Source organism: Blautia caecimuris, from assembly GCF_024622975.1.
Classification (GTDB): Bacteria; Bacillota; Clostridia; order Lachnospirales; family Lachnospiraceae; genus Blautia_A; species Blautia_A caecimuris.
Map to the genome: position 1 here is coordinate 1 of NZ_JANJZT010000014.1, position 57671 is coordinate 57671.

Sequence of the window (57671 nt, forward strand, 5' to 3'; positions counted from 1 at the left end):
AGTCTTTAGACTCCAGTGCCGGTAATAGACCCTTATAGGGTCAAAGCAAACCACCGGCTAAGCCGGTGGTCGTGATTGAATTTTTTGTGTTTACAGAAGTGCATTCTGATGGATTAAAGCTGAACTGCCTGCGAAAAGCGCTGGCGAAGCGGCTGGCATACCTGACCTTGTCCATTGAACAGCAACAGTGCAAAAAATGACAGGCGCAGGAGAGTTTGATACTTTCTTGCGCCTGTTCCCATAGTAGTGTATAATAGAAATCGAGTTGAAAAAGTAAAGCGAGTATTCATTTTACGCGAGATATAAAAACGCATCACAGATAAAAGGAAAAAAAGGTGAACCATATTGAAGAGAAAGATTGAACAATTACTGAGTGGAAAATTCAGATACGGGCAGCCGCCTCTTCTTTTTTCTCAGGAACGGCTGGAGATTTCCCTGGAGGCAGGCAAGACTGTCAGGGGAGAACTCTATCTTGGAACAGAGGAAAACGAAAAGATCCAGGGCTATGTGACGTCGTCCAGCCGCAGATTTGTTCCCGGAAGCAGCAGGTTTTCCGGTACAACAGTCTGCATACCTTATGGAGTGGACGGAACAGGAATGAAGCCCGGAGATCAGTGCAGCGGATGGCTGTGTATTACCTCCAGTGCAGGAGAATACAAAATTCCTTTTGAAATCCATGCGGAAAAGGACAGCTTCAGAAATACACAGAAAGAAATAAAAAATATGGAAGCCTTCCGGGAAATCGCAAAAAAAGATTTCCGGGAGGCATATCGCCTTTTTAATGATAAATGTTTTCCGGAGATGATGGAAAAGGCAGACAACAGACAAAAAGCTCTTTATGCAGGGCTTTCTCATCAGCCTGTCACCTATCAGAATCTGGAAGAATTTTTTGTGGGCTTAAAGGAAAAGGAACCGGTATCTGTTTCCCTGAAAACAGTCAGAAATGAATTTTATGAGATAAGGGAATCAGTACAGGAATCCTTTGATATACAAAAAAGCGGCTGGGGGCATCTGCGTCTGGATATAGAGCCTCATGGCGATTTTCTGGAAGTGGAGCGCCGGGTGATCACCCAGGAAGAATTTATCGGAAGCACCTGCCGTATTGAATATGTGATCCATGCGGACAGGCTGAAAGACGGAAATCAGACAGGCAGGATCATTGTGAGAAGCCCGTATCAGAAGCTGGTCTATGAGATCATGGCGTCCAGAGGGCCAAGGATCAGGGCAGATGTAAAGGCGGAAGAAAAAAAACACAGAGCTTCCATGGTAAAAGACTATCTGGAGTACCGGGAAGGCATAATGGACTTTAAGACCTGGATCGGAAGCACCCGTTTTATTCTGAACCAGCTCCGTGCTTCCGGCTGTGATTATCCGGAATATCAGATGTATGAGGCGTATATCTGTCATCTGGAAGGACGGGATGAGGAAGCGTCAGAAATCCTTAAAAAGTATCAGAATAAGGAATTTTCAGGAGATGAACTGGAGCTTGCCGGCGTTTATCTTTATCTCTGTACTCTTACAGGGCTTTACAAAGACAAGGCTCAGGCAGTATGGCGGATCCAGAATCTTCATATGCAGAAAGCGGACAGTTTCCAGCTGCTATGGATTCTTCTTCAGATGGACGGCGGCTATAAAAATCTTCCCTCAGAGGGAATCTTTATGATGGAAGAACAGTTTGAAAGAGGCTGCACAAGTCCTCTTCTTTATATGGAAGCCTGGAAGTGGATCAGCGAGGATATCACACTTTTTCACAGGCTCAGTCCGTTCTGGATCCAGGTGTTCTGCTTTGCGGGAAAAAGAGGCCTGCTTACAGAAGAGCTGGTTATGCGTATGGCTTATCTGTCCGGATATGAGAAGAATTTTTCCGGAAGTCTGTATCAGGCTCTTGTGGCAGGCTATGAAAAATTTCCTTCCGAGGATGTTCTGGAAGCAGTGTGCAAATATGTGATGAAGGGAAATCCCCACAAGCCGGAATATTTCCGCTGGTTTTCTCTGGCAGTCCAGCAGGGGCTGCGGCTTACAAGGCTGTATGAATATTATGTGGAGACTATGGATATCTCCTATCAGAGAGAGCTGCCCAAGCCTCTTCTGATGTATTTTAACTACAATGACAATACCCTTGGCGACAGCCGGAAGGCCTTTGTCTATGCAAGTGTGATCACCTGCAAAGAGAAGGAGCCCCAGGTTTATGAAAGCTACCGGGATACTATGGAAAAATTTGCCCGGGCAAAAATTGCAGAAGGGCATATGGACGAAAACTATGCGGTTGTCTATCAGGAATTTCTGCTGGATCCACAGACCGGAGAAGAGGCGGAGCTGGCTGCCGGAAAGCTTTTTACCTACCGCCTTTACTGTGATGACAAAAAAATCCGCAGAGTGATCGTCTGCCATAGTCAGATGAAAAAGGAAGAGGTTTATCCATGCATACAGGGAGTGGCATATCCGAGGATTTATACAGATGATGCTGTGATCCTGTTTGAAGATGAAAATCAGAGACGGTATATGTCAACCGTACATTATAATCTGAAAAAGCTTACAGACGACAGTCAGGCTGCTGCGAAATTCCTGAAGCTGGGAGCATGGGATCCGGGAGTTCTTCTTTATTATTGTGAAAAGGAAAAAATGTGTGCAGAGAATCTGGAATATTTTCAGAAACTGTCAGAGTCTCCTGCATGTACAGATGAGTACAGAAAAAGCATAAGAAAACAGCTCCTTGACTATTATTCAGAACATATTCAGGGGGAAGATCTGGACAGGTATCTGCATGAAATGGATTACTGGGAATATGCAGAAGTAGACTGTGCAAAGCTTCTGGAAATACTGATTTCCAGAAGAATGTTCCGGCAGGCTATGGGGCTTGTGGAGGAATTTGGTTATGAAGGTCTGGAGCTTGGCAGTCTTCTCAAGCTTACAAGCCGGATGATATTGAAAGCAGATATGGCAGAGGATGATGAGCTGCTTTCTCTGGCGTCCGAGGTGTACCGACGGGGGAAATATGATGAGGTAATCCTTCATTATCAGATGCTTTACCGCTTCGGGCCGGTTGACGAGCTTCTTTCCATATGGAAAAGCGCAAAAGGCTTTGAGATGGACACCTATGATCTGGAAGAAAGAATCCTTTCTCTTCTGATGTTTACATCTGATTACCGCAAAGAGGGAGAAAGAGTTCTGGAATCTTATGTGAAACAGTCAGGCAAAGAGCGGATCACAGGGGCTTATCTTACTCAGGTGGCTTATGGGATTTTTGTAAAGGAATACCCTATGACACGGTTTATCAGACAGCGTCTGGAATATGCATGGGAAAACCACTGGCCGGTGAACAGGATATGCAGACTTGCGCTTTTGATGGACATTTCAAAAGAAAAGCACATGAAAACTAGGCACCGCAAAATAGCAGAGGAAATTCTGGAAGAATGTGCCAGAGATCAGCTGGTATTTGGATTTTTCAGGAGGCTGCCTGCGGAGCTTCTCGGCCTGTGGCAGTTAGATGACAAGACTTTTGTGGAATGTCATGCTCATCCGGAGGCGAAGGTAACTCTTCGCTACGCTCTGGATGCCGGACTTGGAGGGGAACGGGAATATAAAAGCGAACCGTTAAAAGAAATGTATGAGGGTATTTTTACAAAAACATTTACACTGTTTTACGGGGAAACCCTGCATTATTACTTCCATATTGAAAGAAACGGAGAGGTAAGGGAAACTGTAGAGCGAACCGTTACCATGAAAAAGATAGAAGGAATTCCGGGCAGCAAATATCAGCTTCTGAATCAGCTTCTGTCTGCAAGAAGGCTTGGAAAAAAACATGAGGTTGAAAAAGGACTGAAGCGTTATCTGCGTCAGGAACAGTATGTGAAAGAAATGTTTGCCATAGAAAAGGAACAGGAAAAATGAATGAAACACGGGATTTGATCATTGGTATTGATTTTGGAAAAAAATATTCACAGATCTGTTACTATGACCGGAAGGCGGAGGAGGCGCGTTCCCTGCCTGTAAAGGTGGGAAGCAGTCTCTATGAAACTCCCACCTGTCTGTGCAGGAGGACGGACACAGATCAGGAAGAATACTGTATTGGCCTGGAAGCGGAATATTTTGCCAGAGAAAAAGGCGGATTTCTGCTGGAGGATCTTTATGCAGTGTCCATGAGCCGGGAAAAAGTTCATGTGGCCGGCGAGGATAGAGAACCCTGGGAGATTCTGGGGCTTTTTCTCAGAGGAATGCTGAAATTTCCGGGAGTCATGGAAGTGGAAAAAAATATAAAATCTCTGACCGTTACCATGGAGACCATGGATTCGATCCAGGTGGAGAATCTTCAGAAGGCAGCAGAATTTCTGGGACTTTCTGAGGACCAGTTCAGTCTTCTGGATTATGAAGAGAGCTTTTATTATTATGTGCTTACCCAGAAGGTGGAAACCTGGAACAGAAGCGTGGGGTGGTACAGCTTCAGCAAGGATAAGGTTGTTTTTCGGAAGCTTGTTATGAGCTCGGGAACCAGACCTGTATTTGTAAGGCTGGAAAATCCTGTAGAAGCAAAGCTGAGACAGCCTGCGCAGGAAAGAGATGAGGATTTTTATAAATTTGTAAAGGAAACTCTTGGTACGGATCTTTATTCCAGTATTCAGATCAATGGCGAGGGATTTGACCAGGAGTGGGCTGTGAAATCTGTTAAGCTGCTTTGCTATCAGAAACGAAAGGTGTTTTTTGGAAACAATCTTTTTGCGGCAGGAGCCTGCGGCGCAGGCGCGGAAAAGCTGATTAATAAAAGGCTGAAAGGCTATCGGTATCTGGGAAGCTCCCTTGTGCTCAAAGACGTGGGGATGGAGATGAGGGTTATGGGGGCGCCTGCCTATTATCCTCTTCTGGAGGCAGGAAATAACTGGTATGAAAGCAGAGCCTGCTGCCAGCTGATCCTGGACAATACAGAAGAACTTGTTTTTGTGGTGGGAACCATGGGAGAAACAGAAAAAAAGAGAATGGGAATGCTTTTGACAGGGCTTCCCAAGCGCCCCAATAAAACGACCAGACTTTTATTAAAACTTCAGTATATATCCAGAAAAGAGTGCAGGATTACAGTAAAGGATCTTGGTTTTGGAGAAATGTTCCCTTCCAGCGGAAAAGAATGGGAAGAAATCGTACAGTGGTAAAGGAGGAGAGTCATTGAGCGGATACATTTTATGTCAGACAAAAACTGCGGATTCTCCGTATTTTATTGAGAATATCAGCACAAATATCTACACTCTGGAAGAACTGTGTTACTATCTTTTTCACAATCTTTATCTGATTGATGATACTGTGATGAATGAAAGACTGTGTCTCTGGCTTCAGGATGAACTGAATCTTCCGGGGCTTGCCGCCAGGCTGAGAGCGAATCTTGGAAAATTTTCCAGTCTGGAGGATGTTCTTTATCCTGTTTTTAAGGAGATCAATTATCTGACCTATGAGGAGCTGAAGGTTCTGAATGCCAGGATACAGAAGCTTGACAGAGAATCCCGCCAGGTCAGAGAAAAACAAAAAGGCGACGCTCTGATGGAAAACGGTATGTACGTTCATGCCATTCAGGTTTATCAGAAGCTTCTTGAGGAAAATGATCTGGAAGAATATGGACAGGGGCTTACTGCAAAAGTATGCCACAATCTGGGCTGTGCTTTCAGCTACCTTTTCCAGATGGAAAAGGCCTTGGAGTATTTCAGAAAGGAATGGGAATCGGGCGGCGAAAGACAGGCTCTGAAAACCTGCCTTCTGGCGCTGCACAGTGTGCGGACAGAGGAAAAGTATAAAGCTCAGGCCAGGGAACTGGGAGCAGACGATGAGCTTATGAGCGAGGTGGCAGAAGTTCTCAGGGTTTTTGCGGCAAAACCGGGGATCACAGTGGAAAAAGAAAAAACAGATGCTCTTCTGGAAAAGTTTACTGGAGAATATCACAGAGGAACCGGGTCATAACTGTTTTCAGGCGCCGGGAACGGAGCGAGCAGTAACGCCGGGGCGTGAATATTTGAACAAAACAGTAGACGAAATGAAATGAATCTGGTAAACTAAGATTATATTTCGGGAGAGACGAATGTCTGCTCCCGCAAAAGATTAGGAGGAATTATCATGTTAGTAAACGCGTCAGAAATGCTGAAAAAAGCTAAAGAAGGCCATTATGCAGTAGGACAGTTCAACATCAACAACCTTGAGTGGACAAAGGCGATCCTTTTAACAGCTCAGGAAAATAACTCTCCGGTTATTCTTGGTGTTTCCGAAGGTGCCGGAAAATATATGGCAGGCTATAAAACTGTTGTTGGTATGGTAAAAGGAATGATCGAAGAACTGAACATTACTGTTCCGGTTGCTCTTCACCTGGATCACGGCAGCTATGAAGGATGTCTGAAATGTGTAGAGGCAGGATTTACTTCCATTATGTTTGACGGTTCTCATTATCCCATCGAAGAGAACGTTGAAAAAACAAAAGAGCTTGTTAAAATCGTTGCTGAGCACGGAATGTCTCTTGAGGCAGAAGTTGGCTCTATCGGCGGCGAGGAAGACGGCGTTGTAGGTATGGGCGAGTGCGCAGACCCGAAAGAATGTAAGATGGTTGCAGATCTGGGAATCGATTTCCTGGCAGCAGGTATCGGAAACATTCACGGAAAATATCCGGAAAACTGGGCTGGATTAAGCTTTGAGACTCTGGATGCAATTCAGCAGCTTACAGGAGATATGCCTCTGGTTCTTCACGGCGGCACAGGAATCCCGGCTGACATGATCAAAAAAGCTATTGACCTTGGCGTATCCAAGATCAACGTAAATACAGAGTGCCAGATCTCTTTTGCAGAAGCTACACGTAAATACATCGAAGAAGGCAAAGATCAGCAGGGCAAAGGATTTGACCCGCGTAAACTTCTTGCTCCGGGATTTGAAGCAATCAAGGCAACTGTAAAAGAAAAAATGGAGCTTTTCGGTTCTATTGACAAAGCCTGAATAAAAGTGCGATATAAATAATTTATAAAAGAGCTGCGGTATTGAACTGGTTCAGAGAAGTGCTGTTCCTGTCAGGTACGGCAGCTCTTTTTCATTGTTTTAAGACATGTTTTACGACAGGAAAGATTCTATGACAGAAAAGAATGAAATAGTTTTAATGAATTTTACCGGAGTTTATAAGGAACAGGAATTTTATAGGGAAGAAAAAATTTCCTGGGTGGATGTGCAGGGGCTTTCCGGGTGCAACTGCTACTGTGACGGGGAAGCTCAGGAAATACTGGAAAAGAAAATTGCAGATCTGCCGGTAAAAGGCATTCATTTTGTGGATTCTGGGAACTATCATTATATGAGCCTGCTCTGGCTGAAAAAAGTACACACGCCATTTTGCCTGCTTGTATTTGACAATCACACGGACATGCAGCCGCCTGCATTCGGAGGGCTTCTGTCCTGCGGAGGATGGGCGGCAGAGGCTTTAAAGGCCCTTCCGTTTCTGCAGGAGCTTGTGCTTGTGGGACCGGACAGAGAGGCTTATGAACAGACGGAAGGAGAGATCAGAAACAAGGTCCGTTTCCTTTCTAGGGAAGATCTGCAGGAGATGACGGAACAGGAAAAGAAAACTTTTTTTGAGGAGATTTCCGATAATCTTCCCCTTTATATTTCTGTAGATAAGGACGTGCTCCGTCCCGGAGACGCCATGACTGCATGGAGCCAGGGAGATATGACGGCAGAGGAACTGGAATCTTATATCAGGGCTTTGTGCAGGCGGCAGGAGCCTGCGGGAATGGACGTATGCGGAGAATACGATGCCGAAGAAGACGGAACCTGTAATGACAGGGTAAACGGGATGTTGCTGAATGTATGGAAAGACTGGAGGGATTCCCATGAAAAATGAGCTTTTTACCATTGGACCTTTTACTGTGTACAGCTATGGTTTTATGATCGCAGTGGGTGTGTTTGCGGCGTGGCTGACAGCAGAATACCGGGCAAAAAAATACCGTGCAGATACAGACCAGATATTTTTTCTGGTGTTGTGGTGTCTGGTGGGAGGACTTCTGGGCGCCAAGCTTTTGTTCTGGATCACAGAATGGAAAGAGGTTGCAGCAGATCCGGGTTTTATTTTAAGGACAATGACAGATGGATTTATTGTTTATGGAGGAATTATAGGAGGAATTATCGCAGGCTGGCTGTACAGCAGGATAACAAAACTGAATTTCCTGAAATATTTTGACCTTATGATCCCGTCTGTGGCTCTGGCTCAGGGATTTGGAAGAATCGGCTGCCTTCTGGCAGGCTGCTGCTACGGAAAAGAAACCTCCGGATGGCCGTCCATTACTTTTCATGATTCTGATTTCGCCCCTAATGGTGTGGCTCTGGTTCCCACTCAGATTTATTCCAGTGTGCTTGATTTCGTGCATTTCGCAATCCTTCTCTGGATTGCCCGGAACAAAAAGGCAGACGGACAGGTAGCTGCCTGCTATATGATCTTTTACAGCGCAGGGCGGTTTATACTGGAATTTTTCAGAGGAGATCTGATCAGAGGAAGTGTGGGAGCTCTGTCCACGTCTCAGTTTATCAGTATTTTTATAATGGCTGCAGGGCTTGCTATGCTCTGGTTTACAACCGTAAAGGCCGGAAGAAAATAGGTGTTCAGTTTATACTTCGGACATACAGAAAAGTAAAACTCATATGCAGCTGCAATTTGCAGAGAATAAAAGGTGCAGGTTCTTTAAGCAAAGGAACCTGTATTTTTTGTCGAAAACTTTTACTTGACAATAAGGGCAAATTATAATAGCATGTACATATAAAAACGAACATAAGTTTGCGAAATCAATAAAGAACAGCGATAAGGAGAATTGAGATTATGATAAATGAAGAGAAGCAGAAGGCACTGGAATCCGCGCTTTCACATATTGAGAAACAGTATGGAAAGGGCTCTGTTATGAAACTGGGAGAATCGGGGGCTCATATGCATGTAGAGACGATTCCTACCGGCTCTCTGGGGCTTGATATTGCCCTTGGAGTAGGCGGCGTGCCCAAGGGACGTATTGTTGAGATCTATGGACCGGAATCCAGTGGTAAAACAACCGTTGCCCTGCATATGGTTGCAGAGGTTCAGAAACGCGGCGGAATTGCGGGATTTATTGATGCGGAGCATGCGCTTGATCCTGTTTATGCAAAAAATATCGGTGTGGATATCGACAATCTTTATATTTCGCAGCCGGATAACGGAGAACAGGCTCTGGAGATCACTGAGACTATGGTGCGCTCCGGCGCTCTGGATATTGTAATCGTGGACTCTGTTGCAGCCCTGGTTCCCAAGGCAGAGATCGAGGGAGAGATGGGAGACAGCCATGTAGGCCTTCATGCCCGTCTGATGTCACAGGCTCTCCGTAAGCTGACTGCTGTGATCAGCAGATCCAACTGTGTGGTTATTTTTATCAATCAGCTTCGCGAGAAGGTTGGAGTTATGTTCGGAAATCCGGAGACAACTACAGGCGGACGCGCTCTGAAGTTTTATGCATCGGTACGTCTTGATGTCAGAAGAGGCGAAACTCTGAAGCAGAGCGGAGAAATGGTGGGAAATCATACAAAAGTAAAAGTAGTAAAGAATAAGGTTGCTCCGCCGTTTAAACAGGCAGAGTTTGACATTATGTTCGGAACCGGAATCTCCAGAGAGGGAGAGATCCTCGACCTGGCGGCAGAGTGCTCAGTGGTAAACAAAAGTGGTGCATGGTATTCCTATCAGGGAGAAAAGATCGGTCAGGGACGTGAGAATGTAAAGGTATTTCTTAAGGAACATCCGGAAATATGTGAAGAAATAGAAAAAAAGGTAAGGATCCATTACCATCTTCTTCCGGGAGAAGAGGGAGAGGCGGAAGCAGCAGGCGCAGACAAAGAAAGCACTTCCCCGGCAGAAGCTGACGAGATCTGATAAGACAGTATGATGATGGAAATTCAGGAAGAACAGAGACAGGCGCGAAAAAAGGCCATGAAGCTTCTGGAACGTATGGACCGGACAGAGAAAGGACTCAGCGACCGTCTTTTGCAGGCAGGTTTTTCAGAGCAGGCGGTTCTGGACGCAGTATCTTATGTAAAAAGCTATGGATATATCAATGACAGCAGATATGCATTGAATTATATTACATATCGTATTCATGAAAAAAGCCGGCAGAAGATCTTTCAGGAGCTTTATACAAAAGGAATTGACAGGGAGACTGTCTCTGAAGCGTGGGAGCAGGCGTGCAGCCTTGAGGAACCTGACGAGAGGATGATACTGAGGCGCACCATAGAAAAGCGATGCAGTCCGGTAACAGAACTGGATGAGAAGGAGATGCGCCGCCTGTACGGGTATCTGGCAAGGCGGGGCTTCCGGCCGGGAGAAATTTCCTCTGTTCTGGAGGAAATGGAAATTAGTTTTCATAAAAATTATGGCAACAAATAGGTAGAAAAACTTGACAGATTTCTCAAAAACAGATAAACTTGTATTGTTGTATTTGTACAATGAAAACTAAATAAGGAGGTGCTCCTGTGACAACTATCATCATAAGTGTAATTGTCGCTGTAGTGGTCGCACTGCTTATTGCGGTTCCTCTTACTTGCAAGCTTGCTGTCGAAAATAAGGCAAAAAAGGACGCCGAGGTTGTCGGCACAGCAGAAGACAGAGCAAGAAGCATCATAGATGAAGCTTTAAAAACTGCTGAAACAAAAAAAAGAGAAGCTTTATTGGAAGTGAAGGAAGAATCTCTCCGAACAAAAAATGAACTGGAGAAAGAAACCAAGGAACGCAGAAACGAGCTGCAAAAATACGAGAGACGTGTTTTATCCAAGGAAGAATCCGTAGATAAAAAGGCGGATATCGTAGAAAAGCGTGAGACTGAATGCACAGCAAAAGCTGCTGAACTGCAGAAAAGAGAAAAGAAAGTAGAAGAGCTTGAACAGAAGGGAGTACAGGAACTGGAAAGAATTTCCGGTCTGACCTCCGAACAGGCAAAAGACGAGTTGCTGAAAACTGTAGAAGACGATGTGAAGGTGGATGTGGCAAGACTCTATAAAGAGCTTGAAAACCGCGCAAAGGAAGAAGCAGGCAAGAAAGCCAAGGAATATGTGGTAAATGCCATTCAGAAATGTGCTGTGGATCATGTATCAGAGACAACGATCTCTGTGGTACAGCTTCCAAGCGATGAAATGAAGGGCAGGATCATCGGACGTGAAGGACGAAATATCCGCACTCTGGAAACACTGACAGGTGTTGATCTGATTATTGATGATACTCCTGAGGCTGTTGTTCTTTCTGCATTTGATCCGATCCGAAGAGAAGTTGCAAGAGTTGCTCTTGAAAAGCTGATTGTTGACGGTCGTATTCATCCGGCAAGAATCGAGGAGATGGTGGAAAAGGCTCAGAAAGAAGTGGAAGTGCAGATTCGCGAAGACGGCGAAAATGCAGCCATGGACGTAGGAGTACATGGAATCCATCCGGAGCTTCTGAAGCTTCTTGGACGAATGAAATTCCGTTCCAGTTATGGACAGAATGCATTGAAACATTCCATTGAGGTTGCACAGCTTTCCGGAATCCTGGCAGGTGAAATCGGCGTGGATGTCCGTATGGCTAAGAGAGCCGGACTTCTTCATGACATTGGAAAATCCATTGACCATGAAGTAGAAGGATCTCATATTCAGATTGGAGTGGATCTTTGTAAGAAGTATAAAGAATCTGCTGTCGTGATTAATACAGTTGCATCCCATCATGGTGATGTGGAACCGGAATCTCTTGTTGCATGTATTGTACAGGCTGCTGACGCGATTTCCGCGGCAAGGCCGGGCGCAAGAAGAGAAACACTGGAAACCTATACCAACAGACTGAAACAGCTGGAGGATATCACCAATGAATTCAAGGGAGTAGACAAGTCCTTTGCTATTCAGGCGGGCAGAGAGATTCGCGTAATGGTAGTACCAGAGCATGTAACAGATGCAGATATGGTCCTTCTGGCAAGAGATATTGCGAAGCAGATTGAAGCTGAACTGGAATACCCGGGTCAGATTAAAGTCAATGTGATTCGTGAGAGCAGAGCAGTGGACTACGCGAAATAATTCTGACAGGTCATGCACCATTGTTCATTAAATGAAGTATATAAGCCGTGTGAAAGAAATTTCACACGGCTTTTTGCGTACGAAGGAAGACTGTGAATGACACAGGCATATTTTGGACGCAAGTCCCGTAAACTGGTACAGGGTGAGGATATGAAAAAAAGACTGGAACTGTACAGAAGGGGAAGCCTTCCTGTGTACTGGCTTTTCTTTTTTGGATTTTTGGCAGGAGTGGTGATTCCAAATGTAATGTGGAAGTATGAATGGCATCAGAAAACAGCGGCTTCTCTGTATCTGCTGGCAGCTTTTGCCGACAACAGCCTTGACAAAGGCGAATATTTTCTGCAGGTACTTAAAATGAGGGGAAGTGTATTTCTGATTTCAGCCCTTTGTGGAGTGTCTGTATTCGGGGCGCCTTTGGCGGTGATGGGAATTTTATATATGGGCGTTCGCACAGGGCTTCTTCTTACTATGTCCATTCTTCAGTTTGGACTTCAGGGCGGAATTGTAGGTCTGGGAGCCTTGTTTCCTCAGTACCTCTTATACTTTCCTTGCTTTTTCTGGCTGATGTGGCTGATATACCGGCAGTCTCTGGAAATCTGGAAGAGCCGTGGGCTGATTGCCGGAGAGGTATCCTCCTATGCGTTTCGCGTTCTTTTATGCGCGGTGGTCTGTATGGGAGGAATTTTGCTGGAAACCTGGTGCAATCCTCCGGTTATGGAGGTTCTGATGAAAAGCCTGGAGCTTTTTTGAAATAACGATACTGAAATAATGATGAGTGAAAAGTGCTTTGATTTTAGGAAAAACCAGTGTATAATGTATGATACACTACTTATGATCTGGGCGTATTGAACAGTAATTCAAAAGCGGAATGGACGGCGGAGATAAAAATGGAAAAGCTTATCAATGATTTTATTGAATATCTTCACAATGAAAAAAATACTTCTGGAAACACAGAGGTTTCCTATCAGAGGGATCTGAAAAAAATGGCTGCATATTTTGAAAAACAGGGAATCGCTCATGCGGACGAAGTGACAGAATCAGATCTGAAGGCTTATGTAAGTGAAATGCATAGCGCAGACTTTGCATCTTCTACCATATCCAGAAATATTGCATCTATCAGAGCTCTGTTTCATTATCTGTTTAAAAAAGGCGTGGTTTCTGAGGACCCGTCTGAGAATTTAAGAGCACCCAGAATAGAAAAGAAAATGCCGGAAATTCTGACTGTACAGGAAGTAGACAGGCTTCTCAGTCAGCCTAATCCCCATACAGGCAAGGGAATCAGGGATAAAGCTATGATGGAGCTTCTCTATGCTACCGGAATGCGTGTCAGCGAGCTTCTGGCTCTTAAAACAGAGGATGTGAATTTAAGCTTTGGATATGTGATCTGCCATGACAATGGAAAGGAGCGTGTGATTCCCATTGGAAATGTCAGCCGTGATATGCTGCAGAAATATATGGATGAGGCGAGAGATTTTTTTGTGAAGAATCAAAGAGAATCCGCTCTTTTTACAAACTGCTCCGGAAAGCCCATGAGCAGGCAGGGATTCTGGAAGGTACTTAAGGGATATGCGGAGAGCGCCGGAATCCACAAGGATATTACGCCTCATACGCTTCGGCACTCATTTGCAGTCCATATGCTGCAAAATGGAGCAGATATCAAAAGCGTACAGGAAATGCTTGGCCATTCGGATATTTCTTCTACCCAGATGTATCTGGGACTGGATACTGTAAAAATGAGAGACGTTTACATGAAAGCACACCCCAGAAGCTGAATGCCGGGGTGTGCCTTCGATTTCCACAAAGTATTTTAACAGATTAAATCATAGTATCATTTCGTAAAATATCAATTAAATCACTTTTAAGAAGTTTGCTTCCGCCTATATAGTAAGCCAGACCAACAAGTGCAAAGACGAATAAAAAGAATATTAAAACAGGAATAAATGGTGCTTTTTTCAAAAATTCCATCGGGTCTAAGTAACTTGCAGTGATCATAAAACCGACTGTAATTATAGTCAATGGAGCTGTGATGGCAAGAGGGCGTCCTGCAATCACTAATACCTCAATAGCAAACATTTTTTTCATACTTTTTGGAGACATTCCTATTGAAGCATATCTGATAAATTCTCGTTTTCTCTGTCTTAAAAATCCCAGAGTGTTGGAAAAAATGTTGGCAAGGCCAATGGCAGCCAGTAAAACGCATAATGCTCCAAATATCAGAATCATTCCTTTCTTCATTGTCGCATCAGATATTTTTTCCTGAATACGGTTTTCGATTGAAATGTTATCTTTCGGAGACAGTGTCTGTAAAATTTCATTTTGTAATTCATTTAGTTCAGAAAGAGCTGCTTCTTCTGCTCCAAGTATTCGTATATATGTCTCTGGTTCAGCATGACCGAGTACTCCTGATACCTGTTTCCACAGTGACAAAGGAATAAATTGAACTAATGTATAATCCTCATATTCTTCTCTTAATGTTACAGGATCCTGCGTATAAGCAAGAACGGGAATATCTGCTGATAGCTCAGTATTTTCAATGTTTTGCAGGGTGATGGTTCTTTGGCGATTTTTTACAAAAGGAATATATTTTTTATAGCGAAAATTGCTGTTTAAGCTGTCCCAAATACGATTAAGCACAATACTTCCGTCCAGCCTTGGTACAATATTTAATTGTCTGCAATATTCCTCAAAGCTTTTATCATCTATAATGATGATTGGCGCTTTTACAGAGTAGCTGCATTTTTCTGTATTTATAGAATTATCTGTGACAGCCTCCGGGCCTCCTAAATGTATTAACTCATCACTGATTTCTGTCTCCGGTATGGAACATTCAGCTATTGCTTTTTGGTATACAAGACTGTTTCTGACATTTGGCAGATTTCTAAGCTCTTCTCCCTGACGAAACTCAGAAATATCAGTGTTTTTCAGGGTTACCATTATATCCCAGGCATCCTGATACCTTTCAAAATAAGTATAATTTGTACTGATATCTGCTAGAGTGAAAAAGCAAAGCATTATAGTAAAACTTAAGAAAGAAAGGGTAAGAGAAAGGTGAGAAGTACGAAGCGCTTTACTCTGTGCTTTCAGTGCATTGGCAGCCAATTCTCCTTCTATTCCAAATATCCTGCATAATAAGCAGGAATGCTTTTTCTTTTTTAAGTGTAGTTCATCTGTGCCCTGCAATGCCTGAAGAGGAGTCAGTTTAATTAATTTTTTTGCAGGTAAGCAGGCAGAAATAAATACAGTTAAAACTGACACAAAAATAGTTGCCATAAACACAACAGGGTGATATTGAAAAACGGCATTATGTCGCCCTGCTATTTCCTGTGCAAAAAAATTTATAATTTTTATTGTCAAAGCACTGCCTGCGATTCCAAGCAAACTGCCCGTTAAAATTGGAAGGATACAGAGCATTGCAGCTTCCTGCAGGAGGCAGGTAAAAATCTGCCCTGGCGTGGCTCCGATACTGGACAATATTCCAAATTGATGGAGTCTTGCATACATAGAAACTGCAAAAGAGTTATGTATAATCAGGATTAAAGAAACAGATACCACAAGTAATAAGGCAATAAAAAAGGCCATTAAAAGCGGCGGACTATTATCCTGAGGATTGTGTACCATGTATCTTGACAACAGCAGTTCATGATAAGAGGCGGCAGTACTGTCAAGATTTAACTTTTCGGTTATCAATGGCATATCTTTATAGACAGTTCTTATATTTTGGAACCAGACATCAGCGACAATAGTTTTTTCTGTTGATAACGTATTATTGATTTCAGCTTTTTCTACATTTGAAAAATTTTTTATTATAGATAAATCTGATTCATCTATCCCGGAAATTCTTCCCTGCCAGCTGCCCTCATCTATTGTGATCTGTTCAATTTCGTAAATCCAGAAGTTGTAAAACAGGCTGCATATCAGTGATAAAAACAGAGCAGAGATAAAAGCTGCTGTAACAATGGATATGCTGGAGGCTTTATTCTTTTTAATAAAGCCAGCTGAAAAATCTTTCCACATTATACACACCGTCCTCTCCTGTCACTGATGATTTTTCCGTCTTCTAAGGTTATTATGCGATCTGCTTCCAATGCGATTTTCTCATCATGGGTAATCAGCAAAATTGTCTGATTGAGATTACGATTTGATAATTTGAGCATATCAATAATTTCTTTGGAATTTTTTTGATCAAGATTTCCTGTGGGTTCGTCTGCTAAAAGGAGAGCAGGACGGTAAATCAATGCTCTGGCGATTGCAGCTCTCTGCTGCTGCCCGCCTGATAGCTGACTTGGAAGAAAATCTAGTTTGTCTGAAATCCCTAACGAATTTACTATTTGCTCAAAATATTCCTGATTTACTTTTTTCTTATCCAGTAAAAGAGGCATTAAAATATTTTTCTGGATGGTAAGGGTTGGAATCAGGTTATAGAACTGATAAACCAGCCCAACCTTCCTGCGGCGAAAAATTGCTGCCTGTGTCCGGCTCATAGAAGAAATATCAATACCGTCTACGAGAACTTTCCCCTTAGTAGGCTTTTCTACACTTCCCAGAATATGCAGAAGCGTAGACTTCCCTGAACCGGAGGCCCCTATAATTGCAACAAATTCACCTTTTTCAACTGATAAATTAACTTTATCCAGAGCCCGGACCTGATTAGCGCCAGAACCATATACTTTTCCGATACAATCACATTTTAAAATTTCCATGCCAGATGCTCCTTTCCGTTATATGAAAACTCTCTGTTACTTTTTAGTATAACAAAGAAAAATGACATCTTAGTGACTGTAAATACGGATTTCGAAGCAGGCTCCTCCATCTGGAAGATTGCGGGCGGTTATATTTCCGTTCTGTAATTCAAAGATAGATTTTGCTAATGCAAGCCCAATACCGATCCCATTGGAAGATGCATTTTTTCCGCGATAAAATCGTTCAAAAAGATGAGGGATATCATCGGGATAAAAACCCTCGCCTTCATCCCATATTAAAATTTCTGAATATATAGGATTAGTGGAATAATCACAATGTATGGTTCCGTTTTGAGTGGAATGTTCCATACAGTTTTTCAGCAGGTTCAGAAACGCTTCTATAGTCCATTCCATATCACCGGTGATCTCAACACAGCCTTTGTCTGGAATTAATATAGATACACCTTCTTTTTGCAGAAGATTGCTTAAATTATCCGCTGCAAGAGTAAGCGCGGTATAAATATCAACTTTTGAATATTCAAATGGTAAAGTGCCTGCATCTATTTTGGATAAAGTAAGCAGTGCCTCTTCTAATACACTTAATCGTTCCAGTTGTTTTTTTATTTGTTTTGTCCGTAGATCAGGCATTTCATTTTGAATAAGCTGCAGGGAAAGAGAAGCTGCTGTAACAGGTGTTTTTAGCTGATGAGCAATATTGGCAAGATTATCTGCAAAATTGTTTTTGGATTTTAATGCTGCCTCTCTTGTATAAATAAGCTGTGTTACTGTTTTATATATTTCATCCTGTAAACCGGAAAATTCATCCTCTTTGGTTTGAATGACTATTTTTTCTTTCCCGATATTTATCAGTTCCAGATAATCAGTCAGCTCGGATATCCGCAGTTTTTTTCGCCGGTTCATCCACCATAAAGAAGCCAGGAAGCAGCCGGAAATCATTACAAATATAATGGAGGAAAGGATAAAAAAATCTGTGACTGTTCCATTATAAAACTGAGTACTTCTATATCCATATCGGGCTAAAAAGAGCGTTTTATCGGAGTGTTCCGGGGCGGACGTCAGGTATTCTTTCACAGCTGAAAGAATCTGTTGTTCTGTCTCAGGATTATTTTCTATAATAAGTTCACAAAATTTTGAGAGATGTTCAAATGCAGACTTCTGGTACAGATTCAATCCAAATATTGATATAAGTAGGATTCCTGTAAGACAGAATATAATTGGAAGACCGAAAGCCAGAAATTGTTTTTTTCTTTCTGTCATATGGTGTCCTCCATACGATAACCAAAGCTGCGGACAGTTTTCAGACAGCCAGGATTATTCAACTTTTCCCGAAGACGTTTCATTGTAACTGTCAGTGTGTTGTCGTTTACATAAATCCCATTACTGTCCCATATAAATTCCAGTAATTGTCCTCTGGTTAAGGTTTTTCCTTTATTTTCCATTAAAAGTAAAAGTAACTGATACTCTGGCTGGCTTAATATAATTTCTATATGATTGCAGAAAACAGTCATTTTTTCTTTGTCTAACAAAAGATCATCACAGGACAGACGTGAATTGTTCGTTTGTCCGGTTCGCCGAAGCAAAGCGAGAATACGAGAATACAGTACATTTAATTCAAATGGTTTTATCACGTAATCATCTGCTCCATAACCTAAACCGGCTACAATATCATGGGAATCGCCGCGAACTGTCAGAAAAATAACCGGGAGATGCTCCCAGTGACTCCGGATCCATCTGCAAAGCTCACTTCCCTGCCCGTCAGGCATATTCCAATCCAGCAGAACAATATCAGGGAGAGATTGCAGCAGTGCTGATTTTGCAAGAGCTACTGTAGAAAAAGTAATTATTTTGCAGTTATGCTGTTCAAGATATTCTTTTACAGAGCATGCAATATTTTCATCGTCTTCGATATAGTAAATATCTGTCATTTTCAGTACCTCCAGTCAGATGAGTTTGCCGGAAAACAGAATGCCTGTTTTTCAGCAGACAGTTTGATTCTTTGTTCAAAAGAAAAATGCCCGAATAAGCCTGTAAAGTAAGGTTGTTCGGACATTTAAAAGATATAAAAACATTTCAGGAGTTTATCAGCACATTTCTGCAATCGTATACAGAAGCTTCTCTGTATCTTCCCATCCAAGACAGGGGTCTGTAATGGATTTTCCGTAAATATGATTTCCTCCGATTTTCTGATTTCCGGATTCAATATAGCTTTCGATCATCAGGCCTTTTACCAGAGTTTTTAACTCAGGATCTACAAGGCGGCTGTGAAGAACCTCTTTGGCAATACGAACCTGCTGCTCATACTGCTTATTGGAGTTGGAGTGATTGGTATCAATGATCACTGCAGGGTTCTGCAGGTTCTTTTCCTGATATTTTTCCCAGAGAAGCCGAAGATCTTCGTAGTGGTAATTGGGGATTGCCTCTCCGTGTTTGTTTACCGCGCCTCTTAAAATGGTGTGTGCAAGAGGATTTCCTGTGGTTTCTACTTCCCAGCTTCTGTAAATAAAACGATGGGAGCCCTGAGCGGCAGTAACAGAATTAAGCATTACACTGAAATCACCGCTGGTAGGATTTTTCATACCTGCAGGAACATCCATACCGCTTACTGTCAGGCGGTGCTGCTGGTCCTCAACAGAGCGCGCTCCTACTGCAACGTAGGAAAGAAGATCGGAAAGATAACGATAATTTTCCGGATAAAGCATTTCGTCCGCGCAGGTAAAGCCACTTTCCTGAATAGCGCGGATATGCATTTTCCGGATAGCCACCAGTCCGGCAAGCATATTGGGCTTCTTTTCCGGATCCGGCTGATGGACCATTCCCTTATATCCTTCTCCAGTGGTACGCGGCTTGTTTGTGTAAACTCTCGGGATGATCAGAACCTTGTCTGAAATCTTATCCTGGACTTTACGCAGGCGCAGCAGATAGTCGCACACAGCATCCTCATTATCTGCAGAGCAGGGACCGATAATGGCAAGAAATTTGTCAGATTTTCCGGTAAATACGTCGCGTATTTCCTGATCCCTTTTTTCTTTTAATGTCTGAATGGCAGAGTCTACCGGATATTCATTCCGGATGTCCTCGGGTGTTGGTAATTTTTTAATAAATGAAAAGCTCATAATAATTGTTCCTCCTCGACAGTATTATATACGATTCTTCATCTGTTGTCGATAGAGAAGCTGACAGAAGAGCTGCAACATGATGGGTGCGGAAGGTTACCGTTCAGAAGTTGCTGTGAACGGAGTGGACAGTAAATGTTTACAGAGTACTATTTGTGAACAGAGTGAATATCAACAGGTACGGTTATTCGCAGCGGTACAGAGCGGTAATATGAAGGCAGCTTAAAAGGATTTCGCTTATGAGGATTCCGTACAGATAGCCTCGGATTCCCATTGCAGGAACAGCAAAAAGCACAAAGGAAATTCTTATCAGGATCCCGGCGGCATTGTGGACCAGGCTTCGTACATTTTTTCCCAGACCGTGAAGAATACTGACCAGGGCAGTATTCATATACAGAAAAGGACAGATAAAGGCCATGGTGCGGATGTAGACCCCGGCAGTGGAGCTGTGAAAGAGAACATTGCCAAGAAAAGGACCAAAAAGAAAAAAGCCTGCCGCACAAAGAGTTCCAAGAAGCAGGCAGCCGGTACATGCCTTTCCTGTAATATGGCGGATTCTTTTGCGGAAGCCAAGAGCCTGCATTTCTGCCACAGATGGCATGAGCATAACAGAGGCGGAATTTGTGACAGTGGATGGAAAAAGAATCAGAGGGAGAGCCATTCCTGTAAACACTCCGTAAATGCCGAGAGAATCCGAAGGGGACAGGCCATAAAGCTGAAGCCTCTGGGGAATCAGGACTACCTCAATGCTTCCAAGCAGTGTCAGAAGCACCCGGTTCAGGGTAAGCGGAAAAGAGGTATGACAAATTTCCCTGAGCCTTGCTGCAAAACTGTGCGCCTGAAAAAAGGAATACTGTTCTCTGGAAAACTCTGCCGCAATCAGCAGAAGCCCGGCAGATGCGGCAAAAAGCTCTGAAACAAGGGCGCCGCCTGCGGCAATGGATGCGGTAACAGGCCTGTTCTGGGAAATCAGGATCCGGCAGATCAGAAAGGAAGAGCTTACCCGGACAAGCTGCTCCAGAAGCTGCAGTCCGGAAGGAATGCCTGTTTTTTTTCTGGCAAAATAATAGCTGTTGATACATGAATGAATGGCGCTTAAAGGAAAACTGAAGGAAAGAATCTGCAGCAGAGGTTCTGTCAGGGGCTGCTTCAGGATCTGTCCGGCAAAAAAATCGGAATTTGTATACAGAATCCATGAGGCTCCCACAGAAAGCGAGAAAGCGGTAAGAAGTCCTGTACAGAAGATATTTTTTGCTTCTCTGTGATGCTTTAAGGCAGTCTGAGATGCGATCAGACGGTTCAGAGCAGTCTGTATGCCGGAGGTGGTAAGGGCAAGTACAAGGTTCTGCAGAGGAACCATAAGCTGATACAGTCCCAGTCCCTGGGCACCAATAGAATGTGACAGGAATATTCTATAAAAGAAGCCAATGACCCTGCTGGCAAGTCCTGTACAGGTCAGGATAAAAGTTCCCTTAATGAAATTCTGTTTTGACATAATTATATCCTGATAACTTTTTGTAAATATATGCAAAAAATAACCTTGACAGAACGAAGAGTATCTGTTACTGTAATTACAGTAAATCCGACAAAAATACTGGGAATTAAAAGAGGTGAGCAGATGAAGCTGTCAACAAGGGCAATATATGGGCTTCGAGCTATGATTGACCTGGGAGTATACAGTGAACAGGAAGCTGTTTCCATTCAGAGTATTGCCGGAAGACAGAATATTTCAGTCAGCTATCTGGAACAGTTAATGGCAAAGCTGAAACGTGCCGGGCTGGTGGAAAGCACCAGAGGCGCATGCGGAGGCTACCGCCTGGGAAGACCGGCAGAGGAGATTTCTGTTGGGGATATTCTGAGGGTTCTGGAAGGCGGTCTGGAAGCGGCACAGTGTCCGGGTACGTCCCCTGAGGAAAACTGTGAGACAAAGGATATCTGTGTGGCAAAGCTTGTCTGGAAGCGGATCAATGACAGTATTACCCAGGCAGTAGATACTCTGATGCTTGGTCAGTTAATAGAAGAAAGCAGAAAAAAACAGGAAGAGAAAATGTAACATTGTTTATTATTGCAGGAGGACAGAGATTATGAATAAATTGATTTATCTTGACAATGCAGCTACCACAAAGACAGCTCCTGAGGTTGTTGAGGCAATGCTGCCGTACTTTACAGAATATTATGGAAATCCATCCAGTGTATATGATTTCGCAGTCCACAGCAAGGAGGCGGTAACAAAAGCCAGAGAGCAGATTGCAGGAGTCCTGAAGGCAAAACCGGAGGAAATCTACTTTACTGCCGGCGGTTCCGAATCTGACAACTGGGCGTTAAAGGCTGCTTTTGAAGCATACAAAGCAAAAGGTAATCACATAATTACAACAAAGATCGAGCATCATGCTATTCTTCATACATGTGAATATCTGGAAAAAAGAGGAGCAAAGATTACCTACCTTGATGTAGATGAAAACGGAATCGTCTGTCTGGAGGAACTGGAAAAAGCCATTACCCCGGAAACAATCCTGATTTCCATTATGTTTGCAAATAATGAGATCGGTTCCGTTCAGCCTGTCAAAGAAATCGGAATGATTGCAAGAGAGCATGGAATTCTTTTCCATACAGATGCGGTTCAGGCTTTTGGACAGCTTGCTATTGACGTGGATGAATGCAATATTGATATGCTCAGCTCCAGCGCCCATAAGATCAACGGACCGAAAGGAATCGGATTCCTGTACATCCGCAAGGGTGTAAAGATCCGTTCCTTTGTACACGGCGGAGCACAGGAGCGCAAACGCCGCGCAGGTACAGAAAACGTTCCGGGAATCGTAGGATACGGCGCTGCCGCAGAGCGGGCGGTCAATACCATGGAGGAGCGTACAGCTAAGGAAATCCAGCTGAGAGATTATCTGATCAGCAGACTGACATCAGAGATTCCTTACGTGAAGCTGAACGGAGATCCGGTAAAGAGACTTCCGAACAATGTCAATGTAAGCTTTCAGTTTATTGAGGGTGAATCCCTGCTTCTGATGCTTGACAGCTATGGCATCTGTGGTTCCAGCGGTTCAGCCTGTACATCAGGATCCCTTGACCCGTCTCACGTACTTCTGGCTATCGGACTTCCTCATGAGATCGCTCATGGTTCCCTTCGTCTGACACTCAGCGAAGAGACAACAAAGGAAGATCTGGATTACACAGTTGAGAAGTTGAAAGAAATTGTTCAGAATCTGAGAAATATGTCACCTCTTTATGAGGATTTTGTAAAGAAGCAGAAATAAAAGACCTGTATTCAGGGTATCTGAACTCTGGAAGCTGACAGGAATGAAGATAAAATACGATATTATCACATAGCAGGAGGAAATAAATTATGTACAGCGAAAAAGTTATGGATCATTTTCAGAATCCGAGAAATGTGGGAGAGATTGAGGATGCCAGCGGCGTTGGAACAGTCGGAAATGCAAAATGCGGAGATATTATGAGAATCTTTCTTGATATTGATGACGAGACTCATATTATTAAGGACTGCAAGTTCAAGACCTTTGGCTGCGGCGCTGCAGTGGCAACCAGCAGTATGGCAACCGAGCTTGTGATCGGAAAGACCATTGAAGAGGCAATGAAGGTGACAAACAAGGCGGTTATGGAGGCACTTGACGGACTTCCGCCGGTAAAGGTTCACTGTTCACTTCTTGCAGAGGAAGCCATTCATGCGGCTCTCTGGGATTATGCTCAGAAGAATCACATTGTGATCGAAGGGCTTTCCAAGCCAAAATCCGACATTCATGAAGGTGAAGAGGAAGCAGAGGAAGAGTATTAAGAAAAAAGGCTGTGACAGACAGAATCCGGAATGTTCCATAAGGGACAGAACCGGAGGCTGCTGTTGCAGCCTTACTCTGCTTATATTATAAAATGATATTGCGAGGTGGAAGTTTGACTGGACTTACAGAGGAACAGGTAAAAGAGAGGATTGAAGCAGGACAGACAAATGCTGACGAAAATCCCAATACCAGAACCTACAAGCAGATCGTAAAAGAGAATACCCTGACGTTTTTTAACTTTCTGAACCTTGTACTGCTTGTTCTGGTTCTTATGGTAGGCTCGTTTAAAAACGCGTTTTTTGTATGTATCATCATTATCAATACGCTGATCGGAATCGCTCAGGAAATCCGGGCAAAAAAAACAATCGACAAGCTGGCGATTCTCACAGCCAAAAAGTCCATTGTTCTGAGAGAAGGAAAGAAATGGACAGTTCCTACAGAAGAGCTTGTTCTGGATGATATTGTGTGTCTGAAAACAGGAGATCAGGTGCCTGCAGACGCCAGGATACTGGAAGGAAACCTGGAGGTAAACGAATCTCTTTTAACAGGAGAAGCGGACAATCTTCCAAAGAATCCGGGAGACGAGCTGTTTTCGGGAAGCTTTGTAACCTCCGGTGAGGCTTCCTGCCAGATCATTCATGTGGGAAAAGATAATTATGCTTCTCAGATCACCAGTGAGGCAAAAGAATTTAAACGTCATAATTCAGAGCTGAGAAACTCTCTGAACATTATTCTTAAGGTGATCAGTATTATCATTGTGCCTATTGGAGCGATGCTGTTTTATAAACAGTATTATATGGTAGGCGACAGCTTCAGGGATTCCATTGTAAGTATGGTCGCAGGCGTGCTGGGAATGATCCCGGAGGGGCTTGTACTTCTGACAAGTGTTGCCCTGACGCTGGGAGCTCTTGTACTTGCAAACAAAAAAACTCTGGTACAGGAGCTGTACTGCATTGAAACTCTGGCAAGAGTAGATACGCTCTGTCTGGATAAAACCGGAACCATTACAGAAGGCAGTATGTGCGTGGAGCGAGTAGAGCCGTTCATCCGAAGTAAGGAATGTGAGGCGTCCGGGGAAAATCAGATGGAAGAAGGCACTGCTGCGGAAGCGGTGGCACAGCAGGATGTGTCTGTGACGGAAAAACCGGAACAGGAAGAAGTATCCGAACCAGAGAAAACAGAACAGCCGGGATCTGCAGCAAAAGCAGAAAATACAGAAAAAATAGCAGAAACAAAAAATACTGCCGGGACAGAAAATGGGAAACAGGCGGAACTGTTTTCAGAAGAACCAAAAGCCGTTGATATGAAGGAAATCGAAGAGATCATGTGCAGCCTTATGCATGTGCTGCGCGATGAGAACGCTACGGCAAATGCTCTCAGGAAACGTTTTCCTGCAAGACCTGTTATGGTCTGCGAGCATGTGATACCGTTTTCTTCTGACCGGAAATACAGCGGAGCAGTGTTTGCAGAAAAGGGAACCTATCTTATGGGAGCTGTGCAGTTCCTTTTTCCGGAAAACAATCAGGACATGATCAGTCAGGCTCAGAAATACGCAGAAGAAGGTCTGAGGGTACTTGTTCTGGCTCACAGTCCGGAAAAGTCCGAGGGAACAGAGCTTCCGAAAGGTCTGGAACCAGTGGCATTTCTGCTTCTGACAGATGTGATCCGTGAGGAAGCGCCTGATACACTGAAATTCTTTGACAGTCAGGAGGTTGATCTGAAAGTAATTTCAGGAGATGATCCTGTAACCGTAGCGGCCATTGCCAGACGCGCCGGGCTGAAAAATGCAGATCAGTATGTGGATGCAACTACTCTTCTCACAGAACAGGACGTACAGCGTGCAGTTTCAGAGTACAGTGTATTTGGCCGTGTCACACCTCAGCAGAAAAAACAGATGGTTCAGGCACTTAAAAGCCAGGGCCATACAGTTGCCATGACCGGTGACGGTGTGAATGACGTTCTTGCGCTGAAAGAGGCTGACTGCAGTATTGCCATGGCTCAGGGAAGCGATGCGGCAAAGAATATTGCAAATGTGGTGCTGTTGGATTCCAATTTTGCATCCATGCCTCACATTGTAAATCAGGGCCGACGGGTAGTAAACAATATCCGTACCGCAGCGTCTATGTTCCTGATCAAAACCTTGTTTTCCGTTATGCTGTCTATTTTAACTATCTGTTTTGGAAACGCATATCCCTTTGAACCAATACAGATGTCTCTTATCAGCGCCTGTGCAGTAGGTATTCCTACATTCCTTCTTGCTCAGGAAAATAATTACGATAAGATCGATCATACTTTCCTGCGGCATGTATTTCTGAATGCGTTCCCGGCAGCAATCACCATAAGCTCCTGTGTGTTTACTATTATGCTGGTATGTCAGAATGTATATCATTCCAATGCCATGCTGAATACAGCCTGCGTTCTGGTAACCGGCTGGAACTATATGGCGGCGCTGAAAACCGTGTATGCGCCTCTGAACCGTTACAGGAAGGTGATTATTTATGGAATGCAGTTTATTTTCTTTGCTGCTGCAGTTATTTTCCAGAATCTGCTTTCCCTTGGATCTCTGGACTTTGGTATGATTATTCTGGTATTTATCCTCATGACCTTTGCGCCGGTTCTTATTGACGTGATTACCGGATGGATACGGAATATTTACGCCAGGTCACTGGATAAAGAAAATCCCGGACCTGTTGCTGCTTTTCTGACAAAGCTTCAAAACGGGAAAAATTAATAAAACGAACAGGATCCTCTTCAGAATTGTGGGGGATCCTTTTTTGTGTTTGTTCATTTTCTGTTACTGTTTACGACTTTAACAGTAACCTGGTCAAAATGCATTCCAAATCACCTTTGATGATGGTATTTTGCCCTGTATGTCTCGGGATTTTGGCATATACATGCCAAAACACCTTGCAGGATAGTAACCTGTGAACAGTATCCATTTTTTATTAATAATTAAAAAAGATAATATAATCATTGCATATGTTAATAATACATGATAAAATACAAAAAGAAAGGTTGAGGCTTATGGAATTTAAACAGTTAGAATCATACATTGCCATTGTAAAATATAAAAATCTTACAACAGCTGCAGAGGCCCTGGGGATTTCTCAGCCTACCATCAGTATTCATCTGAAGAATCTGGAAGAGGAGCTGCATACCAGGCTGATCATCCGCACTGCCAAAAACTTTGAGGTGACTCAGAGAGGACAGGAATTTTTTATATGCGCCCAGAATATCCTGAAGCTTCGGGACGATCTGGTAAACAGCTGGAACGGCAGGGAGGCGGAGATTATCCGCATGGGAGTTTCCACCATTCCTTCCGCCTATATTTTGCCTGAGGTACTGCCTGTTTTTGGAAAAGAACATGAAAATGTATATTTTTCCATTGACCAGATGGACAGTCAGAAGGTGATTGATGAGGTACATAAAGGAACTTACGATCTTGGACTGGTGGGAATGAAAACAGAGGACGAGCTTCTGGCATTTGAGCAGTTTTACCAGGACAGGCTGGTTGTGATCACTCCTGTAAAAGAGAAATTTCTCAGGATGAAGGAGCAAAAAGAGATGCCTGTGGAATGTCTGTTCCAGGAGCCGGTGATACTTCGTGAGGAGGGCAGCGGAAGTGGGAAAAGCGCAGGAAGATTTCTGGAAAAAATGGGGATAAAGGAAGAAAAGCTTCATGTTGCTGCCAGAATCAATGATCAGGAATCCATTAAAAATCTGGTGGCAGGAGGACTGGGAATTTCCATTGTATCCGAAAAGGCTGTAAAGGACTATGTGGAATCCAGACGGCTTCTTCAGTTCAGCCTGCCGGAGGAATTCTCCGGAAGGGAGTTTTATATTGTGTACCAGAAAAATTATATTTTAAAAGAATGTGCAGGGGAATTTATAAAGTTTCTGAAGGCATATCAGAAGTGAGCGGAGCGCTGCTGCCATAGGGTGTAAGGAAACAGGCTGTATGAACAGTAATCTGAACAAGAGGATGCGCAGCGCTGCTGCCATAGTGTGTAAGAAAACAGGCTGTATGAACAGTAATCTGAACAAGAGGATGCGCAGCGCTGCTGCCATAGGGTGTAAGGAAACAGGCTGTATGAACAGTAATCTGAACAAGAGGATGCGTAGTGCTGCTGTCATAAGATGTAAGGAAACAGAACAGTACCGGCACCAGAGAGTGCAGACAGAAAAAATACCCGGCAGAAAAAAGGAAGGAGATACGAAATGATTCAGTTACCGGAAAATTTTGAAACCTATGCGGAGGCCAGAAAAGCAGGATTTCTTCGTATGAAACAGTTAAAGGAGTCAGGAAGAAAAGTGGTTGGTATTTTTTGCTCCTTTGTACCTACAGAGCTGATCGAGGCTGCAGGGGGAACAGCAGCGCCTCTGTGCGCAACAAGTGAGGAACCCATATCGGCAGCAGAGGCAGATCTGCCTAAAAATCTCTGCCCTCTTATTAAGGCAAGCTATGGATTTGCTCTCACAGATACCTGTCCTTATTTTTATTTCTCGGATTTTATTGTGGGAGAAACCACCTGTGACGGAAAGAAAAAAATGTTTGAGCTGATGGACAATATCAAGGAAACTTATGTCATGCAGCTTCCGGCAAGAAGAGACGAGGCAGCTCTTGACGCGTGGGAAAAAGAGGTGGTTCGTTTCTGGAAAAAGCTGGAGGATTTTTACGGGATCACCATTACAGAGGAGGATGTAAAAAAAGCCATTCGCCTGAAAAACCGGGAACGTGAGGTGATGCTTCGTTTTCTGGAGCTTGGTAAATTAAACCCGGCGCCGATTTCCGGTTATGAAATGGGAACAAGACTGGACGGTCTTGGCTTTAATCCGGATATTGAGGAACGCTGCAGGATTATTGAGGCAAGAACAGAGGAGGTTATAAAAGACTGGGAAGAAAACTACAGAGGCAAATTATCAAAACGTCCGAGGATTCTGATTACCGGCTGTCCTAACAGTGGAATCCGTGAAAAAACAATTAAAGTGATCGAAGAGCTGGGAGCGGACGTAGTGGCGTTTGACTGCTGCAACGGTACCCGTGAAAAAGTGGAGAAGGTAGATGAAACGCTTCCGGCTGCAAGAGCTCTTGCAAAAAAATACCTGAATATTAACTGTTCTGTTATGAGTCCAAATGAAACCCGTATGGATTATATCAGCAATATGATCGACGAGTATCAGGTAGACGGTGTTCTGGAGCTGATCCTCTGTGCCTGCCATACCTACTCCATTGAGGCGTACAATGTAAAGAAAACAGCAATGGCAAAAAATGTTCCTTATCTGATGATTGAAACAGATTACTCCAAAGCAGACAGCGGACAGATCAATACCCGTCTGGAGGCATTTCTGGAAACAATCAGTCAGTTTAAATAAAACCAGAAGAAGAGAAAGGTGGATATAGTTATGAAAAAAACAGTAGACGCAATGGGAGATGCCTGTCCGATCCCTGTAGTAAAAACAAAAAAGGTTATAGAAGAGCTGAAAGCACAGGGAGGCACAGTAGAAACCTTTGTAGACAATGAGATTGCAGTTCAGAATCTCACAAAGCTGGGAAAGAGCAGCGGTTATTCTGTTCTTTCTGAAAAGCTGGAAGAAAAAAAATTCCGTGTTGAAATCCAGGTAACGGCAGGAGAAGCAGCGCAGATGCAGGAGCAGGAGCCTTCCTGCATTCCGGATATGAGACGCAGGAACACGGTAGTGGTAATTTCCTCCCAGTGTATGGGAGAGGGCGATCCGGAGCTTGGAACAGCACTGATGAAAAGCTATATTTACGCACTTTCTCAGCAGGATCAGCTTCCCTCTACCATACTGTTTTATAACAGCGGGGTGAAGCTGGCCTGCCAGGATGCGCCCACACTGGAGGATCTGAAGAGTCTGGAGGCTCAGGGAGTGGAAATCCTTGCCTGCGGAACCTGCCTGAATTTTTACGGACTGTCAGAAAAGCTTCAGGCAGGAAGTGTGACAAATATGTATGTGATCGCAGAAAAAATGAGCCAGGCATCCCTGATCATCAAGCCATGATAAGAGAAAGAAAGCCCTGTGTGGTACTGACTTTTTCCACTACAACAGCAGCCATGTCCATGGAAAAAAGGTGCGGTGAGCATAAGATACCCGGACGGCTGATCCCGGTTCCAAGAGAGATCACAGCAGGCTGCGGCCTTGCCTGGAAAATGCCGGAAGAGGATTATGAAAAATATAAGGACGAGGTGGAAAGTCTGAACATTACAGTGGAGCAGAAGGTTTGGCTGAAATTATAAAAATAAGGAAATAGGCGATCATGGAATATATTGGAATAGACATTGGTTCTACCTGTGCCAAGGTTGCTGTTCTGGATGAAGATGAGAACATCCTTCATCAGTCTGTGCAGCCTACCGGATGGAGCAGCGTGGATACTGCAGAGATCATTAAAAATATGCTTCTGGAAAAGGGGATTTGTCCTGAAACCGGAAAAGTTGTGGCTACCGGCTATGGAAGGGTATCTGTGCCCTATGCGGACAAAACCGTAACTGAGATTACCTGCCATGCCAGAGGTGCAGTATGGCTTCATAAGAAAAAAGACATGACAGTCATTGACATCGGAGGACAGGATACCAAGATCATTATTCTGGAAAACGGTATGGTGAAGGATTTTGCCATGAATGATAAATGCTCTGCCGGAACAGGGCGTTTTCTGGAGGTCATGGCAAATACCATGGCTGTGAGACCAGATGCTCTCTGTGAGCTGGCACGAAAGGGAAAGAAGGTAAAAATCAGCTCCATGTGCACGGTTTTTGCAGAATCTGAGGTAATCAGCCTGATCGGACAGGGTGAAAAAAAGGAAAATATTGCTTTTGCAGTGGTAAATTCAATTGCAGATAAGGTAGCGGCTCAGTGCAGCAAGATGAATGTGGGAACCGGAGAAGTATTTCTTACCGGAGGCTTATGTGAATGTGGCTATCTTCAGGAAATTCTGGAACAGAAGCTTGGCTCTCCCGTGCTTACGGGACCAGAATGCCGATACGCAGGAGCCATCGGGGCTGCGCTTTGCAGCAGAAATATATAAAACAGAGGAGAAGCGTTATGATTTATTTTGATAATGCAGCCACCACCATGCATAAACCGGAAACAGTGATTCATGCAGTGGCGCAGGCTTTAAATTCTCTGGGAAATGCAGGAAGGGGCGCCCATGAGGCGTCCCTTGATGCTTCCCGGAATATTTATGGAGTCAGAGAACGGATTGCAGATTTTTTTCACGGAGAGGACCCGTCGCGGATTGCCTTTACATCAAATTCTACAGAGAGCCTGAATACTGCAGTGAAAGGAATCCTGAAGCCGGGAGACCATGTGGTTACTACGGTTCTGGAGCATAATTCTGTGCTTCGTCCTCTTTACGAAATGGAAGAAAAAAGAGTGGAAGTGACAATCCTTCCCTGTGATGAGTATGGAATGGTTTATCCGGAGGATTTTACCCGTGCGATTCGTCCAAATACAAAGGCATTTATCTGTACACATGGATCAAATTTAACAGGAAATGTGCTGGATGTTCAAAGCATTGGTGCAGCAGCCAGGGAGAGGGGGATTCTTTCTGTGGTGGATGCCTCACAGACTGCCGGAGTATTTGATATTGATGTTCAGAAGATGAATATTGATATTCTCTGCTTTACCGGACACAAAGGACTTCTGGGCCCTCAGGGAACAGGCGGCATGTATGTGAGAGCAGGGGTGAATGTCCGTCCGCTGAAATCCGGCGGAAGCGGAATAAAGACCTTTGAGAAAAAACACCCTTCACAAATGCCAACTGCTCTGGAAGCAGGAACCCTGAACGGACATGGTCTGGCAGGTCTTGGGGCTGCTGTGGATTATCTGAACCGGCAGGGGCTTTCCTTTATCCGTGCAAAAGAGCAGGCGCTGATGAAAAAGTTTTATCTGGGAGTGCGGGATATTCCGGGAGTGAAGGTTTATGGGGATTTCCGTACCATGGACCGTTGCGCCATAGTAACTTTGAATATCAGAGATTACGATTCCGGCGAAGTGGGCGACGCCCTGTATATGGATTATGGCATTGCCACAAGAACAGGGGCTCACTGTGCGCCGCTGATGCACCAGGCGCTGGGAACCACAGAGCAGGGAGCGGTACGCTTCAGCTTCAGCCATTTTAATACAGAAGAAGAGATACAGAGAGGGATAGAAGCAGTCAGGGAACTGGCGGAGTAGGATTTCCGCCAGTTCCCTGCTAATATAACCTGATTATTTTTTTCTGCAAAGCCAGAAACAGCCGAAGGCAGGAATCTGAACGCCTTTGGCTTCCATTTCACGTCCGGAGATCAGGTCTGTGTATATGCCGTCTTCTTCGTTGATCCATGCAACTTTATCGTATTCACTGAAGTTATAAATTCCAATGAATTTCTCTTCTTCATTTTCACGTACAAGAGCCAGGATAGAAGAATCCCAGGTATCAATCGTATGAAGAGAAGCATCGCTGTTAAAGACAGAATGAACTTTTCTGAGTTTTTCCAGATGGTCAAGTGCAGGAAACAGTTTCCCCTGTACTGTCTCTGGTCTGCGGCGGTTTTCGGCAAGATCCCATCGGAAGTCGCCTCTGTGGAGATAGCGGGAATCAGCGGCCTTTTCAGGATTCTCATGGTAGGAATAATCGTTCAGCTGGCCGATTTCGTCACCGCTGTAAATAACCGGGATGCCTGACTGAGAAAGCATAAAGGCATGGAGCGTGATATCATAACGGATTCCTCTGTTTACCCCTTCTTCGTTTCCTTCAAAGCCAAAGCGTTCAATACCACACAGGGAAGCAGTTGTTCCACACAGACGGGCATCTCCCAGCCGGGGATCATCATTGTACAGTTCTCCTCGTGCAAAAGAATCCGGATAGCTTCCTGTCAGGAAGGCATTCAGGTATTTTTTGTGAGGAATTTCCTGGATACCGAAGTTACTCAGGAAATCGTAATCCAGGCCCCAGCCGATGTCGTCATGACAGCGGAGGTAATTCTGAAATACATAATCCCGCGGCAGATCAGCAACAAGATCAAGCTGACGGCGCAAAAGAGAGACATCCCGTGTTGCAACTGTATGCCAGGTAGTTGCCATGGTTGTTACATTATAAAGAAGATGACATTCCGGTTTTTCAACAGTTCCAAAATAAGGTACTACTTTTTCAGGAGACATAACAACCTCTCCAAGAAGAAGCACACCCGGGCACACGATCTCGCAGATCATACGCATAATACGGACAATAGTATGTACCTGAGGAAGATTTCGGCAGTTTGTTCCCAGCTGTTTCCAGATATAGGGAACTGCGTCAAGCCGTATAATATCAACTCCCTGATTGGCAAGATAAAGCATGTTAAAGATCATTTCGTTAAGAACTACAGGATTTCTGTAATTCAGATCCCATTGATATGGATAAAAGGTAGTCATGACATGTTTCTGGATATCGTCCAGCCAGGTAAAGTTTCCAGGAGCTGTAGCAGGGAACACCTGAGGACAGGTTTTTTCATATAAGGCAGGAATATCATAGGAATCAAAGAAGAAATAACGATCCTGGTACTCTTTTTCTCCGGCGCGGGCACGCTTTGCCCATTCATGTTCTTCGGAGGTATGATTCATAACAAAGTCAAGACATACACTGATTCCACGCTTATGGCATTGGGAAGTCAGGTGAGAAAATTCTTCCATGGTTCCAAGCTCTTTCCGGACAGTACGGAAATCAGAAACAGCATATCCGCCGTCACTGCGGCCTTCAGGAGATGCAAGAAGCGGCATCAGATGAAGATAGTTGACATTACATTCCTGTACATAATCAAGCTTGCTTTCCAGACCTTTCAGTGTTTTTGCAAAGGAGCTTACATACATCATCATGCCTGTAAGATCATTGCGTTTATACCAAAGAGAATCTTTTTCACGGGAAAGATCAGAAGCCTTTAATTCAGTATTTCTTGTATCATAAAATGTTTTCAGGCCATCAAGAAGCTGAGAAAGATGTTCCATAACAAGAGGATCATCCTGATAAAGCTCGCAGTACAGCCATTTCAGCTCATCCATGTGATGATTCAGACGGGTCTGATATATAGCTTCATCCTTTTCCACCGCAGATATTTTCACAGGCTCGGTTTTGGAGGTTTCAACCTTAATGGGCTCGGTCCTTTTTGTCTCGACTTTCACAGGCTCGATTTTAGAGGTTTCAACCTTAATGGGCTCGGTCTTTTTTGTCCCGACTTTTGCAGGCTCGGTTTTAGAGGTTTCAACCTTAACAGGTTCAGTCTTTTTTGTCCCGACTTTTACAGGCTCGGTTTTGGAGGTTTCGACCTTAACAGGTTCTGTCTTTTCGGTTTCGATTTTTAAGGTGCTGGTCTGCGGAGCGTTGGAAGTGGATTTTATGCGCTCTGCCTCAGCCCTTGCAGCAGTTTTCTTTTTCTGGAGTCTTTTCTTTGCCATATTCATTCTCCTTTGCTTATCATTCAGAATCAGCATTGTGTTCCGTAAATAAAAGAATAGAATTTCGCTGATTTTCCGGTACTTCCGGTACAATTAATGGTTATAAAATGTAATTTCCCACCCGTTTTGAGATATTGTCTGACAGGTTTTATAGTAATCTTACAGGGGGAGCAGAAAAATGTCAAGTATGCACAGTGGAGGTATAATGGCAGCAAAAATTCGTATTATAGCAGAAAGACTTCCTTATTTTACAATCATCTGTCAGAATTTCCGGATTTAAAATATACTGCCGGAAAATCTGACAGGTTGATTTTTTCAGGAGAGTCTGATAAATTCCGGTTTTCTGTTTTTGAATACAGTATAATACCGGAAGCCGCAGTCACTGAGAACCTTTGCCGCTTTATCAAAGGCAAAAGATATTTTTTCCGGAGAGTGGGCGTCTGCTCCCACAGTAATGATCTCGCCGCCAAGCTCGCGGTAACGGCGGATCACAGCAGTGCAGGGATTGGGCTCTCCAAGTCCATAATGATAACCGCCTGTATTCAGTTCGATTCCGATATTTTTACGGACCAGTGTGCGAAGTATTTCGTCCAGAATATCCTGATATCGTTCATAACTGTAGTAAAGATTCTTGTTTGGCCCGTAGCGCACAATATAGTCGATATGTCCGTATACATCCATTTCTGAGAATACATCCAGATTTTCCAGGATTGACTCAAAATATTCCATGTAGCCCTGGGATTCCTCACGGCCTTTAAAATATTCACCGTAATAGGGATCGGAGCCGTGAATTACATGGGAGGAGCCGATTACAAAATCAAAGGGATACAGCTTCAGATGATTTTTTAAATTTTCTTTCAGATGAGGCTGAAGCCCGTATTCAATACCGAAATTTATCATGATGCTGTCTTTATATTTTTCTCGCAGAAAAGACAGTCTGCGTGCATATGCGTCAAGATCCAGATGAAAAATCTGCTGATCCGGAGTAGGCGGGTAGTCCGGGTCCAGATGTTCGGTAAAACAGACTCCTTCAAGCCCCCGTGATATAGCGCCTTTGATCATATTTTCCATGTCTGTGTCAGAATCTGCAGAAAAAGAAGAGTGCATATGACAGTCCCATAAAATGCTGTTTTTCATAGAAACCCTCCGTTATGTATGTTATAAGCCGATTATAGCACAGAGATTTACTTTTTTTGTAATGTTTTTTCCAAAATAGTCTTGAATTTTTGTATGAGATTCGATACAATATGTTCAGGTTGACGTTTCTTTAACAATAGAGGGAGCGCCATAATCAACCATTTAATTCATAGGAGGAATTTATCATGGCAGTAAAAGTTGCAATTAATGGATTTGGCCGTATCGGTCGTCTGGCTTTCCGTCAGATGTTTGGAGCAGAAGGATTTGAAATCGTTGCTATCAACGACCTTACTTCTCCGAAAATGCTGGCTCACTTATTAAAATATGACTCTACACAGGGCAGATATGAACTGTGTGACAAAGTAGAGGCTGGAGAAGACTCTATCACAGTTGACGGAAAAGAAATCAAAATCTACGCAAAAGCTAACGCTGCAGAGCTTCCTTGGGGAGAGATCGGTGTAGACGTTGTTCTTGAGTGTACAGGATTCTACACATCCAAGGACAAAGCTCAGGCTCATATCGATGCAGGCGCTAAACACGTTATCATTTCCGCTCCGGCAGGAAACGACCTTAAGACAATCGTTTACAATGTAAACCACGAAGGTCTTACAAGCGAAGACAAGATCATCTCCGCTGCATCCTGTACAACAAACTGCCTTGCTCCGATGGCAAAAGCTCTTAACGATCTTGCAGCTATCAAGACAGGTATCATGTGCACAATCCACGCTTACACAGGCGATCAGATGACACTTGACGGACCGCAGAGAAAAGGCGATCTGAGAAGATCCCGTGCAGCAGCAGTTAATATCGTTCCAAACAGCACAGGTGCTGCAAAAGCAATCGGCCTTGTTATTCCGGAACTGAACGGCAAACTTATCGGTGCTGCTCAGCGTGTTCCGACCCCAACAGGTTCTACTACAATCCTTACAGCAGTTGTTGAAGGAAATGTAACAAAAGAGCAGATCAACGCAGCTATGAAAGCAGCTTCCAACGAGTCCTTCGGATACAACGAAGACGAGATCGTATCCAGCGATATCGTAGGAATGAAATATGGTTCTCTGTTCGATGCTACTCAGACTATGGTTCTTCCGCTTGATAACGGAACAACTCAGGTACAGGTAGTTTCCTGGTATGACAACGAGAACTCCTACACAAGCCAGATGGTTCGTACAATCAAACACTTTGGCAAACTTCTCGGAGCATAATGTTTCATACGAAAGAATGAAATAGACTCAGTAAGGGGTCCGGTCTGATTAGGGCCGGATTCCTTTTTTATTAAAATTCGGAGGTTATACGATCATGGGATTAAATAAAAAATCTGTTGATGATATCAATGTAAAAGGCCAGAAAGTTCTGGTAAGATGCGACTTTAACGTTCCGCTTAAAGAGGGCAAAATCACAGACGAGAACCGTCTGGTTGCTGCTCTTCCTACAATCAAGAAACTGGTTGCTGACGGCGGAAAGATCATTCTCTGCTCTCACCTTGGAAAACCGAAGGGAGAACCGAAACCGGAGCTTTCTCTTGCACCTGTAGCAGTTCGTCTTTCTGAGCTTCTTGGACAGGAAGTAAAATTTGTTGCAAGCCCTGTTGTTGTGGATGACACAGTAAAGGCAGCTGTAGACGCTATGAACGACGGAGAGATCGTTCTTCTTGAAAACACACGTTATCGTGCAGAGGAAACAAAGAACGGCGAAGCTTTCAGCAAAGATCTTGCTTCCCTTGCAGACGTATTTGTAAACGACGCATTCGGAACAGCTCACAGAGCACATTGCTCCAACGTTGGTGTTACAGAATTTATCGACACCTGTGTAGTAGGATACCTGATGCAGAAAGAAATCGACTTCCTTGGAAAAGCAGTAGAAACTCCGGTAAGACCGTTTGTTGCTATCCTTGGTGGCGCAAAGGTTGCTGATAAGCTGAACGTAATCTCCAACCTTCTTGAAAAATGTGATACTCTGATCATCGGCGGCGGTATGGCTTATACCTTCCTTAAAGCAAAAGGTCTTGAAGTAGGCGCTTCTCTTGTAGATGATACAAAACTTGACTACTGCAAGGAAATGATCGCAAAAGCAGAAACACTTGGAAAGAAACTTCTTCTTCCTGTAGATACTGCTATCGCAAAATCTTTCCCGAACCCGATTGATGCTGAGATCCCGGCTGAGTATGTTGACTGTGACGCAATTCCGGCAGACGTACTTGGACTTGATATCGGACCGAAGACAGCAGAGATTTATGCAGAGGCTGCTAAAACAGCTAAGACTGTTGTATGGAACGGTCCGATGGGCGTATTCGAGAACCCGGTTCTTGCAAAAGGTACAATCGCAGTAGCAAAAGCTCTTGCAGAAACAGACGCAACAACAATCATCGGTGGTGGTGACTCTGCAGCAGCAGTAAACCAGCTTGGCTTTGGTGACAAAATGAGCCATATTTCCACAGGCGGCGGCGCTTCTCTGGAATTCCTGGAAGGTAAGGAACTGCCAGGTGTAGCAGCAGCTAACGATAAATAGAACACTTAATGAGGACGAGCGAGAGCGAAGTTCCGAATTTAGTGTGAATTTAGTTCGAAGGAACTTAATGAGGGCAAGCGGAAGCGCAGACCGAATTTAGTGAATCGAACTTCCTTGACCAGCAAAAGCGAGCTTAGTTGAGGGAATACACGAGAAATAGCAATCGTATTGCAGTGAATCACACTTCCCTGTAGAAGAGGGGAAACAATGATTACCACTGATTTGCGATGGCAGATCAGATATAAGATAATTTTAACAAGATAGGAGATTATATCATGGCAAGAAAGAAAATTATTGCTGGTAACTGGAAAATGAACATGACTCCCAGCGAGGCTGTTAAATTAGTAGAAACTCTGAAACCGCTTGTAAATAATGAAGAAGTTGACGTAGTATTCTGCGTTCCGGCTATTGACATTATCCCGGTTGTAGAGGCATGCAAAGGAACGAACATTCAGATCGGCGCTGAGAACATGTACTTTGAGGAGAAAGGTGCTTACACAGGTGAGATTTCTCCGGCTATGCTCACAGATGCAGGTGTAAAATATGTTGTTCTCGGACATTCTGAGAGAAGAGAATATTTTGCAGAGACAAACGAGACTGTAAACAAAAAAATGCTGAAAGCTTTTGAGCATGGAATTACTCCGATCATGTGCTGCGGCGAGACTCTTGATCAGAGAGAGCAGGGCGTGACAATGGATTTCATCCGTCAGCAGGTTAAGGTTGGTTTCCAGAACGTAACAGCAGATCAGGCAAAAACTGCAGTGATCGCTTACGAGCCGATCTGGGCTATCGGAACTGGAAAAACAGCTACAACTGAGCAGGCTCAGGAAGTTTGCGCAGGAATCCGCGCATGCATCGCTGAAATCTATGATGAAGCAACAGCAGAAGCAATCCGTATCCAGTACGGTGGATCTGTAAATGCTGCAACTGCTCCGGAACTGTTCGTACAGAACGATATCGACGGAGGTCTTGTTGGCGGCGCTTCTCTGAAAGAAGAGTTCGGAAAGATCGTAAACTACAAATAAGTATCAACTGTATATTTAAACAATAAAAACACCGCAGAATATCCGGTTCTGGAAACACAATTTCGGGACCGGAATGTTCTGCGGTGTTTTTGCGTAAATGTAATTATAGATGGATTTTAAGGGAAATTCAGCATAAACTTTAACACGTTACTTGACAAATGTCCTCTGGCAGTCTACTATTAAAAAAACATCCATATGTCAGAGAAAGAGAGGAGTTTTTTTATGGAGAAAAAGGTGATTCATGCAGCCCTTCTTGGGTTTGGAACAGTGGGAACAGGAGTTTATAAGGTACTGAAAAACCAGGAAGAGGAGATGGAAGCCAAGCTTGGAAGCGTTGTCCGGATTAAAAAGATCATGGTTCGGAATCTGGAAAAGGCCGCGGTAAAGGTGGAAGATCCCTCTGTACTTACAAACAACTGGGAAGAAATCGTCAATGATCCGGATATTGATATTATTATTGAGCTGATGGGCGGTATGGAACCAGCCAGAACTTATATTCTTGCAGCTCTTGAAGCCGGTAAGCATGTGGTTTCTGCGAACAAAGATCTGATCGCTGTTTATGGAAAAGAGCTTCTTGACATGGCAGAAACACATCATGTGGATTTTCTGTTTGAGGCGGCTGTGGCAGGCGGGATTCCCATTATCCGTCCTCTGAAGCAGTGTCTTGCCGGAAATCATATGAAAGAGGTTATGGGAATCGTAAACGGAACTACCAATTTTATACTTACAAAAATGACCCAGGATAAAATGGAGTTTAAGGAGGCTCTGGCTCTTGCCACGGAGCTTGGATATGCGGAAGCAGATCCTACAGCAGATATTGAAGGTCTTGATGCAGGACGAAAGGTTGCTATTCTGGCTTCGGTTGCATTTAATTCCAGAGTTGTTTTTGATGACGTATATATTGAAGGAATTACAAAAATTTCAGCAAAAGATATCTCTTATGCAAAAGAAATGGGCTGTGATATAAAGCTTCTGGGTGTTGCCAGAAACACAGAGGAAGGGATTGAGGCTTACGTATGTCCAATGCTGATTCCAAGCACACATCCTCTTGCTTCAGTGAATGATTCTTATAATGCAGTGTTTGTAAATGGAGACGCAGTGGAAAACGCCATGTTCTTTGGACGGGGCGCAGGTGAACTGCCCACAGCCAGCGCCGTAGTGGGAGATATTTTTGATATTGCCCGTAATATGAAGGCAAACTGCTGTGCAAGGATCGGCTGTACCTGTTATAAAACAATACCAGTGAAAAAAATGGCTGATACCCGGAACTGTTATTTCCTCAGACTTCAGGTTGAGGACCGCTGCGGTGTTCTGGCAGAAATGACTGCTGTTTTTGCAAAATATCATGTAAGCGTGGCTCAGATTATCCAGAAGCAGGCAAAGCCAAATGAAAGCGCAGAGATCGTAGTGATCACAGGAAAAGTACGGGAAGGTGATTTCCGCACAGCAATGGAAGAGCTTTCAGGAAGAAGCTTTGTACATAAAATATCCAGTATGCTCCGGGTATATGGAGAATAGCAGAACAACCGGCTGCTTACATGCTGCCATCTCAGATATTCTGTTTTACTTTAGAGGAGAAGCTGATATATACCAGATAAAATACCAGGAATTTTTCAGGGAAAATCCTTGAAAAATTCCTGATTTTTGGTAGTATATAATAGGTAAGAACAAGTAAAGTAAGACTCTGTGATTATGCAGAGAAATTATACAAAAAGGAGAACATTATGAGCAAAAAACCAACTGTTTTAATGATCCTTGACGGTTATGGACTGAATGACAGACATGACGGCAACGCAGTATATGAGGCAAAGACTCCTGTTATGGACAGTCTGATGGCAGAATATCCTTTTGTAAAAGGAAATGCAAGCGGACTGGCAGTAGGTCTTCCGGATGGCCAGATGGGTAACTCTGAAGTTGGCCATATGAATATGGGCGCAGGACGTATTGTATATCAGGAGCTGACAAGAATCACAAAAGAAATCAATGACGGCGATTTCTTTAAAAATGAGGCGCTTCTGGCAGCAATGAAAAATGCAAAGGACAACGATTCTGCAATTCATTTTATGGGACTTCTTTCTGACGGTGGCGTTCACAGCCACAATACACACCTTTACGGACTTCTGGAAATGGCAAAGAGAGAAGGACTGAAAAAGGTTTATGTTCACTGCTTCCTGGATGGCCGTGATACACCTCCGGCTTCCGGTAAAGGATACATTGAAGAGCTTCAGGCAAAAATGAATGAGATTGGCGTAGGTGAGATCGGCGTTGTTTCTGGACGTTACTATGCAATGGACAGAGACAACCGCTGGGATCGTGTAGAGCTTGCCTACAAGGCTCTTACTCAGGGCGAAGGCGTAAAGGGAACCGATGCGGCAGAGGCTGTACAGGCATCCTATGACAATGAAAAAACGGATGAATTTGTACTTCCTACTGTAATCGAAAAAGACGGAAAACCGGTAGCGTCTGTTCAGGATCACGATTCTGTTGTATTCTTTAACTTCCGCCCGGACCGTGCCCGCGAGATCACAAGAGCTTTCTGTGATGATGATTTCAAAGGCTTTGAGCGGGAGAAGAAGCTGGATCTGACTTTTGTATGCTTCACAAATTATGACGATACTATTCAGAATAAGATCGTAGCCTTTAATAAGGTACAGCTTCACAATACCTTTGGCGAATATCTGGCAGCGCATGATATGACCCAGGTTCGTATTGCAGAAACTGAAAAATATGCGCATGTTACTTTCTTCTTTAATGGCGGTGTAGAAGAGCCAAATAAGGGAGAGGACAGAATCCTTGTAAAATCTCCGAAGGTTGCAACCTATGACCTTCAGCCGGAGATGAGCGCGCCTCAGGTTTGCGACAAGCTGGTTGAAGCTATCAAATCTGACAAATATGATGTTGTGATCATCAATTTTGCAAATCCGGATATGGTAGGTCACACAGGTGTGGAAGCTGCTGCAGTTAAGGCTGTGGAGACAGTGGATGAATGTGTGGGAAGAGCAGTAGAGGCTCTGAAGGAAGTAAACGGACAGATGTTTATCTGTGCAGACCATGGAAATGCAGAGCAGCTTGTTGATTATGAAACAGGAGAACCATTTACTGCTCATACAACAAATCCGGTTCCGTTTATTCTTGTAAATGCAGATCCGAAATATACTCTGAAAGAGGGCGGATGTCTTGCTGACATTATTCCGACTCTGATTGAGCTTATGGGAATGGAAAAACCAGAAGAAATGACAGGAGAATCCCTTCTGATCGAAAAATAAAACATAAAAACTGTGATGGAACGCAGGCGGAAACTGTCAATAAGATAAAGCTGAAGATCTCCATCTGTAATAAAACTCTGAGCAATACAGGAAAATCCTGTGCTGCTCAGGGTTTTTGCATATTAAGGATAAAAAAGACAACGCAGGATACAATATAAGTATTGCCAGCTGTTATAATAAAATTATGGAAATTCTGGTATATTATGAAAAAACATAGGGCAGATATGGTACAAATACCATGAAATATGTTATAATATGAAAGATTAAAAATCCGATACACAAACAGCAGTTTTTTGATGTTACAGTCTAGGAGAATGGAGATAGATGAGCAGTAAGAAAAAAAGAAATGATGTGGGATCCGGACCCGGAGAAAACATTGATATTGAAGATAAGATCAATGCGGCAATGGACAAGATCATGAAAGATCCTGAGGAAGAGAGAAACAGTTCCCAAAGGAAATACGAACCGGACAACGGAGAGTCTGAAACAGAAGAATACGAATCAGAAGAAAGATATGATTCAGAAGAATACGAATCGGATGAAGCATATGATTCTGAAGAGGAGTACGAATCAGAGGAGGACTATGATCCTGAAGAGGAGTACGGCTCCCAGGAAGAACATGGCGAAGATGCGGAATATGATGAAGAAGGATATGATGAGCCGGAAGAAGGTTCCCAGGATTTTTCCCGTAATATAAAAGCTTCCGGAAAATTAAAATCAGCCAGACCTCAGCCGGTAAAATATGTGCCGATGGATGACATAGAAGAGAAGCTGGCGCTTCTTCCGGAAAATAAAAGGAAAAAGCATAAAGGTTTGAAGATCACAGGACTGGCAGCCGCCATGGCGGTTGTTGTTGCAGGATGCGCTTATGCGGGAATGACCTATTATTATTCAGACCGCTTTTTTGAGGGAACCTGGATCAACGGAATCGACTGTTCAGGCAAGACGGCATACGAGGTAGAAACGGCTCTGGCAGATAAGGTACAGGATTATTCCATTCAGGTATCTTCCAGAAACCAGGAACCTCAGATGATTACAGGCGAGCAGATCAATTACCAGTATCTGTCCACCGGGGAGACACTTCAGCTTCTGAAAAATCAGAAGCCCTATGAGTGGATCAAAGGTTTTTATGAGCAGAAAAGCTATACGGTGGCAGAAAATGTGGCCTATGATAAAACCCTGCTTCAGCAGCAGGTTACAGCTCTGAACTGTGCAAAAACCGAGAATCAGACAGCACCGGAAAACGCCTATGTAGCTTTTAAGGATAATCAGTTCCAGATTGTGCCGGAAACAGAAGGCACCCAGCTTAACGTGAAACAGGCTTACAGGATCCTGGATCAGGCTGTAGCTGACACACAGGCGTCTATTGATTTTGGAACAGCGCCGGATGCATATGTGTCAGCAGAAGTAACTCAGAATGACCCGGAGCTTCAGTCAGCATTGGAGGCCTGCAATAATTATACAAAGGCCAGCATCACATATACCTTTGGAGACCAGACAGCAACGCTTGACGGAAACACGATCAAGGACTGGCTTCAGTTTGACGAAAAAGGCCAGCTTCTGATGGATGACAATACGTTCCACCAGCACATTGCAGATTATGTGGCACAGCTTGCAGCAACCTATAACACGGTGGGCACAGAACGGGAATTTCATACAACCAGTGGACGGACGGTTTATGTATACAGCTCCGTTTACGGCTGGGCGATCGATCAGGCGGCGGAGGCAGCTCAGCTTGCCCAGGAAATTCAGTCGGGAACCCAGACAACACGGGAACCCATATATGAGCAGACAGCTAATTCTCATGGTTTAAATGATCTTGGAAATACGTATATTGAGGTAGATCTCAGCAATCAGCATATGTATTATTATCAGTCAGGCTCTCTGATTTTTGATTCAGAGTTTGTATCCGGAAATATGAGCTATTCAGACAGACAGACTCATGCAGGTATTTTTACCTTATATTCCAAGACAAGTCCTTCGGTTCTCCGGGGAGACAAAAAACCGGATGGAACCTATGAATATGAAGAGCCTGTAGATTACTGGATGCCCTTTGACGGCGGTATTGGATTCCATGATGCTCCCTGGAGAGATGCGTTCGGAGGAGATATTTATCTGACCAACGGTTCGCATGGCTGTATCAATCTCCCACCGGAAAATGCAGCAGTTCTGTACAGCATTATTGACTATAATGTACCGATCGTATGCTTTTATTAAAGATAATGGAGGAATAACATAGAAATGAGCAGATCTTTTGATTTTATTCTTGCAGGAGCTTCTCTGATCGTGGGGATTCTGCTTCTGACAGGACATGGAGACTTTTTTATGAAGGGAGGAAACGCCCAGCTTCGCAAAGCCAAATATGATGAGACAAAAATGGCAAAGGGCTCAGGCGTGGCTTTAATCCTGATCGGAATTGTCACCTTAATTGATTCCTACACCACAACCGTTGCGGCAAAGATCGGATATATTGTGGTTCTTGTAATTATTATGGCAGGACTGATGTGGTATCTGAAAAAGAAATGCATGAAAAACTGAACTGAACGTTGGAGTGAAATAAAAAAATAATCAGAAGAAAACGGGGAAACTGTGATTTAGGATTAAATCGCAGTTTCCCCGTTTTTTAACCAAACAGCTTTGTCAGATCTGCAGGCCTGCTGATCCTGTAATCCGGTTCCGGCACATCTCCGAAACCATAGGAGGCAAACACAAAGGGAATACCGGCTTTGCGGCAGGACAGAAAATCTCCCATAGTATCGCCTACATACACAGTGTCTTTCAGATGATAGGTGTCCATAAGCTTCAGGATCGTATCGTGTTTTTCCAGACCTGTATCACCGAAGCACAGATGTCCTCTGAAATATTTTCCGAGCCCTGAAGATTTCAGAAATACTTCAATATATCCTGCCTGACAGTTGCTGACAATGTAAAGGGGATATTTTTCAGAAAGAGCTTTCAGAGTCTTTTCCAGATCCTCATAAAGAGGGGCGCAGGTTTTCAGAAGAGCCTCGTGCTCCGCCTGGCAGCAGGCATCTATGATCCGAAGCTGTTCTGCTTCTGTTTTGTCCGGTAATAACTGAGCTGCAATAGCCGGAAGCGGCTGGCCGAAAAGTCCCATCAGTCTTTCGGCTGTGATTGTTATATTCATATGTTCTTTATTGTGCAGGTACTCATCCCAGGATTCTGCAACAATTTCCGTGGAATCCCACAGGGTTCCGTCTACATCAAAAATAATACTGTCCATAAAATTCCTTCCTGTATGTAAATATATGGTTTTTGGATATCAGATTTCTGTTTTAACAGTTTGGATTATACACAGAGGTGACGGAAAAATCAACATGTCAGCAAAGAAAAAAGACATTTTTGTATAGTTGAAGGACAGATGGAAAACACTGATTTTATTTCGAGTAACATAGCATTGGAAAGCTTTCTGTAGAGATTCAGGTGTGAATTTCTGGAAATATCAGAAAAGGAGGAAATACAAAATGAAACGAAAAGTTTTTATGGCTCTGGCAATAGGAGCCGGCTGCTGTCTTATTACAGGAAATGTTCTGATGGCACAGCCTTCGGTTCCTCAGTGGGAATATGTAGAGCAGACAGATGATGGTATGCTTGTGTTCCGTATGGGAGAAATTGAGCTGAAGGTTCCTGAAGACTGGGAGGATTCTTATGTACGCAAAGAGAAAGATGGAGGTGAAGCTTTTTACCTGAAGAATTCTGATGAGAAAGAAAAAAATGAGCTGTTCTGGTTAAAAGACAGTGAAGGGCTTCAGGCTTTGTGGGATGAGGAATACAGAGCTCAATGGGATATACAGGAGGACGGCTCTGCTTCAGACAGCCAGAAAACAGAAGGCAGTAGTGAGGAAACTCAGAGCGACTCCCAGGAGCAGGAGAATCAGAATTCAGATGATAATTCTGATTCTACAGGGGAACAGGAAAATGTCATGAGCCAGACAGGGTTTAATGGATGCTATCTTTATGGGGAAGATGGAAAAGAAGTTTATGTAGAACAGTCTGAGGATGGAAACTGGTATGATGAAAATGGGGTTTGCTATGGTTCCAGGGAAGAGATTGATGATGCAGGTGAGAATGGAGATCCTGTTACAAATGAAAATGGGGAGACCTATTACTGGACCACACAGGAATAAGTGATTTTTATTAATTAAAATTATGAAAGCGGATATTGTAGGGGAGCAATATCCGCTTTTTTGTTAATACATATTGATAAGGAAAATGAAGATCATGAAAAACGAGTATACTATTATGTTATTTTGCAAGTTTAATAAATGTTGCAGCATTGCAGATGCCTGTAACCGGAAGCTTCATGTTTGTCTGGAATTTTTTTACAGCAGCCAGACATCCGCTTCCGAAGGTACCCGGATATTCTACTCCATTAGGATTAAATCCTCGTATCAGAAGAAGAATCTGGCAGGCTGTTACCATATACTGTGTTTCACCTGATTTTACATAATGGTTTCCAAGGGCTGCTTCTGTGGCAGGACCCCAGACACCGTCTACAGCCAGCCCGGAGCCATAATCCAGGTTCATAGCTTTCTGTAAAACCTTGATTCCGGCCTTTTTAGTAGCAGCATCACGTACACCTGTAATAGTAAGCCCAGCGCCTACAAATTTATTTGCAGCAGTCTGGCCCTGACGGATATAAACATTTCCGCTTGGCGGAGGGGTTACAGAAGAATCGTCATTCATATAACGAAGAACACAATCCCAGTTTTTATTGTAGTAACTTCTGATACAGATTTCCTTTCCGGTCTGATCTCCAGTTTTTCCGCCAGTAGTGGTGCCATTTTCATTGATGCTTGCATGAACAATCTGTCCATTACCAATGTACATTGCAGTATGTGTGACTGTATTCAGAAGTACGTCACCCCGTTTTAAACCAGAGCCATTACTCAGATTAATGCTGGAGCGTACATCTTTAAAACCACAGGAAATAAATACTGATTTCATATTACCTGTATAGGATGCACCTTTTGATTTTACTGGAACACCTGCAGCCTGCCATGCGCTGATAACTGCAGATGAACAGTCGTAGTCAGGTCCCCAGCGATTGTCCTGGTCATATCCATGTTTCGGATTATTTGCAAGGTCGATCATCCACTGTGTTGCTTTTTCAATTTTACCCATTTGTTTGTCCTCCTTAAATGTGTTGTAATTGTTTTTGTTGTTCACCGGCGATACACCTTATAAAGAGTGAAAAAAATAAAAAGTGTAAACAAAAAAAATAAAAAAGGCATAATAAAAATTCCCAGAACACAGAAATTTTTATATCACACCTTTTTGGAGGACATTTTTTGCTGTTTTAAGGACAGTAGAGTAAAAGTCAGTGAAAAAAGTATATTCTTATTTTGCTGCAATACCTGACAGCACAGTTAGCTCTTGTGTCCACGATCATAAATGTATACAATGTCTGCTACGTTTTTTGCATGCTTTTCATCCATAGTTTCCATGATAGAGACAACTTTTTGGATGTCAGGATTTTGTATATGGGTATTTTTAGGGAAAAGATCATATAAAAGAGAATCTAATCCTACATCAAGAGCATTGGAAAGTCTGCAAAGAGTTTCTACAGTTGCGGAATATCTTCCGTTTTCAATACGGCTGATCTCACTGACAGATACACCGGATAATTCAGAAAGCTTTTCCTGCGTTAAGTTTTTTTCGGTTCTTGCATTTACAAGGCGTTTAGCTAAATCAAGTTTCATAGTATTCGTCCTTTCTTTGTTATAGTGTAGCAATAAATCGACAGAAAATGAAACGCATACATGACATGTGACAAGGCAAAAATGACGTATAAAGAAAAGAGGAAAAATTTTGGAAGAAACAGGAAATTTCGGGGAAACTTATGTTATGATGTATGCATTAGAAACACTTCATAACAGAGGGATTACAGTGAAAGAAACTGTATATGAAAGCATTCACAATCTCAATCAGTGGTATGAACAGTCAGGAAATTACAAATATCTTGAACTGGCGCTGTTGCATATGCAGGCGTATGCCAATATGGGATTTGCCCTGGATGAGGCTGATTTGTCCGTACAGAAAGTACTGGAATATACAGGAAAGACAAAAGATGACTTTTTTCCAAGAGGAAACAGCTTTGGAAAAAGAATCAGGCTTAACAGAGCGCAGGTACGCAGCATGATTGGAAAATGGAAACCAACGAAGGAACATCCAATGACTATCGCAGAACTGGTAGATGATATTATCTATAAGGTAAAGACACACTGTGAGGGCAGATATGTGTACCGGTATCAGCGAAAGAAAGCGGAAGATGCAGAGGTATATGAGTTGGTGATCAATAAGGGGGAATGCTATTTTTATGATGTAAAAAATTTTCGTTTTTATACATTTGTTGAGGAGTAGAAAGCGTATGATACGGATTATGATTTTAGATGATGAAGCAATATACCTGGAAAAAGAACGAAAAATAACACACAGTTTTTTTGCCAGAAAAGGAATTGAACACAGAATTGAAGTATTTCAGAGCTGGGAATGGTTTATTGCAGGTCTGAAAGAAGAAAGGTTTGATCTTTATATTCTGGATATAGAAATGTCGGGGAAAAATGGTCTGGAAGTGGCAAGAGAAATTCGCAGGTATTATGCAGATCCAACAATGATTTTTATTACCAATTATATGGATTATGCAGTAGATGCTTATGAAGTAAATACATACCGCTATATTCCAAAGACAAAAATGGAAGAAAAACTTCCTGAGGCATATGAATCTCTTCTTCCTGAACTTATGAAAAGAGAAGAACAGTATTATGTAATAGAGAAAAAGGGAGAGATAGAAAAGATTGCATATTCTGATATCTATTACATGAGAAAAGAGGGGAAATATGTTGTTATTGTCCACAGATTCGGAGAAAGTAAGATCCGGAAATCCATGATTCATTTTCAGGAAGAACTGAAGTCAAGAGAGTTTTTGTCTGTAGATAAAGGGATGATGGTAAATATCCGGCACATCATGAAAGTAAAAGATTATGAAATCTTTATGCGGGATGGTGTGCGTATTCCGGTGGGAATTACGAAGTATACAGGAGTAAAGAATGCTGTGGCAGACTTCTGGAGGAGTGAACCGTGAAAATTGCATTATATATACTGGCAACATTTCTGGAAACAGGACTTGGAATCCACATTTTTGCCCAGGCTTTTCCAAAAAGAGAATACATGGGAAAAAATCAGATAGCAGCGGAAGTGGTATTGATTAGTGTTTTAATACTGGTTAGTTATATATTTTCAGTATTTTTCTTTCATGGAAAAATGAAATATATATGGGAAGTGCTGTTGGGCATTTGTTTTTGCTTTATTTTGTGTATCATTACTAGTAGAAGAAAAGTACAGGGTAAAATGAAAATAGAATGGGGGAAATATTGTTTCTTAAGCTGGAGTGTATTATTACTCACATGCCAGTATTGGTGTTCATATTATTCAGATCTGATGTTAATTGTAGGAAATATTTTTCCAATAATTTTTATATATGTGTTTTATCAGTGTTCAGTATTACAAGCATACTTGTGGGAGATTTCATATCTCGCCAGCATCAGTATGACAAAGATTATTTATATCACTTATATGGGGATATTTGAAAAAAGATATTTTAAAGAATTTTTCCTGTATCCCCGACAACATACATATCAGGAAGTTCTTTACTGGTTGATAATTGAGTTGGTAATTTTACTGTTGCTGAAATATATTCCTGTGAAATTTATATTAAAAGAAATCTTCAAAAAATATAAAATAATAGTATTTATATTTACTATTGCAGAATGGCAAATGCTTCGTTTGTTGGTTAATAGCGGAGTAGGAAGAGCGGAAAAAAGAAATTTTGTGGGAATATTAATTATGACCTGCGTGGGTTTTTTTGCCTCAAGTTTTGTAGTATTAATTTCATTTAGAAAAATTGAAAATACAGAGCAGAAGATTTTTGAAGTTCGCAATGAAACTATGCAATATCAATATCAGGAATTAAATGAATCTTATGAGCGATACAGGCATCTGGTTCACGATGAAAAACACATTTTGTGTTATTTAAAAGAATGTATCCATACAGGGAAGAATCAGGAAGCTCTTGCGTTTATCGAAAGTTCTCAGAAGAGTATAGTAGACAGATCAAGAAGCTTCTGGACAGGAATCACTACTCTTGATTTTATGTTGAATATTAAAAAACGTAAAATGGACACTGTGAATATTGAATTTTCCCTTGATGCAAAGGTTTCAGAAATCCCCATGGAGGATGCTGACTTTATTGTTGCTTTGGGGAATCTTTTGGATAATGCTATTGAGGCGGCAGAACAATGCCAAAAAGAGAACAGAAAGATCTGGATGTCTATCCAGAATATCAATGAAATGTTCCTGATGACTTTGAAAAACACCTGTGAAACACAGCCAGTAGAAAAAAATAATAAATTTGTTACGCATAAGAAAAATGCAGACAGACATGGCTTAGGTGTAGAGAGCGTCAGGAGGATTATGGAAAAATACCAGGGAGAAATCAGTTTCGAATATAAAAGCGGTTTTTTTGAGGTATCAATTATAATTACACAATAAAGGAGAAAATCAAATGGAAACAAAACAGAATTACAATGGAGACATTAAAGCAGAGATGGAAGAACTTCAGAAATTAGAGCTGACAGTTGAATTGGAAGAAATGGCGTGGTCTACATGTGGAGGTTTTGTTACACTGGTATGTTGCAGTTAACATGTTTCAGAATTTTTGCCGACAGGTCTTTGATCTTGGGATCAAAGACCTGAAAAACAGGAAAGCTATAGATATAAAAAAAACAGACTGTATTTCCGGCCTGATTCGTCGGCAGACAATTCAAAATATTGAGAGAATTGCTGAGCGTGTACTGATTCAGGATATTCACAGAAAAAAAGAAACGGGATTTCTTCAGGGAAAAACACCAGAAGAACAGTACCGGTTTTATCATGAAAAGTGGCTGGATTGCAGAGAAAACGTTTATAAGATTTTAAAAGAGTTTCCTGAACTCGCCAGACTGCTTTTTATGGAAATTCAATGTAATTATGAGCTGGCAGATGAAATCCTGGAGCATCTGGAAACAGATTACAGTCAGATCATAAAAACATTCTGTCATGGAAGGGACTTTGGGGATATACGTGAAGTCAGCTTTATGGGAGATGCTCACAACAGAGGGAAAAAGACTGCCAGAGTGGAGATGGACAATGGGGTCACGGTGTATTACAAGCCTCACTGTCTCCAAAACAGTCAGAGATATCAGGAGATTTATGCATATCTTTGTAAAAAAGCAGGAATTTCCTGTATAGAGCAGAGATATTTAATAAGAGATACTTACGGATGGGAAAAACATATAGAATGGCAGTGCTGCCATACTGAGGAGGAGGTCAGACGTTATTTTTTTCGCATGGGAATCCACTTAATGCTGGGCTATACTCTGGGAGTTACAGATCTTCATGGAGAAAATGTGATGGCTCACGGAGAACATCCGGTTATTATAGATCTGGAAACCTGTCCGGGATATATTATACAAACAGAAGAAAGTAGTGTAAGGAGAAAAACAGAAACACTTCTGGCAAAATCAGTTTTACATACAGGAATTTTACCTGTTCTGACCTGGGGAGCAGGAAAGGAAGCAGTTATACTCAGCGCTGTAAATACAGGCAAAATTGTGACTCCTTTCCGGGTTCCGGCAGTAAAAAAAGCAGAAACGTCAGAAATGTATATAGATTATCAGCCGGTAGAATTTGAAATAAAAGAAAATACACTGAAGATAAATGATAAAATTGTAAATGCATATGAATATGCAGGAAATCTGGAACAGGGATTTCGGTTTGCGTATGAAAAAGTATTAACAGATAAAGCGATAACAGAGATGCTGGAAGCTTTTTATGACACAGGAGCCCGCGTGATTTTGCGCCATACACAGCAGTATAGCATGTACAGGTTTCTTTCCTGGCATCCGGATTATGTGGGCGAAAGAAAGAGAAGAGCGCAGCTTTTACAAGTAATGCACAGGGAAGGGGAGACGGAAACACAGAAAAAAATACATGATTATGAAATACAGGATTTGCTGGAAAATGATATTCCATGCTTTCATACAGAGGGTAGGGAACGCTGTATTTACACCGGAGATGGGAAAAGTGTGAAAGACTATTTTCCTGTTTCTCCTTATGAGTCATGGAAAATCCATATAAAACATTTAGGGAAAAAAGACTGTCAGTATCAATGCGATCTGATCTGGCTTTCTATGACAATGCAGAGAAAAAAAAGAAGCAGTTTTTATAAAAAGCATTCTGGAACTGTGCGGAAAACACAGATAGAAAACCAGCTAAAAAATATCATTAACTGGATTGTGGATACAGCAGTCACTGCGGAGGATGGAGCAGGATGGACCGGTCTGCAGTTTTTTGAAAATGGTTTGTGGAAAATGGTGCCTGCAGGAATGTATCTTTATGATGGTATTTGCGGAATTGTATTGCTGCTGGGGGAGTATTTAAAATATTTTCAGGATGAAAAGGCAAAGGATGTATTTAATCTTGCTGTAAAAAGGATGTGTATTTATACACAGGAACTGGAAATGGGACAGGTAAATAGCAGCATAAGAACAGGAGTTTTTGATGGAGAATGTTCTGTTGTATATACTTTTCTGCTTTTACATGAAATTACAGGGGAGGAAAAATATCTGAGCTATGCAGAAAAACATTTTGCTGTCATAAAAAAATATTTTTCACAGGATGTAAATTATGATCTTTTAAGTGGAAATGCAGGAGCAGCTATTGCAGCCCTGAAGCTGTATCAGATAAAAAAAGAAAGTGCGGAATCGGCAGATCAATATCTGAAAGAGGCTGTTGAGATTGAAAAAAATTTATGGAATCGAAGACAGACCATGGAAAAGGGCTGCGGATGGAAGCTTTCCTGTGCAGAAAAGCCACTGGCGGGAATGGCTCATGGAAACAGTGGATTTTTAATGCTTTATACTGCCCTGTATCAGATAACCGGAAACAGAGAGTATCTGAAAAAAATAAATTTACTCTGTGAGTATGAGAACAGCCTGTATTCAGAAGAAAAAGAAAACTGGCTGGATCTCAGAAGCCCGGAAGGTGAACAGAAGGTAATGAATGCCTGGTGCCATGGGGCTCCCGGAATTCTTCTTGCCCGTCTGGAGATTGAAAAAATAAAAGAACACCAGGAAACAGAAGAAGATATAAAAAGAGCTTCACGCAGTCTGTTTTATGGAAAAGAGGATGGCAGGATCTGTATTTGTCATGGACTGGCCGGGCGTATTCTGATTATGAAGAAATATCTGGAACAACATAAAAATCCTGAGTTCAGAGAAATTTATAACCAAAAGGTTCAGGAATTGTTTTTTATGCTGGAGCAGAAAGATGATCTGAATGCTTCGGAAACCCGGAATCCTGCATTTATGAATGGAATATCAGGAGTTGCATATGCTTTGTTGAAACTATATACAGAGATGAAATAAATAATAAAATCCGTATCAGATAAGCCTCACAGAAAACTGTGGGGCTTATTACATTATCTTTCACTGAAATATTCAGTGATCAGCTGTTTTTTGATACGATTTACATACTGGCGTGATACATGAAGCTGTTCTGCGATTTCGGAATCAGTTTTATACTGGAAAAAGCAAAGAGACATAATTTGTCTGCGCATTCCTTTTTCCGGCAAGGCTTTGATATAGTTACAGATATCATAGTAGGATTCATCAAAGGAAGAGGGAGCAGAAAGCGTATCAATGGAATCTTCAATAGATTCTGACTGAGGTACAGATAAGCAGCCTCTGCAGAGGAAACGATAGCGGTTATGTACAGTTGTCTTTATATAATTCAGGCATTCTGCTTCTGTTTTTGTGGGGTTCAGATACGGAAGGGTTTCCAGTAATGCAATGTATAATTCCTGCATGGCATCATCATATTCCATACAGTAAAGTTTGGCAGCATATTTTTTCAGAAGAGGCGTCATTCTTCTGCAGATTTCCTGAGTGGCCTGTACATCACCGGTTTTTTGTTTTTCTATTAATGATATGATTGTTTCCATAAAACTACCTCCTTGTAAGTGGAAGTAGTGAATGGAGAATAAAACAGAAACTAAGAAATGAAAAAATTTGAGAAATTTAAAGAAACTACAGATATTAAATTAATTTACATTGCACCAGGTGATTATAAGCACAGGAAAAATGGGAAAAGAGATGTGACGGGGAATCTGAATTTTAATGGAAAAAGGGAAAAACATGTGATACAATAGAGCCACTTGATAACAGCAACGAGGTTACAGAGATGAATTACAGCCATACGGTAAAAGCCAGATTTCTGGACAGGCCCAATCGTTTTGTTGCTCATGTGGAGCTGGACGGGCAGACAGAAACAGTGCATGTAAAAAACACAGGAAGATGCAGGGAGCTTCTGGTTCCCGGATATGAGGTGATCCTTGAAGAAGGGCAGAACCCGGCGCGAAAAACCAGATATGATCTGATCAGCGTGTGCAAGGAGGGCCGGTGGATCAATATGGATTCCCAGGCGCCCAATAAGGCGGCAGAGGAATGGCTTTTAAAGGGAGGATTTTTTCCGGAGGATATTTCTGTGTACAGAGAAAGGAAATACGGAAATTCCAGGTTTGACCTTTATATTGAGTCTCCTGTGCGAAAAGCCTTTATAGAAGTTAAAGGAGTAACGCTGGAAGAGGATAATATTGTACGTTTTCCGGATGCGCCTACAGAAAGAGGGATAAAACATGTGCGGGAACTGATCCGGTGCATGAAAGACGGATATGAAGCGTATCTTCTTCTGGTGATCCAGATGAAGGACGTCAGGTATTTTCAGCCAAACTGGAAAACTCATCCGGAATTTGGAATGGTTCTGAGAGAAGCGGCAGAAGCAGGGGTAAAGCTTCTGGCTTATGACTGCCTGGTAGGAGAAAATTTTATGGAGATCTGCGATCCGGTTTCCATAGATCTGGAGGTGTCTGATGGAGAATAGAATTCCTGTATATCAGGATGATCCGGACACATATATGGAAAATATATGTTCTGATAAGGTCAGTCAGAATGGAAGCGAAAATTCGTCAGTATTAAGTGGGATAGTTTCTCCTCTTATTATTAAATGGTACCGGGAAAATAAAAGGATTCTTCCGTGGAGAGATCAGAATAACGCCTATTATACCTGGGTATCGGAGATCATGCTCCAGCAGACCAGAGTGGAGGCGGTTAAGCCGTATTTTATAAGGTTTATTACAGAACTTCCGGATCCGGCGGCTCTGGCTTCCTGTCCGGAAAAGAAGCTTATGAAGCTGTGGGAAGGTCTGGGCTATTATAATCGTGTGAGAAATATGCAGGCCGCAGCCTGTACAGTTGTGGAGGAATATGGGGGAAAACTTCCTGAATCCTATGAGAAGCTCATGTCGTTAAAGGGTATAGGAAGCTATACGGCAGGAGCCATTGCTTCTATTGCATATGGCATTGCTGTTCCTGCTGTAGATGGAAATGTTCTGAGAGTTGTGTCAAGGATTACTGAGAGCAGAGAAGATATTATGAAGCAGTCGGTTCGCAAAAAAATGGAGCAGACCTTGAAAGAAATCATGCCTTCAGACTGCCCGGGAGATTTTAACCAGGCTCTGATGGAACTGGGAGCTGTGGTCTGTGTGCCGAACGGCCAGCCAAAGTGCGGGGAGTGTCCGGTACAGAAGCTTTGCAGGGCGCATCTGCATGATACAACAGAGGAAATTCCTGTAAAAGCTCCCAAAAAAGCCCGCAGAATAGAAAACAGAACTGTGCTTGTGATCCAGGACGGGGAGAGGACAGCCATACAGAAAAGGCCGGATAAGGGACTTCTTGCAGGGCTTTACGAGCTTCCCAATGTGAAAGGGACACTTTCTGCGGAGGAGGCAGTAAAAGTGGTTGAAAAAATGAAGCTGGAGCCTTTGTATATTGAAGAACTGGAACCGGCAAAGCATATTTTTTCTCATATCGAATGGAGAATGACCGGATACCTGATCCGTGTTTCTTCTCTGGAAACAAACAGAAATTCAAAACTTATTTTTGCAGATAAAAAGCAGTCTGACAGGCAGTATGCAATTCCTGCCGCATTTGGCGCTTATGTAAAGTACATGAAGGAGGAAACGAGATGAAACTGTTAAGTATTGCGATCCCCTGTTATAATTCAGAGGCGTATATGGAAAAATGCATTGATTCCCTGCTGGTGGGAGGAGAGGATGTGGAAATCCTTGTGGTGGATGACGGATCTTCAGACAGAACCGCAGAGATCGCAGACGTATATGCAGAAAAATATCCTACTATTGTAAAAGCGATCCACCAGGAAAACGGCGGTCACGGCGAGGCGGTAAACGCAGGAATACGCAATGCCACAGGTCTTTATTTTAAGGTGGTGGACAGTGACGACTGGGTAAATGCAGAGGCGTACGCGCAGATTCTGAAAACTCTGGAAGAGCTTATCAGAGGTTCAGAAACCGTGGATCTTCTGATCAGCAATTTTGTCTATGAGAAACAGGGGGCGAAACGAAAAAGAGTTATGCAGTACAGGCACTGTCTTCCTGTAAATGAGGTTTTTGGCTGGAATAAGGTACATATGCATAAGGGGAAATATCTTCTGATGCACTCTATGATCTACAGGACAAAACTTCTTCATGACTGTGGACTGGAGCTGCCGAAGCATACCTTTTACGTGGATAATATCTTTGCTTTTGAGCCACTTGTCCATGTGAAAAAAATGTATTATCTTGATGTGAATTTTTACAGATATTTTATCGGACGTGAAGATCAGTCTGTCAATGAGGCTGTTATGATAAAAAGAATCGATCAGCAGCTCCGGGTAAACCGCATTATGGTGGATGTGTTCCACAGATGCAGATGCAATAATCGTCATCTGAGAAAATACATGCTCAGCTACCTGGAAATTATTACCACCATTTCGTCCGTGATGCTGATCCGTGCGGAAACTCAGGAGGCTCTGGATAAGAAAAAGGAATTGATGGAGTATATCAGGGAGGAAGACCGCTGGATCTATCACAGACTGCGCTGGGGAATCATGGGCTGCGCATCCAATCTGCCGGGCAAAGGCGGCCGCAAAACATTTATTGCAGCCTATAAGCTGTGCCAGAAATTCTATGGATTTAACTGATTGATTTGCCGGGCAGGATGACCTGGACAGGATCTTTTGCCAGGGAGGCTGTAAATTTTTTGCAGATACCTGCAGATTCTCCGTCTTTGTGTACGGCAAGGGGCTCTGAGCTGCGCACGGTGACCGCTTTGCAGCGAAGCTGGTGAACACCACGGAAAACAGTATGTTTTCCAAAAATAGAAAGAAAAAGACAGAAGATCAGAGCAGGGCGGCGCATACCTTCTACAATGATCACATCCAGAAATCCGTCATGGGAATCAGCTTCAGGGCAGAACCGGAAGCCTCCGCCCTCATATTTATGGTTCATAACCGCGGTGAGAAATACTTTTTCATAAAAGTGTTTTTCACCGTTTTCTGTTTCAATGGAAATACCTACAGGAGGAAGCAGAAGAAGCTGTTTCAGTCCTATGAGTAAATAGGCAAATTTTCCAAGATGAATACGGTTCATGAATTTTTTCAGAGGAGAGCGGTTGATTTCATGACATACAGCAGC

The 57671-nt window shown here is 42.9% G+C and carries 52 protein-coding genes (1 of these 52 running past the window's edge); 39 read left to right on the forward strand and 13 right to left on the reverse strand.

Annotation, left to right across the window (positions count from 1 at the left end; all coding sequences use genetic code 11):
* Positions 1 to 345 precede the first annotated feature (345 nt).
* The 11 genes from NSA57_RS09925 (at position 346) to xerD (ending at position 13814) form a co-directional block, all read left to right on the forward strand.
* Positions 346 to 3891: a DUF5717 family protein gene (locus tag NSA57_RS09925; protein WP_257464750.1), complete on the forward strand. Its 3546-nt coding sequence runs from the start codon at positions 346 to 348 to the stop codon at positions 3889 to 3891.
* Complete coding sequence (locus tag NSA57_RS09930) at positions 3888 to 5141, forward strand: DUF5716 family protein (RefSeq protein WP_173752401.1); 1254 nt, start codon at positions 3888 to 3890, stop codon at positions 5139 to 5141. Before NSA57_RS09925 ends, NSA57_RS09930 begins: the two co-directional genes overlap by 4 nt.
* Before the next feature lie 13 nt (positions 5142 to 5154).
* Positions 5155 to 5937 (forward strand): hypothetical protein, encoded by a 783-nt coding sequence (locus NSA57_RS09935; RefSeq protein WP_257464751.1) that lies wholly within the window; start codon positions 5155 to 5157, stop codon positions 5935 to 5937.
* Positions 5938 to 6090: 153 nt separating this feature from the next.
* Positions 6091 to 6954: a class II fructose-1,6-bisphosphate aldolase gene (gene fba, locus NSA57_RS09940; RefSeq protein ID WP_022068725.1), complete on the forward strand. Its 864-nt coding sequence runs from the start codon at positions 6091 to 6093 to the stop codon at positions 6952 to 6954.
* Positions 6955 to 7084: 130 nt separating this feature from the next.
* Positions 7085 to 7846 (forward strand): arginase family protein, encoded by a 762-nt coding sequence (locus NSA57_RS09945; RefSeq protein WP_257464752.1) that lies wholly within the window; start codon positions 7085 to 7087, stop codon positions 7844 to 7846.
* Positions 7836 to 8597 (forward strand): prolipoprotein diacylglyceryl transferase, encoded by a 762-nt coding sequence (locus NSA57_RS09950; RefSeq protein WP_257464787.1) that lies wholly within the window; start codon positions 7836 to 7838, stop codon positions 8595 to 8597. The genes NSA57_RS09945 and NSA57_RS09950 overlap by 11 nt, the downstream gene beginning before the upstream one ends.
* 218 nt (positions 8598 to 8815) lie before the next feature.
* Positions 8816 to 9886 carry a recombinase RecA gene (gene recA, locus NSA57_RS09955; protein ID WP_257464753.1) on the forward strand — a complete coding sequence of 357 codons (1071 nt, stop codon included), beginning with the start codon at positions 8816 to 8818 and terminating at the stop codon, positions 9884 to 9886.
* A 9-nt stretch (positions 9887 to 9895) separates the two neighbouring features.
* Complete coding sequence (locus NSA57_RS09960; RefSeq protein WP_306814083.1) at positions 9896 to 10396, forward strand: regulatory protein RecX; 501 nt, start codon at positions 9896 to 9898, stop codon at positions 10394 to 10396.
* Positions 10397 to 10518: 122 nt separating this feature from the next.
* Positions 10519 to 12042, forward strand: coding sequence for a ribonuclease Y (gene rny, locus NSA57_RS09965; RefSeq protein WP_390427213.1), 1524 nt, complete (start codon positions 10519 to 10521; stop codon positions 12040 to 12042).
* A 96-nt stretch (positions 12043 to 12138) separates the two neighbouring features.
* Positions 12139 to 12792: a stage II sporulation protein M gene (locus NSA57_RS09970; RefSeq protein ID WP_257464754.1), complete on the forward strand. Its 654-nt coding sequence runs from the start codon at positions 12139 to 12141 to the stop codon at positions 12790 to 12792.
* A gap of 137 nt (positions 12793 to 12929) precedes the next feature.
* A complete protein-coding gene (gene xerD / locus NSA57_RS09975; protein WP_257464755.1) occupies positions 12930 to 13814 on the forward strand; it encodes a site-specific tyrosine recombinase XerD in 885 nt (294 codons plus the stop codon).
* 43 nt (positions 13815 to 13857) lie between these two features.
* On the opposite strand, the gene NSA57_RS09980 is transcribed toward xerD, so the two are convergent.
* The 6 genes from NSA57_RS09980 to NSA57_RS10005 form a co-directional block, all read right to left on the reverse strand.
* The gene (locus NSA57_RS09980) at positions 13858 to 16056 is read right to left on the reverse strand and encodes an ABC transporter permease (RefSeq protein ID WP_257464756.1); all 2199 of its coding nucleotides are present in this window, start codon (positions 16054 to 16056) and stop codon (positions 13858 to 13860) included.
* A complete protein-coding gene (locus NSA57_RS09985) occupies positions 16056 to 16742 on the reverse strand; it encodes an ABC transporter ATP-binding protein (RefSeq protein WP_257464757.1) in 687 nt (228 codons plus the stop codon). The genes NSA57_RS09980 and NSA57_RS09985 overlap by 1 nt, the downstream gene beginning before the upstream one ends.
* Before the next feature lie 69 nt (positions 16743 to 16811).
* The gene (locus NSA57_RS09990; RefSeq protein WP_257464758.1) at positions 16812 to 17999 is read right to left on the reverse strand and encodes a sensor histidine kinase; all 1188 of its coding nucleotides are present in this window, start codon (positions 17997 to 17999) and stop codon (positions 16812 to 16814) included.
* Complete coding sequence (locus NSA57_RS09995; RefSeq protein WP_257464759.1) at positions 17996 to 18667, reverse strand: response regulator transcription factor; 672 nt, start codon at positions 18665 to 18667, stop codon at positions 17996 to 17998. Before NSA57_RS09995 ends, NSA57_RS09990 begins: the two co-directional genes overlap by 4 nt.
* A 156-nt stretch (positions 18668 to 18823) precedes the next feature.
* On the reverse strand, positions 18824 to 19855 hold the full coding sequence (locus NSA57_RS10000) for a 3-deoxy-7-phosphoheptulonate synthase (RefSeq protein WP_257464760.1): 1032 nt from the start codon (positions 19853 to 19855) through the stop codon (positions 18824 to 18826).
* Positions 19856 to 20039: 184 nt separating this feature from the next.
* Positions 20040 to 21350, reverse strand: a complete 1311-nt coding sequence (locus NSA57_RS10005; RefSeq protein ID WP_257464761.1) for a polysaccharide biosynthesis protein — start codon at positions 21348 to 21350, stop codon at positions 20040 to 20042.
* Between the two features lie 123 nt (positions 21351 to 21473).
* On the opposite strand from NSA57_RS10005, the gene NSA57_RS10010 reads away from it, so the two are divergent.
* The 11 genes from NSA57_RS10010 (at position 21474) to NSA57_RS10060 (ending at position 31851) form a co-directional block, all read left to right on the forward strand.
* Entirely contained in the window at positions 21474 to 21908 is a 435-nt protein-coding gene (locus NSA57_RS10010; RefSeq protein ID WP_147599700.1) for an RrF2 family transcriptional regulator, read from the forward strand.
* Positions 21909 to 21939: 31 nt separating this feature from the next.
* Positions 21940 to 23121, forward strand: coding sequence for a cysteine desulfurase NifS (gene nifS, locus NSA57_RS10015; protein WP_257464762.1), 1182 nt, complete (start codon positions 21940 to 21942; stop codon positions 23119 to 23121).
* An 89-nt stretch (positions 23122 to 23210) separates the two neighbouring features.
* Positions 23211 to 23657 carry a Fe-S cluster assembly scaffold protein NifU gene (gene nifU, locus NSA57_RS10020; protein WP_022068740.1) on the forward strand — a complete coding sequence of 149 codons (447 nt, stop codon included), beginning with the start codon at positions 23211 to 23213 and terminating at the stop codon, positions 23655 to 23657.
* Positions 23658 to 23770: 113 nt separating this feature from the next.
* A complete protein-coding gene (locus tag NSA57_RS10025) occupies positions 23771 to 26389 on the forward strand; it encodes an HAD-IC family P-type ATPase (RefSeq protein WP_147599698.1) in 2619 nt (872 codons plus the stop codon).
* A 293-nt stretch (positions 26390 to 26682) separates the two neighbouring features.
* Positions 26683 to 27576 (forward strand): selenium metabolism-associated LysR family transcriptional regulator, encoded by an 894-nt coding sequence (locus NSA57_RS10030; RefSeq protein WP_173752397.1) that lies wholly within the window; start codon positions 26683 to 26685, stop codon positions 27574 to 27576.
* A 40-nt stretch (positions 27577 to 27616) separates the two neighbouring features.
* On the forward strand, positions 27617 to 27880 hold the full coding sequence (locus tag NSA57_RS10035) for a hypothetical protein (RefSeq protein ID WP_257464763.1): 264 nt from the start codon (positions 27617 to 27619) through the stop codon (positions 27878 to 27880).
* Positions 27877 to 29031 (forward strand): double-cubane-cluster-containing anaerobic reductase, encoded by a 1155-nt coding sequence (locus NSA57_RS10040; protein ID WP_257464764.1) that lies wholly within the window; start codon positions 27877 to 27879, stop codon positions 29029 to 29031. Before NSA57_RS10035 ends, NSA57_RS10040 begins: the two co-directional genes overlap by 4 nt.
* A gap of 30 nt (positions 29032 to 29061) precedes the next feature.
* Entirely contained in the window at positions 29062 to 29679 is a 618-nt protein-coding gene (yedF, locus tag NSA57_RS10045) for a sulfurtransferase-like selenium metabolism protein YedF (protein WP_173752395.1), read from the forward strand.
* Complete coding sequence (locus tag NSA57_RS10050; protein ID WP_179979125.1) at positions 29676 to 29915, forward strand: putative Se/S carrier protein; 240 nt, start codon at positions 29676 to 29678, stop codon at positions 29913 to 29915. Before yedF ends, NSA57_RS10050 begins: the two co-directional genes overlap by 4 nt.
* Positions 29916 to 29935: 20 nt before the next feature.
* Positions 29936 to 30700 (forward strand): acyl-CoA dehydratase activase, encoded by a 765-nt coding sequence (locus NSA57_RS10055; RefSeq protein ID WP_147599738.1) that lies wholly within the window; start codon positions 29936 to 29938, stop codon positions 30698 to 30700.
* A gap of 17 nt (positions 30701 to 30717) precedes the next feature.
* Positions 30718 to 31851 (forward strand): aminotransferase class V-fold PLP-dependent enzyme, encoded by a 1134-nt coding sequence (locus tag NSA57_RS10060; RefSeq protein WP_257464765.1) that lies wholly within the window; start codon positions 30718 to 30720, stop codon positions 31849 to 31851.
* A 33-nt stretch (positions 31852 to 31884) separates the two neighbouring features.
* On the opposite strand, the gene NSA57_RS10065 is transcribed toward NSA57_RS10060, so the two are convergent.
* Both NSA57_RS10065 and NSA57_RS10070 read right to left on the reverse strand, forming a co-directional pair.
* Positions 31885 to 34086, reverse strand: a complete 2202-nt coding sequence (locus tag NSA57_RS10065) for an alpha-amylase family glycosyl hydrolase (RefSeq protein ID WP_257464766.1) — start codon at positions 34084 to 34086, stop codon at positions 31885 to 31887.
* Positions 34087 to 34401: 315 nt separating this feature from the next.
* The gene (locus NSA57_RS10070; protein ID WP_173752392.1) at positions 34402 to 35223 is read right to left on the reverse strand and encodes a histidinol-phosphatase HisJ family protein; all 822 of its coding nucleotides are present in this window, start codon (positions 35221 to 35223) and stop codon (positions 34402 to 34404) included.
* A 185-nt stretch (positions 35224 to 35408) separates the two neighbouring features.
* Between NSA57_RS10070 and gap the strand changes: the two genes are divergently transcribed.
* From gap to NSA57_RS10105, 7 genes are all read left to right on the forward strand, one after another.
* Positions 35409 to 36428, forward strand: coding sequence for a type I glyceraldehyde-3-phosphate dehydrogenase (gap, locus tag NSA57_RS10075; RefSeq protein WP_022068749.1), 1020 nt, complete (start codon positions 35409 to 35411; stop codon positions 36426 to 36428).
* A gap of 94 nt (positions 36429 to 36522) precedes the next feature.
* Entirely contained in the window at positions 36523 to 37731 is a 1209-nt protein-coding gene (locus tag NSA57_RS10080; RefSeq protein ID WP_147599692.1) for a phosphoglycerate kinase, read from the forward strand.
* A gap of 275 nt (positions 37732 to 38006) precedes the next feature.
* Positions 38007 to 38756 (forward strand): triose-phosphate isomerase, encoded by a 750-nt coding sequence (gene tpiA / locus NSA57_RS10085; protein ID WP_022068751.1) that lies wholly within the window; start codon positions 38007 to 38009, stop codon positions 38754 to 38756.
* Positions 38757 to 38978: 222 nt separating this feature from the next.
* Positions 38979 to 40274, forward strand: a complete 1296-nt coding sequence (locus NSA57_RS10090; RefSeq protein WP_257464767.1) for a homoserine dehydrogenase — start codon at positions 38979 to 38981, stop codon at positions 40272 to 40274.
* Positions 40275 to 40480: 206 nt separating this feature from the next.
* A complete protein-coding gene (gpmI, locus tag NSA57_RS10095) occupies positions 40481 to 42022 on the forward strand; it encodes a 2,3-bisphosphoglycerate-independent phosphoglycerate mutase (RefSeq protein ID WP_147599690.1) in 1542 nt (513 codons plus the stop codon).
* Positions 42023 to 42346: 324 nt separating this feature from the next.
* Entirely contained in the window at positions 42347 to 44239 is a 1893-nt protein-coding gene (locus NSA57_RS10100) for a L,D-transpeptidase family protein (RefSeq protein ID WP_257464768.1), read from the forward strand.
* A 24-nt stretch (positions 44240 to 44263) separates the two neighbouring features.
* On the forward strand, positions 44264 to 44560 hold the full coding sequence (locus NSA57_RS10105; RefSeq protein WP_022068755.1) for a DUF3784 domain-containing protein: 297 nt from the start codon (positions 44264 to 44266) through the stop codon (positions 44558 to 44560).
* Positions 44561 to 44645: 85 nt separating this feature from the next.
* Here the strand turns inward: NSA57_RS10105 and NSA57_RS10110 are convergent, their stop codons facing one another.
* A complete protein-coding gene (locus tag NSA57_RS10110; protein WP_257464769.1) occupies positions 44646 to 45266 on the reverse strand; it encodes an HAD family hydrolase in 621 nt (206 codons plus the stop codon).
* A gap of 241 nt (positions 45267 to 45507) precedes the next feature.
* Here NSA57_RS10110 and NSA57_RS10115 point away from each other — a divergent pair, with 241 nt between their 5' ends.
* Positions 45508 to 46170 (forward strand): hypothetical protein, encoded by a 663-nt coding sequence (locus NSA57_RS10115; protein ID WP_257464770.1) that lies wholly within the window; start codon positions 45508 to 45510, stop codon positions 46168 to 46170.
* Positions 46171 to 46288: 118 nt separating this feature from the next.
* Here NSA57_RS10115 and NSA57_RS10120 read toward each other — a convergent pair whose 3' ends face one another.
* Positions 46289 to 47167 (reverse strand): endolysin-like domain-containing protein, encoded by an 879-nt coding sequence (locus NSA57_RS10120; RefSeq protein ID WP_257464771.1) that lies wholly within the window; start codon positions 47165 to 47167, stop codon positions 46289 to 46291.
* A gap of 245 nt (positions 47168 to 47412) precedes the next feature.
* Positions 47413 to 47745, reverse strand: coding sequence for a helix-turn-helix domain-containing protein (locus tag NSA57_RS10125; protein ID WP_022068759.1), 333 nt, complete (start codon positions 47743 to 47745; stop codon positions 47413 to 47415).
* 109 nt (positions 47746 to 47854) lie between these two features.
* Here NSA57_RS10125 and NSA57_RS10130 point away from each other — a divergent pair, with 109 nt between their 5' ends.
* Genes NSA57_RS10130 through lanM form a run of 5 tightly spaced genes read left to right on the forward strand, consistent with a single transcriptional unit; the run spans position 47855 to position 53508 of the window.
* Entirely contained in the window at positions 47855 to 48406 is a 552-nt protein-coding gene (locus NSA57_RS10130) for a hypothetical protein (RefSeq protein WP_022068760.1), read from the forward strand.
* Positions 48407 to 48413: 7 nt separating this feature from the next.
* Positions 48414 to 49127: a LytR/AlgR family response regulator transcription factor gene (locus tag NSA57_RS10135; RefSeq protein ID WP_138271024.1), complete on the forward strand. Its 714-nt coding sequence runs from the start codon at positions 48414 to 48416 to the stop codon at positions 49125 to 49127.
* Positions 49124 to 50593 carry an ATP-binding protein gene (locus NSA57_RS19620; RefSeq protein ID WP_257464772.1) on the forward strand — a complete coding sequence of 490 codons (1470 nt, stop codon included), beginning with the start codon at positions 49124 to 49126 and terminating at the stop codon, positions 50591 to 50593. The genes NSA57_RS10135 and NSA57_RS19620 overlap by 4 nt, the downstream gene beginning before the upstream one ends.
* Before the next feature lie 13 nt (positions 50594 to 50606).
* Positions 50607 to 50744, forward strand: a complete 138-nt coding sequence (locus NSA57_RS10145; RefSeq protein WP_173752385.1) for a hypothetical protein — start codon at positions 50607 to 50609, stop codon at positions 50742 to 50744.
* A gap of 1 nt (position 50745) precedes the next feature.
* Positions 50746 to 53508 carry a type 2 lanthipeptide synthetase LanM gene (gene lanM, locus NSA57_RS10150; RefSeq protein WP_257464773.1) on the forward strand — a complete coding sequence of 921 codons (2763 nt, stop codon included), beginning with the start codon at positions 50746 to 50748 and terminating at the stop codon, positions 53506 to 53508.
* 53 nt (positions 53509 to 53561) lie between these two features.
* Here the strand turns inward: lanM and NSA57_RS10155 are convergent, their stop codons facing one another.
* Positions 53562 to 54083 (reverse strand): RNA polymerase sigma factor, encoded by a 522-nt coding sequence (locus tag NSA57_RS10155; RefSeq protein WP_138271021.1) that lies wholly within the window; start codon positions 54081 to 54083, stop codon positions 53562 to 53564.
* 57 nt (positions 54084 to 54140) lie between these two features.
* Between NSA57_RS10155 and NSA57_RS10160 the strand changes: the two genes are divergently transcribed.
* Genes NSA57_RS10160 through NSA57_RS10175 form a run of 4 tightly spaced genes read left to right on the forward strand, consistent with a single transcriptional unit; the run spans position 54141 to position 57178 of the window.
* The gene (locus NSA57_RS10160) at positions 54141 to 54290 is read left to right on the forward strand and encodes a hypothetical protein (protein WP_173752383.1); all 150 of its coding nucleotides are present in this window, start codon (positions 54141 to 54143) and stop codon (positions 54288 to 54290) included.
* 32 nt (positions 54291 to 54322) lie between these two features.
* The gene (gene sfsA / locus NSA57_RS10165; protein ID WP_257464774.1) at positions 54323 to 55021 is read left to right on the forward strand and encodes a DNA/RNA nuclease SfsA; all 699 of its coding nucleotides are present in this window, start codon (positions 54323 to 54325) and stop codon (positions 55019 to 55021) included.
* Positions 55022 to 55055: 34 nt separating this feature from the next.
* Entirely contained in the window at positions 55056 to 56168 is a 1113-nt protein-coding gene (gene mutY, locus NSA57_RS10170) for an A/G-specific adenine glycosylase (protein ID WP_390427211.1), read from the forward strand.
* Positions 56165 to 57178, forward strand: coding sequence for a glycosyltransferase family 2 protein (locus tag NSA57_RS10175; protein WP_147599683.1), 1014 nt, complete (start codon positions 56165 to 56167; stop codon positions 57176 to 57178). The genes mutY and NSA57_RS10175 overlap by 4 nt, the downstream gene beginning before the upstream one ends.
* On the opposite strand, the gene NSA57_RS10180 is transcribed toward NSA57_RS10175, so the two are convergent.
* Positions 57171 to 57671: the 3' portion of a diacylglycerol/lipid kinase family protein gene (locus NSA57_RS10180; protein ID WP_147599682.1), read on the reverse strand. The gene runs 441 nt beyond the window's last position; 501 of the gene's 942 nt are visible here — the last part of the coding sequence; its start codon lies beyond the right edge, outside the window; the stop codon is at positions 57171 to 57173. The two genes, NSA57_RS10175 and NSA57_RS10180, sit on opposite strands and share 8 nt — an antisense overlap.

What these genes read in the sequence shown, in the direction of transcription:
- NSA57_RS09930 (WP_173752401.1), top strand. Translation starts at nt 3,888, where the DNA reads ATGAATGAAACACGGGATTTGATCATTGGTATTGATTTTGGAAAAAAA.
- fba (WP_022068725.1), top strand. Translation starts at nt 6,091, where the DNA reads ATGTTAGTAAACGCGTCAGAAATGCTGAAAAAAGCTAAAGAAGGCCAT.
- NSA57_RS09945 (WP_257464752.1), top strand. Translation starts at nt 7,085, where the DNA reads ATGACAGAAAAGAATGAAATAGTTTTAATGAATTTTACCGGAGTTTAT.
- NSA57_RS09950 (WP_257464787.1), top strand. Translation starts at nt 7,836, where the DNA reads ATGAAAAATGAGCTTTTTACCATTGGACCTTTTACTGTGTACAGCTAT.
- recA (WP_257464753.1), top strand. Translation starts at nt 8,816, where the DNA reads ATGATAAATGAAGAGAAGCAGAAGGCACTGGAATCCGCGCTTTCACAT.
- NSA57_RS09960 (WP_306814083.1), top strand. Translation starts at nt 9,896, where the DNA reads ATGATGATGGAAATTCAGGAAGAACAGAGACAGGCGCGAAAAAAGGCC.
- NSA57_RS09970 (WP_257464754.1), top strand. Translation starts at nt 12,139, where the DNA reads ATGACACAGGCATATTTTGGACGCAAGTCCCGTAAACTGGTACAGGGT.
- xerD (WP_257464755.1), top strand. Translation starts at nt 12,930, where the DNA reads ATGGAAAAGCTTATCAATGATTTTATTGAATATCTTCACAATGAAAAA.
- NSA57_RS09980 (WP_257464756.1), bottom strand. Translation starts at nt 16,056, where the DNA reads ATGTGGAAAGATTTTTCAGCTGGCTTTATTAAAAAGAATAAAGCCTCC.
- NSA57_RS09985 (WP_257464757.1), bottom strand. Translation starts at nt 16,742, where the DNA reads ATGGAAATTTTAAAATGTGATTGTATCGGAAAAGTATATGGTTCTGGC.
- NSA57_RS09990 (WP_257464758.1), bottom strand. Translation starts at nt 17,999, where the DNA reads ATGACAGAAAGAAAAAAACAATTTCTGGCTTTCGGTCTTCCAATTATA.
- NSA57_RS09995 (WP_257464759.1), bottom strand. Translation starts at nt 18,667, where the DNA reads ATGACAGATATTTACTATATCGAAGACGATGAAAATATTGCATGCTCT.
- NSA57_RS10000 (WP_257464760.1), bottom strand. Translation starts at nt 19,855, where the DNA reads ATGAGCTTTTCATTTATTAAAAAATTACCAACACCCGAGGACATCCGG.
- NSA57_RS10005 (WP_257464761.1), bottom strand. Translation starts at nt 21,350, where the DNA reads ATGTCAAAACAGAATTTCATTAAGGGAACTTTTATCCTGACCTGTACA.
- NSA57_RS10010 (WP_147599700.1), top strand. Translation starts at nt 21,474, where the DNA reads ATGAAGCTGTCAACAAGGGCAATATATGGGCTTCGAGCTATGATTGAC.
- nifS (WP_257464762.1), top strand. Translation starts at nt 21,940, where the DNA reads ATGAATAAATTGATTTATCTTGACAATGCAGCTACCACAAAGACAGCT.
- nifU (WP_022068740.1), top strand. Translation starts at nt 23,211, where the DNA reads ATGTACAGCGAAAAAGTTATGGATCATTTTCAGAATCCGAGAAATGTG.
- NSA57_RS10030 (WP_173752397.1), top strand. Translation starts at nt 26,683, where the DNA reads ATGGAATTTAAACAGTTAGAATCATACATTGCCATTGTAAAATATAAA.
- NSA57_RS10035 (WP_257464763.1), top strand. Translation starts at nt 27,617, where the DNA reads ATGAACAGTAATCTGAACAAGAGGATGCGCAGCGCTGCTGCCATAGTG.
- NSA57_RS10040 (WP_257464764.1), top strand. Translation starts at nt 27,877, where the DNA reads ATGATTCAGTTACCGGAAAATTTTGAAACCTATGCGGAGGCCAGAAAA.
- yedF (WP_173752395.1), top strand. Translation starts at nt 29,062, where the DNA reads ATGAAAAAAACAGTAGACGCAATGGGAGATGCCTGTCCGATCCCTGTA.
- NSA57_RS10050 (WP_179979125.1), top strand. Translation starts at nt 29,676, where the DNA reads ATGATAAGAGAAAGAAAGCCCTGTGTGGTACTGACTTTTTCCACTACA.
- NSA57_RS10055 (WP_147599738.1), top strand. Translation starts at nt 29,936, where the DNA reads ATGGAATATATTGGAATAGACATTGGTTCTACCTGTGCCAAGGTTGCT.
- NSA57_RS10060 (WP_257464765.1), top strand. Translation starts at nt 30,718, where the DNA reads ATGATTTATTTTGATAATGCAGCCACCACCATGCATAAACCGGAAACA.
- NSA57_RS10065 (WP_257464766.1), bottom strand. Translation starts at nt 34,086, where the DNA reads ATGGCAAAGAAAAGACTCCAGAAAAAGAAAACTGCTGCAAGGGCTGAG.
- NSA57_RS10070 (WP_173752392.1), bottom strand. Translation starts at nt 35,223, where the DNA reads ATGAAAAACAGCATTTTATGGGACTGTCATATGCACTCTTCTTTTTCT.
- gap (WP_022068749.1), top strand. Translation starts at nt 35,409, where the DNA reads ATGGCAGTAAAAGTTGCAATTAATGGATTTGGCCGTATCGGTCGTCTG.
- NSA57_RS10080 (WP_147599692.1), top strand. Translation starts at nt 36,523, where the DNA reads ATGGGATTAAATAAAAAATCTGTTGATGATATCAATGTAAAAGGCCAG.
- tpiA (WP_022068751.1), top strand. Translation starts at nt 38,007, where the DNA reads ATGGCAAGAAAGAAAATTATTGCTGGTAACTGGAAAATGAACATGACT.
- NSA57_RS10090 (WP_257464767.1), top strand. Translation starts at nt 38,979, where the DNA reads ATGGAGAAAAAGGTGATTCATGCAGCCCTTCTTGGGTTTGGAACAGTG.
- gpmI (WP_147599690.1), top strand. Translation starts at nt 40,481, where the DNA reads ATGAGCAAAAAACCAACTGTTTTAATGATCCTTGACGGTTATGGACTG.
- NSA57_RS10100 (WP_257464768.1), top strand. Translation starts at nt 42,347, where the DNA reads ATGAGCAGTAAGAAAAAAAGAAATGATGTGGGATCCGGACCCGGAGAA.
- NSA57_RS10105 (WP_022068755.1), top strand. Translation starts at nt 44,264, where the DNA reads ATGAGCAGATCTTTTGATTTTATTCTTGCAGGAGCTTCTCTGATCGTG.
- NSA57_RS10110 (WP_257464769.1), bottom strand. Translation starts at nt 45,266, where the DNA reads ATGGACAGTATTATTTTTGATGTAGACGGAACCCTGTGGGATTCCACG.
- NSA57_RS10115 (WP_257464770.1), top strand. Translation starts at nt 45,508, where the DNA reads ATGAAACGAAAAGTTTTTATGGCTCTGGCAATAGGAGCCGGCTGCTGT.
- NSA57_RS10120 (WP_257464771.1), bottom strand. Translation starts at nt 47,167, where the DNA reads ATGGGTAAAATTGAAAAAGCAACACAGTGGATGATCGACCTTGCAAAT.
- NSA57_RS10125 (WP_022068759.1), bottom strand. Translation starts at nt 47,745, where the DNA reads ATGAAACTTGATTTAGCTAAACGCCTTGTAAATGCAAGAACCGAAAAA.
- NSA57_RS10135 (WP_138271024.1), top strand. Translation starts at nt 48,414, where the DNA reads ATGATACGGATTATGATTTTAGATGATGAAGCAATATACCTGGAAAAA.
- NSA57_RS10145 (WP_173752385.1), top strand. Translation starts at nt 50,607, where the DNA reads ATGGAAACAAAACAGAATTACAATGGAGACATTAAAGCAGAGATGGAA.
- lanM (WP_257464773.1), top strand. Translation starts at nt 50,746, where the DNA reads ATGTTTCAGAATTTTTGCCGACAGGTCTTTGATCTTGGGATCAAAGAC.
- NSA57_RS10155 (WP_138271021.1), bottom strand. Translation starts at nt 54,083, where the DNA reads ATGGAAACAATCATATCATTAATAGAAAAACAAAAAACCGGTGATGTA.
- NSA57_RS10160 (WP_173752383.1), top strand. Translation starts at nt 54,141, where the DNA reads ATGAAAAAATTTGAGAAATTTAAAGAAACTACAGATATTAAATTAATT.
- sfsA (WP_257464774.1), top strand. Translation starts at nt 54,323, where the DNA reads ATGAATTACAGCCATACGGTAAAAGCCAGATTTCTGGACAGGCCCAAT.
- mutY (WP_390427211.1), top strand. Translation starts at nt 55,056, where the DNA reads ATGGAAAATATATGTTCTGATAAGGTCAGTCAGAATGGAAGCGAAAAT.
- NSA57_RS10175 (WP_147599683.1), top strand. Translation starts at nt 56,165, where the DNA reads ATGAAACTGTTAAGTATTGCGATCCCCTGTTATAATTCAGAGGCGTAT.